This is a genomic window from Nocardia nepalensis (genome assembly GCF_048910785.1).
Taxonomy (GTDB): domain Bacteria; phylum Actinomycetota; class Actinomycetes; order Mycobacteriales; family Mycobacteriaceae; genus Nocardia; species Nocardia nepalensis.
In genome coordinates, this window is record NZ_JBKBET010000030.1 from 1 (window position 1) to 40,671 (window position 40,671).

24 protein-coding genes are annotated in these 40,671 nt (G+C 65.6%); 16 read left to right on the plus strand and 8 right to left on the minus strand.

What is annotated here, in order from left to right; genetic code table 11:
* Window positions 1-219 precede the first annotated feature (219 nt).
* From ACHQ4I_RS24640 to ACHQ4I_RS24655, 4 genes are read left to right on the plus strand one after another with little or no spacing between them, the layout of a single operon-like run.
* Complete coding sequence (locus ACHQ4I_RS24640) at window positions 220-1,026, plus strand: ketoacyl-ACP synthase III family protein (protein ID WP_420774206.1); 807 nt, start codon at window positions 220-222, stop codon at window positions 1,024-1,026.
* A 47-nt stretch (window positions 1,027-1,073) separates the two neighbouring features.
* Window positions 1,074-3,749, plus strand: coding sequence for a phosphoenolpyruvate synthase (locus ACHQ4I_RS24645; protein WP_420774207.1), 2,676 nt, complete (start codon window positions 1,074-1,076; stop codon window positions 3,747-3,749).
* Between the two features lie 9 nt (window positions 3,750-3,758).
* Window positions 3,759-4,490 (plus strand): PIG-L deacetylase family protein, encoded by a 732-nt coding sequence (locus tag ACHQ4I_RS24650; RefSeq protein ID WP_420774208.1) that lies wholly within the window; start codon window positions 3,759-3,761, stop codon window positions 4,488-4,490.
* A 12-nt stretch (window positions 4,491-4,502) separates the two neighbouring features.
* A complete protein-coding gene (locus tag ACHQ4I_RS24655) occupies window positions 4,503-5,222 on the plus strand; it encodes a maleylpyruvate isomerase family mycothiol-dependent enzyme (RefSeq protein WP_420774209.1) in 720 nt (239 codons plus the stop codon).
* 22 nt (window positions 5,223-5,244) lie between these two features.
* On the opposite strand, the gene ACHQ4I_RS24660 is transcribed toward ACHQ4I_RS24655, so the two are convergent.
* The 6 genes from ACHQ4I_RS24660 to ACHQ4I_RS24685 all read right to left on the minus strand — a co-directional run bounded on the left by ACHQ4I_RS24660 (window position 5,245) and on the right by ACHQ4I_RS24685 (window position 10,578).
* Complete coding sequence (locus ACHQ4I_RS24660; RefSeq protein WP_420774210.1) at window positions 5,245-5,616, minus strand: DUF2218 domain-containing protein; 372 nt, start codon at window positions 5,614-5,616, stop codon at window positions 5,245-5,247.
* Window positions 5,617-5,656: 40 nt separating this feature from the next.
* Window positions 5,657-6,205 (minus strand): DUF2269 domain-containing protein, encoded by a 549-nt coding sequence (locus tag ACHQ4I_RS24665; RefSeq protein ID WP_420774211.1) that lies wholly within the window; start codon window positions 6,203-6,205, stop codon window positions 5,657-5,659.
* 83 nt (window positions 6,206-6,288) lie between these two features.
* On the minus strand, window positions 6,289-7,248 hold the full coding sequence (locus ACHQ4I_RS24670; RefSeq protein WP_420774212.1) for an alpha/beta hydrolase: 960 nt from the start codon (window positions 7,246-7,248) through the stop codon (window positions 6,289-6,291).
* Between the two features lie 92 nt (window positions 7,249-7,340).
* Window positions 7,341-8,315 carry a hypothetical protein gene (locus ACHQ4I_RS24675; RefSeq protein ID WP_420774213.1) on the minus strand — a complete coding sequence of 325 codons (975 nt, stop codon included), beginning with the start codon at window positions 8,313-8,315 and terminating at the stop codon, window positions 7,341-7,343.
* A 41-nt stretch (window positions 8,316-8,356) separates the two neighbouring features.
* Window positions 8,357-10,132: a GMC family oxidoreductase gene (locus tag ACHQ4I_RS24680; RefSeq protein ID WP_420774214.1), complete on the minus strand. Its 1,776-nt coding sequence runs from the start codon at window positions 10,130-10,132 to the stop codon at window positions 8,357-8,359.
* Between the two features lie 5 nt (window positions 10,133-10,137).
* On the minus strand, window positions 10,138-10,578 hold the full coding sequence (locus ACHQ4I_RS24685; RefSeq protein WP_420774215.1) for a sugar dehydrogenase complex small subunit: 441 nt from the start codon (window positions 10,576-10,578) through the stop codon (window positions 10,138-10,140).
* A 194-nt stretch (window positions 10,579-10,772) separates the two neighbouring features.
* Between ACHQ4I_RS24685 and ACHQ4I_RS24690 the strand changes: the two genes are divergently transcribed.
* Both ACHQ4I_RS24690 and ACHQ4I_RS24695 read left to right on the plus strand, forming a co-directional pair.
* Window positions 10,773-12,017: an MFS transporter gene (locus tag ACHQ4I_RS24690; protein ID WP_420774216.1), complete on the plus strand. Its 1,245-nt coding sequence runs from the start codon at window positions 10,773-10,775 to the stop codon at window positions 12,015-12,017.
* 3 nt (window positions 12,018-12,020) lie between these two features.
* Window positions 12,021-12,392 carry an ArsR/SmtB family transcription factor gene (locus ACHQ4I_RS24695; protein ID WP_420774217.1) on the plus strand — a complete coding sequence of 124 codons (372 nt, stop codon included), beginning with the start codon at window positions 12,021-12,023 and terminating at the stop codon, window positions 12,390-12,392.
* A gap of 105 nt (window positions 12,393-12,497) precedes the next feature.
* Here ACHQ4I_RS24695 and ACHQ4I_RS24700 read toward each other — a convergent pair whose 3' ends face one another.
* On the minus strand, window positions 12,498-13,250 hold the full coding sequence (locus ACHQ4I_RS24700) for an IclR family transcriptional regulator (protein WP_420774218.1): 753 nt from the start codon (window positions 13,248-13,250) through the stop codon (window positions 12,498-12,500).
* Between the two features lie 285 nt (window positions 13,251-13,535).
* On the opposite strand from ACHQ4I_RS24700, the gene ACHQ4I_RS24705 reads away from it, so the two are divergent.
* The 6 genes from ACHQ4I_RS24705 to dmpG all read left to right on the plus strand — a co-directional run bounded on the left by ACHQ4I_RS24705 (window position 13,536) and on the right by dmpG (window position 35,915).
* Window positions 13,536-14,357, plus strand: a complete 822-nt coding sequence (locus tag ACHQ4I_RS24705) for a hypothetical protein (RefSeq protein WP_420774219.1) — start codon at window positions 13,536-13,538, stop codon at window positions 14,355-14,357.
* Between the two features lie 142 nt (window positions 14,358-14,499).
* The gene (locus ACHQ4I_RS24710; RefSeq protein WP_420774220.1) at window positions 14,500-22,392 is read left to right on the plus strand and encodes a SpvB/TcaC N-terminal domain-containing protein; all 7,893 of its coding nucleotides are present in this window, start codon (window positions 14,500-14,502) and stop codon (window positions 22,390-22,392) included.
* A gap of 208 nt (window positions 22,393-22,600) precedes the next feature.
* A complete protein-coding gene (locus ACHQ4I_RS24715) occupies window positions 22,601-32,854 on the plus strand; it encodes a Tc toxin subunit A-related protein (protein WP_420774221.1) in 10,254 nt (3,417 codons plus the stop codon).
* 231 nt (window positions 32,855-33,085) lie between these two features.
* Window positions 33,086-33,946 (plus strand): 2-keto-4-pentenoate hydratase, encoded by an 861-nt coding sequence (locus ACHQ4I_RS24720; protein WP_420774222.1) that lies wholly within the window; start codon window positions 33,086-33,088, stop codon window positions 33,944-33,946.
* A complete protein-coding gene (locus ACHQ4I_RS24725) occupies window positions 33,943-34,902 on the plus strand; it encodes an acetaldehyde dehydrogenase (acetylating) (RefSeq protein ID WP_420774223.1) in 960 nt (319 codons plus the stop codon). Before ACHQ4I_RS24720 ends, ACHQ4I_RS24725 begins: the two co-directional genes overlap by 4 nt.
* The gene (dmpG, locus tag ACHQ4I_RS24730) at window positions 34,899-35,915 is read left to right on the plus strand and encodes a 4-hydroxy-2-oxovalerate aldolase (RefSeq protein ID WP_420774224.1); all 1,017 of its coding nucleotides are present in this window, start codon (window positions 34,899-34,901) and stop codon (window positions 35,913-35,915) included. Before ACHQ4I_RS24725 ends, dmpG begins: the two co-directional genes overlap by 4 nt.
* Before the next feature lie 23 nt (window positions 35,916-35,938).
* Here dmpG and ACHQ4I_RS24735 read toward each other — a convergent pair whose 3' ends face one another.
* On the minus strand, window positions 35,939-36,334 hold the full coding sequence (locus ACHQ4I_RS24735; RefSeq protein WP_420774225.1) for a YciI family protein: 396 nt from the start codon (window positions 36,332-36,334) through the stop codon (window positions 35,939-35,941).
* A gap of 188 nt (window positions 36,335-36,522) precedes the next feature.
* Here ACHQ4I_RS24735 and ACHQ4I_RS24740 point away from each other — a divergent pair, with 188 nt between their 5' ends.
* From ACHQ4I_RS24740 to ACHQ4I_RS24755, 4 genes are all read left to right on the plus strand, one after another.
* A complete protein-coding gene (locus ACHQ4I_RS24740; protein ID WP_420774226.1) occupies window positions 36,523-37,065 on the plus strand; it encodes a VOC family protein in 543 nt (180 codons plus the stop codon).
* Between the two features lie 36 nt (window positions 37,066-37,101).
* Window positions 37,102-38,010, plus strand: coding sequence for a VOC family protein (locus ACHQ4I_RS24745; RefSeq protein ID WP_420774227.1), 909 nt, complete (start codon window positions 37,102-37,104; stop codon window positions 38,008-38,010).
* Between the two features lie 3 nt (window positions 38,011-38,013).
* Window positions 38,014-38,865 carry an alpha/beta fold hydrolase gene (locus tag ACHQ4I_RS24750; RefSeq protein WP_420774228.1) on the plus strand — a complete coding sequence of 284 codons (852 nt, stop codon included), beginning with the start codon at window positions 38,014-38,016 and terminating at the stop codon, window positions 38,863-38,865.
* Window positions 38,866-38,980: 115 nt separating this feature from the next.
* Entirely contained in the window at window positions 38,981-40,618 is a 1,638-nt protein-coding gene (locus tag ACHQ4I_RS24755; RefSeq protein ID WP_420770359.1) for a long-chain fatty acid--CoA ligase, read from the plus strand.
* Window positions 40,619-40,671 lie beyond the last annotated feature (53 nt).

Genomic DNA, 40,671 nt, shown 5'->3' on the forward strand with positions numbered 1-40,671 from the left:
GCCATGAAGGTTGATGGTGTGTTTTTTGCTGGGGTGGGTTCGGCTGGGGTGGGTGTGGTGGATGTTGGGGTTGCGGTGGAGCGTGGTTGGTGGGATGCGGGGGTGGCGGAGCGGTCGGGTTTGGTGTCGGTGACGGTGGCGGGTGGTGTGCCGGCGCCGGATTTGGCGGTGGAGGCGGGGTGTCGGGCGTTGGTGGGGTCGGGGGTTTCGGTGGGGGAGGTGGATGCGGTGTTGCATACGAATGTGCATCCGCAGGGGCCGGATGGGTGGTCGGCGCAGCATTATGTGAATCGGCGGACGGTGAATCGTCCGGTGACGTCGGTGGAGATTCGGAATGGGTGTATCGGGTTTTTTTCGGCGGTGCATTTGGGGGTGTGTTTTTTGTTGGCGGATGTGGGTCGGCGGGCGGTGTTGGTGACGGCGGCGGATAATTTTGGTACTCCGGCGGTGGATCGGTGGTCGGCGTCGCGGTTGTTCGTGTTGGCTGATGGTGGGGGTGCGGTGGTGTTGTCGAAGGGGGGTGGTTTTGCGCGGTTGTTATCGATTGATTCGGTCTCCGACCCCGAACAGGAATACCGGCACCGCGGCGGCGAACGTCTCTTTCCCCCTGGAATAACAGCCGGGCGCACGCTGAATTTCACCGAGCGCCTGGACTACTGCGATCGTGAGGCGCTTGCCGGTGGCCCCGCGTTCGATGGCCTCGGAACGGTTTTGCTCGACACCGTGGAGCGAGCGCTGAAAGACGCCGGTGTCACCCTGGACGATATCGCCCGAGTCGTGCACGATGGGTTCACCCATGACGCGATACACGCAATCTTCCTGGGCCCCTTGGGAATCGAGGAAGAGCGTGGCATCTGGGAATACACCCGGCGGATGGGGCATGCCGGTCCCGTCGATCAGATCCGTGGGCTCGAATATCTGTGGCGCAGTGGTGAAGTCGGCATCGGCGACCACGTACTGCTACTGAGCGATGCTCCCGGTATGGAAGCCTCGTGCGCCGTCGTGGAAATCCTCGAAACCCCGTAACTCGGCAAAAACCACGCGATCGCACGGCGCAACGTTCTGGAGGACCCATGCCCGACTACATTCGCCTGTTCACCGAACTGCCGGGCGAGCCACTTGCCTCGATCGGCGGCAAAGCCCGCAACCTGTGCGAACTCGTGCAGGCCGGACTGCCTGTTCCCGACGGATTCTGCGTGACCACGAAGGCATTTCGCACCTTCCTGGACGGCAGCACTGGCATAGAGGACCTGTACCGCGATCTCGACGATATCGACCCGCGGGACACTGCGGCCGTCTTCGCGATAGCCACTGAGTTCAGCAGGACATTGCACGATGCACCGATGCCCGGCGACGTCGCCGCCGAATTGTTCGACGCCTGGCGGACAGCGATTGCGGGCCAGCCCTGCGCCGTGCGATCCTCCGCCACAGCGGAGGACTTGGCGAGCGCGTCATTCGCCGGACAGTACGACACCTTCCTCAATATCCGCGACGAAGCGCAGCTGCTCGACATGATGCGGCAGTGCTGGCTGTCGGCCTTCGCCGAGCGGGCCATAGACTACCGTCAGCGGCGCGGAATAGACCACCGCGGTGTGGAACTCGCCGTCATCGTCCAGCGCATGGCCGACGCGCGAGCGGCCGGAGTGATGTTCACCGCGGACCCCGTCAGCGGACACCGGCGCAGCACCGTCATCAACGCCTCCTTCGGTCTGGGCGAATCCGTCGTGTCCGGATCCGTGAGTCCGGACCTGTACACGGTCCACGCGAACGGCACAGTGCGGAAAACCATTTCGTCCAAGACGACCGCAACCATGCCCATGGCGGACGGCGGCACCGTTGACCAGGCGATACCGGCCGCGCGGCAGAACGAACAGGCATTGCCCGACATCGTCATTCGTGAGCTGGCCGAACTGGGCCGACGGATCGAGGCCCATTTCGGCACCCCGCAGGACGTGGAGTGGGCGTGGACGGACACCGGTCTGCAGGTGCTCCAGTCCCGCCCCATCACGTCGCTGTTCCCGACGCCCGAGCCGCCCGCCGACAGCTGCCTGCACCTGTACTTCTCGTTCGGCCATCAGCAGATGATGACCGAGCCGATCACCCCGCTGGGCCAATCGGTGCTGCGCACCTACTTCCCCTTCGGCCGCCGACTGCCCACCGGAGAAAGCACGCAAATGGTGGCGGCCGGCAATCGGGTCTTCTTCGACTACACCGCGCCGCTGCACTCACCTCTCGCCCGTCGCGTCGTCGCGTGGGCCGTGGGCACGATGGACGCCGGAGTTGGGCGCACGGTCCGAGAGTTTGCCGCACGCACCGACTTTCGCGCGGGCTATCGCCGCGATATCCGCCGAGAGGTTGCCATCCAGGTGTTCCTCGCCCGCTCGGCAGCCAGGATGCTCGCCGACCTTTGCTGGTCGGATCTCGACAGCCGGCACGATGCGGTTCACATGTTCCGAGAGAGGTGTCTTTCGCGTGCTCGGGCGGCGGCCGACAGACCGCTCGGGCCGCACCGCATCATCGCCCTTCAGGCCAATATGCGCACCGTCACGCCACGAATCGTCGACGAACTCGTCATCGGCCCCATGTCGGCTCTGATCGCGCGCCAGCTGCTGGAGCGGCTGTGCCAGCGCTGGCTCGGCAACACCGACGATCTCGGCGCACTCGACAAGGCGATGCCCGGCAATGTCACCACCGAAATGGGTTTGCACATAGGGGATCTCGCCGACATCGTGCGGGAACGGCCTGCGCTGTTGCGGTTGCTCTCCGCCCCGCCCGAAACTCTGGAGACCACTGCGTTCGACGCCGTCGAGGGCGGGCCCGAGTTCCGGCGGGCGCTAACAGCGTTCCTGGACCGCTACGGTATGCGCGGGCCCGGAGAGATCGACATCGCCCGGCCCCGATGGAAGGAACAACCGGCAGCGTTGTTCGCGTCGATTCTCGCCAATATCGGGTCCGGAGCGCCGGGAGAACACCGTAAGCGATTCGACGCGGGTATGCAGGAGGCGCAGGCGGCCGCCACGCGATTGGTCGATCGCGTCCGTGCCATGCCCGCGGGCCGGGTGCGGGCGCGTGTGCTCATGCGCTTGATCCAGGTTCATCGCACCCTGATGGCGCTGCGTGAACACCAGAAATTCCTGACCGTCGGACTGTTCGACATCTACCGCACCGTTATTCGCGAGGAAGTCAGTGCTCTGGTAGACGCCGACGTCATTGCTTCCCAGGCAGAGGCCGTGTACCTCACTCTCGATGAGATCCGCGGCCTGCGCGCCGGACAGCCGCTCGGCGACATCGCCGAGAAGCTCACGGCGCGACGCGCGGATTTCGAAGCTTCACAAGCGTTTCCGGTACCGCGGCTGTTTACCAGCGACGGCGAGATCATCGCGATCGGTGTCGGCGACCGCGGCCGCGACGGTGTGCTCGTCGGCAGCCCGGTGTCGGCGGGGGTTGTAGAGGGGCGGGCACGTATCGTCCGCCGCCCAGAGGATGCCGCCTTCGATGAGGGCGACATTCTGGTCGCGCCCTTCGCTGACCCTGCCTGGACCCCACTGTTCTCGGCGGTTCGAGCGGTTGTGCTGGAGGTCGGCGGCGTCATGGCGCACGGCGCCGTCGTGGCCCGGGAACTGGGTTTGCCCGCAGTCGTCGGTATCGACAACGCGACCGTCCTGATCGCGGACGGCCAGCGCATCCGCGTCGACGGCTCGCTCGGCACCGTCTCGATCATCCCCGAAACCGCTGACGTCCCCGCCTAGGAGACCACCATGTCTAACGAACTGCTCCCACTGCCCGACCAGTGGTCCACGGCCGTTGCCGTAGTCGCACATCCGGACGACCTCGAATACGGATCCGCGGCCGCCGTGGCGCGCTGGACGGCGCAGGGCAAGTACGTCGCCTATTGTCTGGCCACCCGTGGCGAGGCCGGGGTCGACGGCATGGCGCCCGAGGACGCCGGTCCGGCCCGCGAACACGAGCAGCGGGCCGCCGCGGCCGTCGTCGGTGTCTCCGACGTCGAATTCTTGGACCACCCAGATGGAATGATCGAATACGGGCTGCCGCTGCGCCGCGACATCGCACGCGCGATCCGCAAGCACCGGCCCGAGCTCGTCATCACCGCCAACTACCATCCGGCTTGGGTCGGCGGCGCACCCAACCAGGCCGACCATGTGGCAGTAGGACGCGCGGTCATCGACGCGGTCCGTGACGCCGGCAATCGCTGGGTATTCCGGGAATTGACCGACCAGGGGTTGGAACCGTGGAACGGCGTGCAGGCCCTGCTGGTCGCGGGCTCCCCGCACGCTGGGCACGCCGTCGACGTCGGTGACCACTTCGCAACCGGAGTGAAATCGCTACAGGCGCACAGCGTTTACCTCGCGGGCCTGGGCAACGGCCCGCTCGCCGATCCGGAGGCTTTCCTGACGCGGATCGCCCGGGCCACCGGTGAGCGTTTCGGCTGTGCGTACGCCACCGCGTTCGAACTGATCACCTTCCGCTGACAGGAGGAGCCAATGGATATCGGAACTGTCGTCGCACACGTCAAAACAATCCACGACCGAGAACGGGCACTCATCGCGACCATGGACGAAGACAGCGCTCGCGCACCGTCCTCGCTGCCGCGCTGGACCCGCGCCCACGTTCTGTCGTGCCGGATGGCCTTCCTGCGCGCGGCGCTGCGCCAAGTCGACTACGCGCTGGCGGGAAAGGAGATCGAGTTCTACGACGGCGGAAAACCCGGCCGCGAGGCCGAAATCGAAGCTCACGCCAACCGTCCCGGTGATTGGCTGGTCTCGCAGGTCGAGCACACCACGACACAGCTCGACGATGCCTGGGCCCGGCTCACGCCTGCGGAGTGGGAGAAGCGAGCGAACTATCGCGAGCCCAGCAATCTCATCAGCGTGCTCTACGGCAGCTGGCGTGAGGCCGAAATCCACTGCGTGGACTACGACCTCGGGGTAGAGCCAGCTGGCTGGTCGGATGAGTTCTGCTATCACCTGTTCGCCTTCCTGACGCCGCGGGTACCGGCGGGGATACGCATCGAACTGGCGCCGTCGAACGGGCAGTCGACCGTCATCGGTGCCGGACATCTGGTGATCGTCCGGGGCGCCCTGACCGACTTGGCCGCTTGGCTGGCGGGTCGGACGCCCGCCGGACGCGTTGAATCCTCGAACGGACTCTTGCCGCCGCTTCAAGGACTCAGGGGAGGCGAATCATCGCCTCGGGCAAGCTGATTCGGTATGGCCGCTGCGGCGGCTATCGGAAATGGCCGGTGTCGTCGACCGAGCGCCACACGATCTCGAGGCCGCTTCCGCCGAACCTGTCGAAATCACGCGTGATGATCTCCCGCATGCGCTGTAGCGCAGCGGCATCCGCGGCCTCGATGCGAACCGTCAATCGACCATCGGCCGCGTGCAGGGCGCAACGACCCCATGGATCGAAGACCACCATGCCGTCGGTGTCGGACCACTCGCTGTGCAGCCGGAGTTCGCCTCGTCCGATCGGGTGGGCGTCGTGGCCGCGCATCCGGTGAGCCCGCCCGGAACCCATCGCGTGCGCATGCTTGCAGAACTGGTGCAGGAACCGTTGGGCGGATTCGGTTCCGATGTCGGCCTCGATGGTCGGCATGACAATCATCTCCCATCGCTATGGGTCGGTCGTCAGCGAATCAACGTGATACAGCTGAGATTTCGTCGAGGTTGTCGACGTAGGCGGACCGCTTGGGCCGGCGTCCGCGGGCCGTGAGCCCCTTGGGCTTGTACACCGACAACACCGCGGCCGCGATGAGCACCACCAGACCACCGGTGGAATGAACGACATGGGTGGGGTTGCGTAGTTCGGCTATCGGCACGTCCGTTTCCGGCCGAGCGGCGAGTCCGGCGTAGTAGTCGATGGAGTTGGTGTAGATGGCAAGAACCCCCAGCCCGATCAGGTTCAACACCAGCTTGAAAACCACCCAGTAGTGACGGAACAAGCCCCAACTCGTACCGAGTCCCTGAATCACGCCCGTGATGAGCGACGCCACCCCCAACGGGACGATGACGGCCCAGATCCCGATACGCATCGAAGCCAGTGCGCCCCGCACGACAACCGGATCGGTATCGACCAGGACCGTCACCGCTAGGGCGAGATAGAGGATCGCGGCGCCGATCCATCCCGTGGAGGTCACGACGTGGACCAGTAGCGAGAACTTGCGCCAGCGGGGAGTCATTGCCATGATCCGACCCTTCGTCGCGACAACGGACTATCGATACGATGTGTATGTAGATAGACGAAGTGTAATGCAAAATTAGCGAAGGGTCACCCGTGCCGGAATGTGCGACGCAGCTCGGCGGCGATGAGATGCGGCAGTTCCCGGGCCTCGGGAAGCACGCCGCTGAAAACATGGAAGGGATGGAACATCCCGGCGATTCGATGTCTGCTGACCGGCACGCCGGCCTCGGTCAGGCGTTGCGCGAAGGCTTCTGCTTCGTCTCGAAGGACATCGCATTCGGCCGTGATCACGGTGGCCGCGGGCAGACCGGCCAGCTGCGCTTCCCGATAGGGTGCGACCAGGGGATTGTCGCGTTCCGGCCAGCCCGGGCCCAGGTACTGGTCGAAGTACCACTGCATGTCGGACGCGGTCATCGAATAGCCGTCGGCGTAATTCGCGTAACTGGGCCATGCGTCGGGCCGGGTATCGACCACCGGCAACAGCAGTAGTTGATGTCGGATCGGGACCGAGGTCCCGCGCAGCCGCAGACAGCTGGCCGCGGCGAGGTTTCCGCCTGCGCTGTCGCCGCCGACGGCGATCAGCGTGGGATCGATACCGAATTCCGCCGCGGCCGGTGAGCACGCCCAGCCGACGATCGCGCACACATCGTCGAGCGCGGCAGGAAAACGATGTTCGGGTGCCCGGCGGTAATCCACCGCCACGACGGCGCAACCGGTGTGCGCGGCGATCGAGTGGCACAGCCAGTCGTGGCTGTCGAGGTCGCCGAGTGTCCAACCACCGCCGTGCGCATACACCAGGCAGGGCAACGGCTTGCGAGCTGACGGCCGGTACAGCCGCACCCGCGTCGTGCTGATCAAGCGGTCGACCGCAGAGACATGGTCGACGACAAGATCGCGGACATCGATCCCCGGCATGCGGTCGGCCGTGCCCACGGTCGCGACCAGTCGCAGCATGCCTGCCCGGTTCTCCTCGACCGAAAGCTCACGTCGCGGCGGTCGCGGGGGCAGACCGGCGAGCACTGCGGCGGCCTCCGTGGTCAACCCCATGAGCTTCCTCCGTTCCACTCTGCCGATCGGATCCGGCCGCAGACTACTCGGCCGGTGAGCGCGGTGCGCCCGGTGTCCGACCGCCCGGCGAGTCAGGCTTTACCCCAGCCCTTTTCGGTGAACAGGGGTAGGTACTCGGCGGGGACGAACAACCGGTCCTCGGGTAGCGGGATATCGATGTAGCGGTGGGGCGGAAGAAGTTTGCCGTCGTGCGTCCTCAGGTCGATGACCCATCGGTCGGGGCCGGTGCGGACGGTATGGCCGCCGCGCTTGGTGATTCGGCCCAGGTAGCGCAGTTCGAACGGCAGCAGGCGCAGTGGGTCGGCGACCTCGAAGATCCCGTCGTAAGCGGCTCGGGCGGCCTTGACCGACTGCCGGGCGCTGTCCAGACGTCGGTTGGTAATGGGTTGTCCGGGAACGGGAACCGCGTCGGTCAGGGTCGGCTGTTCGCGGAACGGGTCGATGTTGGGCCAGATGAAGTATGGCGTGACGAATCCGCCTGCGAGCAGACGTTCGTTGTAGGTCAGGGGATGGGGTTGCCCCTTCGGGATATCGACGTTGAGGTAGCACAGGAAGCGCCCGTAGCGGTCGAGGACATCGGTGGCGAAGGCGAGGAAGAAGCGGAAGCTATCGTCGGTGGCGCCTTGGTCGGTGCGGTCGTTGTCGATCATGCCCGCCAGCGCCCGTGTCGCGGCGGTTGCGTGGCGGGCGTGATTGGTGGCGCAGGTGGGACCCAGCCGGGCCTGTAGATCAGCGAGCAGTGTCGCGGGCAGTGGTGGGTCGAACGGTGGTGTGCCCGCCGCGAACGGGTCGGTCAGGAAGTCGATCCACTGCTGTGATGCGATGTCGCGGAAGGTCTTCGGCGCATCCGGCAGGGTGAAACTCACCTCGGGTGCGTCCATGCCGAGCAGGCGCGTGCTGATATTGCCGACGGGATCGGTAGATACGGTGTCGCCGTCGTGCACCGCCCTGGTGACCGGCTCTGCCGTCCCGTTCGGCGCGGCGCGCCCGAGCCCGGCGTGGGCGACGGTGAGTCCGCTCTTGGTCTGTTCGACTGCGTTGGCCATGATGTTCTCCGTATGTCGTCGCGGCACTCTGGCGCAGTGCCTCACAGCTGAGTGGCGAGCACGCCCGCGGTGCGCAGGGCGAGCGCGGTGAGGGTGAGGGTGGGGTTGGCGGTGCCGGAGGTGGTGAACACGCTGGATCCGGCGAGGTAGAGGTTGGGGTGATCGTGGCTGCGCCCGGTGTCGTCGACCACCGAGGTGGCGGGGTCGTCGCCCATGCGGCAGGTGCCCATGATGTGGGCGGCGGTGTTGAACCGTGTCGGCTGCCCTGCGGTGCGGTTCGGCCAGCCGAGTGGCTCGATGCTGGTCTGGTCTACGCCGGGTATGCCGCGCGCGAGCGCCAGCGCGATGTCGTGCCCGACGTGCAGTCCCTCGTAGGTGTAATCGTCAACCGCGAAATGCAGTTGCGGCCTGGGTAATCCGGAGATGTCGAGCTTGTTCGAGAGCGTGACCCGGTTGGCGGGATCGGGCAGCATCTCGGTGGAGAAACCGATCCGCACCAGCCGTGTGAGCTCGTCTTCCAGACCCTGACGCAGTGCGGGCCCGAAGGTATTCGCGGCCAATAGCCCGTCGAGGACATCGGCGACCCCGCGACCAGGTGCGCGGCCCGCGCCGTCGTTGCCGACGGTCATGCGGATGGCGCTGTGGCTGACGCGGAATGGCCCGTCGCGGAAGATCTCGATGGAAGCCATGCTCTGCGGCCCGCGGAACGGATACAGCGAGCGCGGGAACAGGAAGCTGATGTCGTCCTGCAGGTGGTCCATGAGATTGCGGCCCACCTGATCGCTGGAATTGGCCAGCCCGGACATGAGCAGCAGCTTGGGCGATTCGATGGCATTGGCGGCCAGTACGATGAACCGGCCCGTAACAACCACATCGTCGCCGGGACGGTCACTGTCCCAGTGCCGGTAGTGCACACGGGTCACGGCCGACTGGCAGTCGGGATCGCGCTCCAAAGAAGTAACCAAGGCCGCCGTGCGCAGCTCGACGCCATTGCGGACGGCCTGGCGCAGGTGCACGGTCGCATCGTATTTGGCCTGAATCGGGCACATCGGAATGCAGTTCGAGTTCCCCTCGCAAGCCGGTCGCTCATCGAACTCGTTGTGCGGCCGATACTTTCGTGACGTCCGCGCCTGCGGGGTGTGGAATACGCGGACCGGCACCAGCTGGCCGTCGACCTGCACGAGCTGTTTGTTCAGCTCGTCGTGCATCGCCCTGTCGCCGACGCCGAACACGATGGCGGGCATCGGGTATGCCGCGCTGCGGGTGCCGAAGTGCTGCTGCAGGGTCTTGCCGAAAACCGAGACGCCCGGATCGGCCCATTCGGCGGCGTCACCGCTGACGCCGAGTTCGCGTTCTGCCTCGGCGTAGAACGGCTCGAGCGTGTCGTAGGTGAGGGCGTCGGGCCAGTCCAGGCCACGGCCGTAGGTGGATTTCAGCCGGAAGTCGCTGGGCATCCAGCGTGGTGTATTCCCGCGCCAGGTCCAGGTGGATCCGCCGACTTGGCGCAGGTATTGCGCCTTGAAGTTCTCCGGCCCTTGCTGGTCGTAATACTTCTGTGCCCCTTGGGATTCCGCGACACCATCGGGCACGGGCACGAAGGCACGGGCGGGTAGTTTCGAATAGGGCGCGTGCATGTCGCCGCGGCTGGTGCTGGCGATCATCGCGGTTTTGAATTCGTCGCGCTGGGCGTGATCGGTGCCGTTCTGCCCGGCCTCGAGGATCAGGATGCGTGCCCCGGGCTGCAGGTCTGATAGTTTCCACGCCACCATCGCCCCGGCGACCCCGGAGCCGATGACGATGACATCGAAGTCGTTCATCGTGTTCAGAGCTCCTCGGGCCGCGTCGCCCAGTAACCGTGGCGGGCGGCGGAGAAGGCCGGCGGATGGGCGTCGATTACCCGCCACAGCAGGCCGCGCTCGAAGTGTCCGGCCAATTGCGGCTTCTTGGTGGTCGGGTCCGGATAGAACTGGGTCAGCATCCACGTCGAGGCGATCTGCCTGGCCGCGGCCAGAAATTGCTCGTCGCCGCCGATGCGGGACAGCAAGGCCGCCACGGGATTCGGGGCGGCGATGATGTCGTAATAGAGTCCGCACAACACGTTGATCGCCGGGCCGAATGCCGGCTCGAGCTGGGTGCGGAAGTCCTCGGCGAGGACAGGATCGAGATCGGTCGTCCCGGTAAGCAGTGCCGAAAGCTTCAGGAAAATATCGGCTTCATCCTGGCCAAGCAGGCTGGGCTCGGGGTCGGTGGCGTCATTACCCATGACGGTCTTCTTTCGAGCGGATGTTCTCTCCGCCGCCCAGCAGAACGGCGTAACTCATCATCACTCGATGCGCACCGGCTATAACGAGTAGTCGGCTACCCGAATCGGGAGAAGACGGTGTATATGTTCGCAACTGCGCACATGTTGTCGTATGGTGTGGTGGATTGTCGGAGGCGAGTTGGCCGGAGGTTGCTGTGATCGAGGTGTTGCGGCACCCCCAGTTCCGTCGTCTGTTCACTGCCCAGGTGGTGGCGCTGGTCGGCACGGGGCTATTGACGGTGGCCTTGGGCCTGCTCGCCTATGACATCGCGGGCAGTAATGCGGGCGCGGTTCTGGGTACCGCGCTGGCGATCAAGATGGTCGCGTATGTCGCTGTGGCACCGGTGATCTCGGCTCTCACCGACCGGGTGCCGCGGCGCGCGCTGCTGGTGTCGGCAGACATCATCCGCATGGCGATCGCGTTCACGCTGCCGTTCGTCACGCATGTCTGGCAGATCTACCTGCTGATCTTCATCTTGCAATCGGCGTCGGCGACGTTCACCCCGGCCTTCCAAGCGGTGATCCCGTCCGTGCTGGTCGATGAGCAGGACTACACGCGCGGCCTGTCACTGTCGAGGCTGGCCTACGATCTCGAATCACTGCTGAGCCCGATGCTGGCGGCCGCGCTGCTCACGGTCATCAGCTACAACTTGCTGTTCCTCGGTACCGCGGCGGGATTCATCGTGTCGGCGATCATGGTTGTCGGCACCCGGCTCCCGCGCCTGGTGGCCGCCGACCGCTCCATCCCGCTGGTGCAACGCATTACGTGCGGGGCCCGGATCATGCTCTCGCGCCCGGTGCTGCGCGGTCTGCTGGCCATGAACCTCGCCGTCGCCGCGGCCACGGCGCTGGTCGTGGTGAATACCGTCGTGTACGTGCGAGATCTGCTCGACGGTCCAGCCTCTGCGGTCGCGCTGGCCCTGGGCGGCTACGGCGCTGGCTCGATGGTCGTGGCCCTGTCGATCCCGCGTCTGCTCGCCACCGTGCCCGACCGCCGATTGATGCTCACCGGCTCCGCGTTGCTGCCGGTCGGCCTGCTGGCAGCCGCACTCATCGCCGGACTCACGCCATCGCCGGAAACGGGCTGGGCGCTGCTGGCGCTCGCCTGGATCACTCTCGGTGCGGGGACCTCGCTGATCAACACCCCGTCGGCGCGGCTGTTGCGCGCACAGTCCGACACCGACACGCGCACAGCGGTATTCACCGCCCAGTTCTCCCTCTCGCACGCGTGCTTCCTGCTCACCTATCCGATCGCGGGTTGGGTAGGCGCGGGAGCCGGACAACTCGCCGCGGCGATCACCCTGGCCATCGTCGCTACACTGGCCGCAGCGACGGCCGCAAGGGTGTGGCCGATCGGTACCCCCTCGGGAGCCGAGAAGGTGATGGCAGGAAGTCGGTGACCCATGAGCAGGACGGACAGGTCGACAGCGACCGAACCCGCCCCGAGCCTCGAACACCCGGTCGTTGCCGACCAGGCTCACCTCGAGGCCGCCACGGCGACCTTTCGCATGCTGTCCGACTCCACCCGCCTGCACATCCTGTGGTTGCTGGCCGAGGGTGAAGCCGACGTCACCGCCCTCACCGAAGCCTGCGGCGCCTCCCGCACCGCCGTCAGCCAGCACCTGGCCAAACTCCGCTTCACCGGTATGGTCGAGACCCGCCGCGAGGGCCGCCACGTCATCTATCGCATCCGCGACGGACATCTCGGTCGCCTGGTCCGCGAGGGCCTCAACCACGCCGACCACATCGTCACCGGCGAACCACCCCACGCCTGATCGAGCGCGGTCCGCCGCACACCTGACGCGGCGTCCAGCTCGTACACGGCGAGCAAAGGGGGCGGGCACCCAAAGAAGTGTCCAGGTGCCCGCCCCTGAGCGCATTCAGAGCGATATGACTCCATGCGACCTGAGCAGTCGGGTGAGGTTGGCGCTCACCAAGCCCGCTGCCCGCAGTATCGCTTCGGCCATCGCTGTGACCCGTTGAAGTTCGGTCACCGTGGCCGCCAGTGCGGCGACGATCTCACCCGCTGGTCCGCGCACTGGTGCGGCCACGCAGGCGAGTCCGAAGCGGCTCATATCGGTGTCGTAGGCGAGGTTCCTTTCTCTGGTTGTGGTAAGTCGGTGATTCCACTCGCGCGACGAAAAGCCCTCCGGCGGTATGGGATTCGGGTATCCCATGGCCAACACCTGCTCAGCAGCGGTGCCCGGCGGCAGCAGTACCCCCGCCCGCAGTGGAAAGATCTCGTCGATCTCGCGCCCGATGCCGCCGATGAGCATTGTGTGTCCCCGATCGGTCACCGCGAGGCTGAAGCCGCCACGATCGGTTGCCGCGGTCAGTTGCCCGAGTGGTTGCGCCGCGGCCGCGCGCAGTAACCGCGCGGGTTGCCAGGTTTGTCCGAGCCGGAATACTCGGGGTCCGATCTGGTAGCGGCCGTCGCGTCGCTGCACGGCCCCTTCCTCGACCAACTGATTGAGCAGCCGATAGGCCGTTGCCTTGGGTAGCCCTGCGGTCGATGCCAGTTGGGTCAAGCCCATCTCCGCACCGTGCGCAAGTACCTCCAGCAGAGCGAACGCCCCCTCGAGTACCCCGCGTCCCCCGACGGCCCCCGTCTTTTCGATCGTCGCTTCGTTCACTGTCTGTCCTCCCATGCAGATACCGCAACGAACCGAGCACCACGGGCCATATCGCTCGTGGTCCACCGAATGGAACACCCGGTTCGCTCATCCGACCGATCACTACCGCGGGCGGCGGATCGGCTCCAGCATTGGTCCATCGCGCCGAACGGGCGCCCGGGGTTCCTCTACAAGTATCTGCAGCTCCCGCGTCTCGCCGGCGTTTCATCGACGTCTCACGGCGCCGAGGCGGGGGAAGCGAACGCTCGAGGGGAAATTCGGACATTCGAAATCGAGGGGGACCAGATGGTCGACAGCCTTTTTGCTGACGTGTCGTATTTTCAGGCGCCGGTGGACGATTCGTATCCGTACGCAATCCTGAGCTTCCGGTCGAACGACGGCACATTTCGTGACCCGAACTTCGCCGCCAATTACGAATGGGCGTGCCGCGCAGTCGATTCGGGCCGTTTGGCCTGCTTCGTCGTCTACTTCTACTGGCGGCCGAACTGGCTCGACACCGTGCGCACCCACCGGGAGATGGTCGAGCGGGCGGGTGGCCCGCATCCGCGGATGATCACGATGATCGACGTCGAATCCGGCGGCAATCCCGGTGGCGATCAATCCGACGGCATCAACTGCGCGTACTGGAATATCGCCGACTGGCTGGGGGAGCGGCGACGGGTGATCGGTTACGCCAACCACGCGGACTTCCACGGCATGTGGTCCGACCGTCCCGATGGGTTGCGGGTGATCGGTGCGGGTTACGGCAGGAACCCGAATCTGCCCGGACAGATCGCCCATCAGTACACCGACGGCCAGGGCTTCGGCGGCGGCCTGCCCGAGGGCTGTCCACCGTTCGGTACTTGCGACATGAACGCCGCCAACGGCATGTCGCCGCAGGATTTCGCCGCGGCGTGCGGCGTGGGAATAGAGGAGGAATTCATGTCCGCATTGAACGAAGCCGAACAGCGCGAACTGCTGGAGAAGACCCGCGACATCTGGATCCAGTTACGCGGGCCCGACGGCGAGGGTTGGGCACAGCTGGGCAAGAACGCCCGCGGCGAGAACCTGACCCCGGTCGACGCGCTGGCCGCGGTCGAGCAAGCGCTCCAGCACCGGCACCCCTGAGCGGTACCGCCCGTTCCGGGGCGTAGCCGAGATACGCCGCGGCCGAATCTCGGCTACGCCCCCGACGGGCCACGCTCGGCACGGGAACTGTTGTGCGACAAGTGTATTCGAACCATTCGGCTGATGACAGGGGAGTAGCGATATGGTTGACCAATCTCGGCCGAGTGAGTCTGATCCGGGCCGATCCGATACGGGGAGCGAAAAGGCTGAACCCGGCAAAACCGGGTTGCAGCCACCGGCCATCAGCCTTCCGAAGGGCGGCGGTGCGATCAAAGGCATCGGTGAGAAGTTCGCCGCCAACCCGGTGACCGGCACTGGATCTCTGACCATCCCCATCAGCGTCAGCCCGGGCCGTGGAGGTTTCAGCCCGCAGTTGACCCTCACCTATGACTCCGGCGCGGGCAACGGTCCGTTCGGAATGGGTTGGAGTCTCGGACTTCCCGCGATCACTCGTAAAACCGATAAGGGTTTGCCGCAATACGACGACGCCGCGGAGTCCGACGTCTTCATCCTCTCCGGCGCCGAGGACCTGGTGCCGGTGCTCGTCGCGCAGAACGGCGATTGGGTGCCGGAAGATCTGCCGACGCGCATCGTTGGCGGCGTTCGCTATCGCGTCCAGCGCTATCGCCCTCGCGTCGAGGGGTTGTTCGCGCGCATCGAACGCTGGACGAACCGCACCGACGCGGCAGATGTCTTCTGGCGCTCGATTTCTCGCGACAATGTCACGACGTGGTACGGCAGGACCGCGGAGTCACGCATCGCCGACCCCGCCGATCCGACTCACATTTTCAGCTGGCTGATCTGCGCGAGCTACGACGATAAGGGCAACGTCATCGGCTATGACTACAAGTCCGAGAACGATGAGCAGGTAGACACTGGAAAACCCAACGAACGCAATCGAATTCGCAATGCCAACCGCTACCCCAAGCGAATTCGCTACGGCAATCACACGCCGCACTTTTCGACTCTCGATCCGGTAGCCGCCTGGCCCGCGTTGCCCGCCGAGGACCAGTGGTACTTCGAGCTCGCCTTCGACTACGGTGAGCACGATCGAGCCAACCCGCTGCCGCAGGACGCGCCGGGCTGGGGTGATCGACCGGATCCGTTCTCCTCCTACCGATCCGGTTTCGAGGTGCGCACTTACCGCCTGTGCCGCCGAGCCCTGATGTTCCATCACTTTCCCGACGAGCCGGAGCTCGGCGTCGGGTGTCTGGTCCGTTCGACCGACTTCACCTACGCTCACGACGCCGATCCCACCAACGCGCGCAACCCGATCTACTCGCTACTGACCGCGGTCACTCAACAGGGATACCGGCGTCGTAACGGTGGCTACCGCTCCCGATCCCTGCCGCCGGTCGAATTCGCCTACAGCGAAGCGAAGATCGATAGCCGGTTGCGGGAACTCGATCCCGACAGTCGCGAGGGTTTGCCGAGCGGGCTGGGCGATGCATACCAGTGGATCGACCTGGACGGCGAGGGCCTCTCCGGCATCCTGACCGAGCAGGGCGACGGATGGTTCTACAAGCGCAACTCGAGCCCGATCAACAGTGTCGGCCATAACGGCGACACCCATCTGGCCGCCCGCTTCGCGCCGCCCGAACTGATCATGCCGAAGCCGGCGTTCTCGATGGCCGCTGGGGCTCGGTTCATTGATTTGGCCGGCGACGGGCGGCCGGACGCCGTGCGATTCGACGGGCCGGATCCGGGCTTCTACGAGCGCGCCGAAGATGACGAGTGGACGCCGTTCGCGCTGTTTCGCGAGCTGCCGAACCGCGACTGGGACGATCCGAACCTGCGATTCGTGGACTTGGACGGCGACGGTCGCTCCGATGTGCTGATCACCGCAGGTGATGTCATCATCTGGCACCCCTCGCTCGGCGAAGACGGTTTCGGTCCGGAACGGCGGGTACCCGTACCATGGGATGAAAACCATGGCCCGGCAGTGATTTTCGCCGACAGCGAGCACACGGTCCAGCTCGCGGACATGAGCGGCGACGGTCTCAGCGACCTGGTCCGCATTCGCAACGGCGAAGTCTGCTACTGGCCGAACCTGGGCTACGGCCGTTTCGGTGCGAAGGTGACGATGGATCGCGCGCCGTGGTTCGATCGGCCCGACCAGTTCGATAGCAGGCGGCTGCTGCTGGCAGACATCGATGGTTCCGGCACAACCGACCTCATCTATCTGCACGCCCATGGCATCCGCGTGTACTTCAACCAATCGGGCAACGGGTGGGAAAATCCCGTAGCGCTCAACGTCTTGCCACCCACGGGAGCGCCCGTCGACGTGCAGGCGCTCGATCTGCTCGGCGATGGGACGGCATGCCTGGTGTGGTCGTCGCCGCTACTCGGCGACACCGGCAGCCCGCTTCGCTACCTCGACCTGATGGGCGGGCGGAAGCCACACCTGCTCGTCGGGATGAACAACAACCTCGGCGGCGAAACCGAGATCCAGTACGCACCGTCCACCAAGTTCTACCTGCGCGACAAGCTGGCCGGTACGCCATGGGCCACTAAATTGCCCTTCCCCGTCCACGTTGTCGAGCGGGTGACGGTGCGCGATCGCTGGCGCAACACCAGCTTCACCAGCACCTACAGCTACCACCACGGCTATTTCGACGGCCCGGAGCGTGAGTTCCGCGGCTTCGGGCGGGTGGAGCAGGTCGATGTGGAGGATTTCGGCACCTTCGCTGACGCAAATGCCGAGAGCCCGTTCATAACTCAGGACCACAGGCTGTATCAGCCGCCCGTCAAGACAGTGTCGTGGTATCACACCGGCGCGCTCATCGATGCCGGACGGGTACTGCACCAGTTCGGCGACGAGTACTTTGCGCACCGTCTCGACAACGCTCGGCAAGCCCGCACGCCCTTCTACGAACGTGCGCTGCCGGAACCGGAGTTCGAGGCAATAGACCTCACCGCCGATGAGCGGCGCGAGGCGCTGAGGGCCTGCCGCGGCGTGCCGCTGCGCCAAGAGGTCTACGAGCTGGACTTCCGCGCACTCGCACAGGGACAACAGAACCCCGTCCGGCTGGTCTCGGCCACCACCAGGGGCTGCGGCATCCGACTCGTCCAACTGCGAAAGACCAACCAGCACGCAGTATTTCACGTAACCGACGCCGAAACGATCAGCTACCACTACGAGCTCGACCTACGCGCAGCCACGGTAACGGCCGACCCGCGCATCACTCATACGCTGAATCTGCGGACCGATGAATACGGCAACGTGCTGCAGTCCGTCACGGTCGGGTATCCGCGTTGGTCGCCTGTACCGTTGAACGATCAACTGCTGCCCGAAGGGGCCGAGACCTTGATCGCCGCCGTACAAGGCGAGCTCCACATCGGTTACCTCGAGCAGCACTACACCGACGACGCGGTCGCCGAGGCGGACCGGTACCGGCTCCGTTTGCCGTGCGAAACAACGACATACGAGCTGACCGGGATCGAGCCCGTTGGGCCTTACTTCGGGCTCGACCAGCTGCGCGGGCTGCAGCTCAGCGACCGATATCCGGTCGTCGGTGGCATCGCCGTCGAGGCCATTCCATATCAGCAGTTGCCCGTTCACACCCGGCCGCAGCGGCGACAAGTCGAACAGACGCGATCACTGTTCTTCGACGACGCCCTGGTCGGACCGCTGCCCCTCGGCACGATCAACGCCCGTGCGCTGCCCTTCGAGACATACACGCTCGCAATGACCGATAGTCTGCTGACAGCCGTCCTCGGAGATCGGCTGACACCCGATGTCACCGATGTACTCGAAAACACCGCGGCCAGTGGATATTTGAGCGGACCTACGCTGACACAGCGTCTGGGCCCGGACACCATCGGCCAGCATTGGCGCTGTTCGGGAATCGCAGGTTTCCGAGACGACGCACGTCGGCACTTCTTCCTGCCCGAGCGCTACACCGACCCGTTCGGAAACACCACACTGCTCGACTACGATCCGCTCGACCTGTACCTGAATTCGAGCACCGATCCGCTCGGAAACCGGGTCGAGGTCACGGAATTCGATTTCCGGGTACTGGCGCCGCGCACGATCCGCGATATCAACGACAACCTCTCACAGGTGCGCTACGACATTCTGGGCATGCCGACCGCGACCGCATCGCACGGCAAGGCGGGCGAGGGCGAAAACCTCGACGGATTCGACTCCGACACAGTAGATCCGGATCCGGCCGACCTGGTGGCGTTCTTCGTGATCGACGATTACGACGCGACCCGTGCGGAACAGTTGCTCGGCGGCGCGACCGGCCGCTATCTGTACTACTTCGGCGAAACCCGCCGCGACGGAGCCATCGTCTGGGGCCAGCACCCGCCCTGCGCCGCGGGGATAATTCGCGAGCTGCACCAATCCCAGCACCCCGACAGTCCGGTGCAGACGGCATTCGAATATTCCGACAGCAGCGGCAATATCGTGGTCAGGAAGATCCAAGCCGAACCCGAATCGCCCGGTGGTGCGATGCGCTGGGTGTCGAACGGCAAGACGATCCTGAACAACAAGGGCAAACCGGTCAAGCAGTACGAACCGTATTTCAGCCCGCCCGAGGTCGGCCATCGGTTCGCGGAACCCGTCGAAATCGGCGTCACGCCGGTGTTCTTCTACGATGCGGCCGGTCGGCGAATTCGGACCGAGTCGCCCGACGGCAGTGTCAGCCGGATTGAGTTCTCGCCCTGGCACACAGCGGATTTCGACTTCAACGACACCGTCCTCGAGCCCGGCAATGCCTGGTACGCGCGCATGAGCACCTCGGCCGACGACGCCGAACGACGTGCGGCACAACTCGCCGCAGCGCATGCAGGCACATCGGCACTCACGCTGGTCGACAGCCTGGGACGGGCAGTGGTGAACATTGCCCACAACCGCACGAGTGGTACGGATGAAAAGCACGTCACATTCACCAAGTTGGACGCCGAAGGCAACGCCCTGTGGGTGCAGGACGCCCGTGGCAATCTGGTCATGCAGTACGTCACGCCGCCGTTGCCCAGCGGCCCCAACCCACTCGACGCCCCGCAGAACCTCACACCGCACGGGTTCGCTCCCTGCTACGACATTGCTGGGCAACTGCTATTCCAGCACGGCATGGACGTGGGCGATCGTTGGACGCTGCTGGATGCCACCGGGGGAACTCTCTTCGCCTGGAACGGCCGCGGCTTCCGCTCGCGCTCGACATATGACGCATTGCGCCGCCCGCTCGGCGTATTCGTCCGCGCCGCGGGACATTCGTCGCTGGTCGGCGCCCCGCGCGATCCCGCGCTGCCGCCGGATCCGGAGGCACTCGTCGAGTGGCGGGTCTATGGTGAGTCGCACCCGGACGCGGGTACCAACCTGCGCGGCAGAACATTCCGCGTCTACGACGACGCGGGCGTGGCGACCAACGAGGGCTACGACTTCAAGGGCAATCTGCTCGCTGGCAACCGACGCTTCGCCCGCGACTACCGATCCGCACCGGACTGGTCGGATGTTGCCGACTCGGCGGACCTCGATGACAGCGCTGCCGACCATTTACTCGAACCAGGACCTGCGCTGGTCGTGCGGACGGAATATGACGCGCTCAACCGACCGACGGCAGTGATCACACCGGATGGGAGCGTGTACCGCCCAAGCTTCAACGAGGCCAACCTGCTCGATCGAGTGACGGTGAATCTTGCTGGGGCAGAGATGGTTACGCACTTCGTGACGAACATCGACTACAACGCCAAAGGGCAGCGGGTCCGTATCGATCTCGGCAACGGTGCAGCCACCGATTATGACTACGACCCGTTCACCTTCCGGCTCACTCGGCTTCGCACCACGCGTCCCACCAGCGACGATGCTACGGCTTCGATGCTGTTCCGGACCGCGAGCGTGGTGCAAGATCTGCACTACACTTACGATCCGGTCGGCAACATCACCCGGATCGCCGACCTCGCACTGCGATCCACTGTGCAGGCAAGTGCCGCAAGCGATTACGTCTACGACGCGCGCTACCGACTGGTCGTCGCAGGTGGTCGAGAGCACAGCGGCCAAACCGAATTCGCGCCGACCCCGAACATCGCGGGCTATCGCGACTACCCGTTCGTCGGCGCGCGGGTGCACCCCAATGATCTACAGGGTCTGCGTGATTACGTCGAACAGTTCCGCTATGACGCAGTCGGCAACATCATGCACCTGGTTCATCATGCCGGTGGTGACGTCGATTCGCCCGGTCAGACGCTGTGGCAGCGTCGGTATCAGTACGCGCTCGATAGCAACCGCCTGCTCGCCACCAGCTTGCCCGGTGATCCGGACGGCCTGCCCGATTACGCCGCCAGGGGCGGCTATCGCAGCGGCTACACCTACGACGCGCACGGCAACATCGCGAGCATGACCCATCTTCCGGTGATGCGGTGGAACCATCGCGACCAGCTCAGCGCCACCGCCCAGCAGGTGGTGAATACCGGCACGCCCGAAACCACCTACTACGTCTACGACGCCAACGGTCAGCGTGCGCGGAAGGTCACCGAGACGCGGACAGGTGTGCCGCGGAAGGAGCGACTGTATCTCGCGGGTTTCGAGATCTACCAGGAATTCAGCGGTGGCGAGGTCGCTCTGCGACGGGAGACATTGCACGTGATGGACGACCAGAACCGTATCGCCATAGTCGAGAGCGCTACGAAACCATCTGGCGCGCCGCGGATTCGCTATCAGCTCGCGAGCCATCTGGGATCGCCTGGTGTCGAGCTCGATCAGTCCGGTGCGCTCATCTCCTATGAGGACTACCACCCCTACGGCACCTCGGCGTTCCAGGCCGGACGCGGCACAGCCGAAACCAGCCTGAAGCGTTACCGCTACACCGGAAAAGAACGGGACGAGGAGACCGGATTCAATTATCACGGTGCTCGGTATTACGCCCCATGGCTCGGTCGTTGGACGGCGGGCGATCCGATCTTCCTCGGGGACGGCACGAATCTGTATCGATATGCGACGGACAATCCGGTCCGCACGATCGACCTCTCCGGCACGCAAGGCAACGATGTCACCGCGACGGTAGACAGCGAATTCGTCTACGAGGAAACAGGTCCCGGCTACAAGTCCGTACGGCTGCCCTCCGAAGAGTACAACATTCCGCACTACACCTTCGACCCGTTGGAAATCACGGCTCCGGCGAAGGCAACGCCTCCGGTCAGTGCGAAAAGGGCTGAAGCCCAGCACAAGGCCGAGTCGACCGAGACGAAAGCCGAAACTCCGGAGGCGAAAACCGAGGAGGCCACGCCGAAGAAGTCACTACTGGAAGAAATCAAGGAATCCGAGACCGTACAGGGTCTCGGTGGGTTCCTGGTCGGCGCGGGGCTCGCCCAAGTCCCTTTCATCGGCCCGATCATCGGTCCCGCCGCCGCGGCCGCAGGCGTAGTCGACAAGCCCACCAAGACCTTCGAATTCGGATACGGTGCCGGGCAATTCGCCGCCGGTGTGGTGCAGATCGTGGCCGCCATCGGCATGGCGGGTGGTGGTACCGCGGGCGCCATTGGTGGCGCCGTTGCAGCACCCGTCAGCGGCGGGCTCTCGCTGGGCCTGTCCCTGGCCGGCGTTGCGGCTGTTGCCGCGAGCGCGGCGGTCGCGGCACAAGGAGTCGCCAACGCGGGCGCTGGACTCGCGATAATGATGCACTCCGGCGGCCCCTCGTCGCCCGCACCCGGAAATCCGCAGCTCGCACCGGGCGGAAACGCCAGTTCTGGTACCAAAGGAAAAGTCGGCGAAGAGGCTCAGCAGTTCCTTGCCGAGAACGAAAAAGATGTCGTGATCGGCGAGCAGGTGACCCTCGAGTCCGTGCAGTACCCAGGTAAGCGGATTCGCATCGACTTAGTCGCAATCACCGAAAGCGGAGAACTTGTCGGATACGAGGTCAAGTTCGGGGAATTCGCCCAGCTCACGAGGAATCAGCGGCTGGTAATTCCGCCGGGCGGCGGCGTCGTGCGGGTCATTCCCCGTGGGGCTCGCGCTGTGGAAGCTGGACTGCAGGAAGGCGTTCCAGTGGATATCCGGATCGACGTGCGCCGATACTCGTGGTCTCTCAACTAATGAAATTCGGGTCCGGTGACTCGACCGGAAGCTTTCCCGATGCGGTCGCCTCGATGCACGATTGGTCATCGAGGCGCATCGCAACCGAGTAGACCGATATGGGAAAGGCACGGACTTCGTGCCGGCTGTGTCTACTGTGTTCGCATAGCAACTATTTACGTCAGGTAACAATAATTCGAGTCGTAGGGCTCATGGCTGGGGAGGAACCGTGCCCGATTTGATCATTCTGCGGCTTGCGCCGTCGGAACCGATGGCTCCGAATGACTTCAAAACCATTCTGACCGATCTGAAGATCACCGCATACGACTTGAGCTTCGCCGACAGCGTCAAGGGTGCGTTGCTCGGCAAAGCCGCTGGGTTGGCGGATCCGCACCTGGCCAGCACTGTCGACAATTCGGTCGATATCAACAACACCCAGATCCTGCAGCACTACATCGATGCGGCCGACCCGCCCGATCCGCTGGGCCCGCCGAAGCCGAAGGTCAGACGCCTGGAATCGGCGGCGACGGCGGTCATCGTGGTCGATCCGGCACATACCTCCGCGGAGTACCCGACGTCGACCTCCTACGATCTGCGATTGGAGCTCAGCAAGGGCAGTCTCGTCATCGCCCAGCGCCGCGTGCATTACAACGTCGCGATCACCACCCGGGGAACGCTGTCGACCGACCAGACGGACTACTTCCACGCGCCGGCGAGCGCATTCGTCACCTTGCCCGCGTCCGCCGCCGGACGCGATCCGAACCTGGCCTTTGTAGACCTGCCGCCCGACGGACAGCCGCCGTTGTTCAGTGAGCTGGTCAAGGCGATCGACCAGGTCCTGGCCAAGGATCCGGGCGGCGCCACGGGGACACTGTTGGACACGGCGCCGTTGACCCCGGCGCAGTGTCGCCAGATTGCCAACGAAATCGTCTGGAACAGAACCGCTTTCCCCCCGCCGCAGCCGGATCCCACACTCGGATTCGATCCGTTCGGCGCGCTCTACACCAAACCGAAGGTCGATCCGTATATCACCGACGACAACATCGAAAAGGCAAGGGGCCGTTTCGATGCCGAGCTGAACGGTTATTACGGCACGCATGAGGCGGAGGCGCTGCGGCTGGCCGGTTTCGTCTACTCGGCCGCGGCGGCCATCGCCGAAGAACGGTTGAGCATCGCCGCGGGCCGGGCGCGGTTGGATTTCCCGCTGATCACCGGTGCCGGGACGGCGACCACGGTACCTACCGCCGGCGTAGTGCTGACCGAAGCGACCGAAAAGGCGGGGCTGAAGCCGAGTTTCGTCGTCCCGGCCGCGTACTTCTACGCGCTGGCCGCACAGGTGCCGAGCCAGGTCGGTCCCGAGCAACGATTCGATATGGCGCGGCTCACTCTCGAACCGCAACTACTGACAGCCATCGAGGCGGCCCGCGACGGTGGTGTGATCACCACGCCCGCAGTACCTTCGACGGTGTCGGGCACTGCGCTCACGGCCATCCAGGTGGCGCGGCGGCTGCACGCGCTCGGCGGCACGAGCGGACTGGCGGAGGTCCCGCTGACCGCTCCGATCGACGCACTGATAACCGACTGGCTGGCACACGACAAGCCGACCGCGACCATCGACGCGGACTTCTGGCAGCCGGAGGCGACCACCAAGCGGCCCGCGGCCTATCTGGATCTGTTGCTGCTGGCCGTCACTGAGCATTCCGCGGACCTGATCAAGGCGCTGAAGCAGCCACCGCTCGGTATCGACACGGTCGCGAAGCTGGTCGCGGTCACCGACAAGCAGTGGCGCGACTTCTTCGCCGCGCGCAGTGACCTACTGCCACCGTTTACCGCCCCCGGCACACCTGAGGAACGCACGGAGGCGTTCATCCGCCATCTGCGCCGATTCTTCACGGTGAATAAAGATGCCGGCAATGCGGAGAACCCGAGCAACGATGGACCGCCGATGCTCGGACGATCCGGCCGGGACGTCTTCGCAGCCTTCGCGAATGCGTATCCGTCCCATTCCGGTGGCACCGCGTTCACCTTCGCCGCGGACCCGGATCCGGCCGCACTGGACGCGGCCGTCGCACAGGTGCTCCCCGATGATCCGGCCGCCCAGCGATGGCTTACGTTCGCACTCACCGCGATTCGACAGCTGTGGGTGCTCACCGATATCGGTGCGGACGACCTGCGGTTCTCGCTGATCGAGGCACTGTATGCCCGCGGATTCACCGACGCCGTTCAGGTCGCCCGGCTCTCGCTCGCCGACTTCAGGTTCGCGCTGTCGGGTTCGGTCGCCTACAACTTCGCCGCTGCGATCTATCACCAGGCGACGGAGTTCGAACCGTATCCGCCGGCGCCGCCCGGCCCGTTCCAATCGGTAAATTCCGATGGCTCGCTGATCGATTGCATTCCGCCCGAACATCTTTCACCGCTGGGCCCGGTTGCCTACCTGCACGAATTGCTTCAGGTTTCAGCGGGGTCCACCTGCCAGAACCCGCGATCCCACGGAGAAGATGCCGACCTCGGGGCCATGCTCGCGGCCCGCAGGGGCCCGGTCGGCGATCTCCACGCGACCAAAGCCGATCTGACGACACAGATTCCCGTAATCGATCTGGTGAACGAGAGCCTCGAGGCACTGGTGTCGCAGCCGACGGGCGGCTCGGGGGCCGTATATGACACCGCCACACACGAACTGGCCGGTCATCGACTGTCCACAGACGGCAGCGTCGGTGGGGATCCGTGGGCACACGACCCGGACACCCTGTTTGCCGCACTGCCGCAACATTCTTCGCCCGCGACCCCGGTCGAGGTTCCGGCGGCCTATGACGTGCTGCGCTCCGATTTCAGCAATCCGACGCTGCCCTATCCGCAAGCGCTCGATATCAATCGCAGTTACCTGCAGGCCACGGGGTCGAGCAGGTACTCGGCCATGCGCCACTTCCGTAAGGACATCACCGAATTCGCGATCGACGCCGAACACGAGCCGGACACCTTTGTGCGGCACCAATGGCGTCTTCCGCTGCGGCTATCGCTCGCATTGGAGTACCTGCGGATCACTCCGGAGGAGTCCGAGCTGCTCTATCGCAACGATATCGCCGATGTCGCGACGCCGGGACGACTGGTACTACGCGAGGTCTACGGATTCCCCGCCGACCACGGCGGCGAAGGTGATGACGGCGACGGGGATTGGCTCGACGTGGTGCGCCAGGTACCGGAGTTCCTGCGGCGCACCGGTTTGGACTATTGCGAGTTCCTCGCGCTGTGGGAGTGCGGGTTCGTGCCGTTCGGCCCCGGCGGCGGCCCCGGCGAGCGATCGCAGGACGGCGAGGGGCCGGTATATCCGCCATGCCAGCCGTGCTGCCCGGATGACCTGACCATCGATTTCGGCGATCACAGCACCACCGACGCACTTCGCAGACTCGCCGTGTTCATTCGGCTCTGGCGCCGCTTGCGCGAGAATCCGGCCACCACGGTGACTTTCGACGAGTTGTCGGACATCTGCACGGTCTTGGAATTGTTCCACGGCCCGAAGGTCAACCCGCAGTTCCTGCGCCAACTGTGTGCACTGTTCGTGCTGCGCGACGTGCTGTGCCTGCCGCTGGTCGATCCTGATGCGACCGACCCGTCCGGTGTCGGCGCCGATCGCACCCATCTGCTCGCACTGTGGGCGGGCCCCGATTCGGGCCACTGGAACTGGGCGCTGCGAACGCTGATCGATGGCGTCGAGGACTCCGCCGAACGTGTCCGTCCAGAACTTGCCGATCAGCCCGAGCTGGCCAAGCTGATGGCCCAGAATTTGGCTCCGCTGTCGCGGCTGGCCGGATTCGATCCGGATGTGGCCACCGATACCTGGTATGCCCAGCCGACGAGCACCCTGCGCTTCGCCGAGGTGCTCCTGAAGATCTACCTGTCCGAATTCACCGTCGGCGAGGTGTTGTTCCTGTTCGCCGATGCCCACCTCGATGGAGACGATCCATTCCCGCTGCCGACGCAGAACGAATCGCTCGACGATCCGCTGGGCCTGCCCGACGACGAGGACGGCCACGGCCTCTGGGCGTTGCGCCGCCAACTGCTCGAGGTGACCGTCGACGACGCGGGCACCTGGACGCTGTCCCGGATCGCCGCCGCACTGGCCGATGAATTCGGATACCTGCCAACCGTTCCCGCCGACTCGCTGCGGTCGGTCGCCGAGCGGTTCTTCCCGTCGGCGCTCGAACGCGAAGGGACACCGGTACCGGCGGATCGGCGGCGCTTCACTACGCCGCTGGCCGCGGCGGACACCACGCCCGCCATGTGGAACGCCGAGCCCGGCGGGCCGTTGCATTACGATATCGCGACGCAGACGCTGTGGACCCAACTCCCGCTGGACGACGCGGCGCTCGCGGAGCGGCTCAGCCATCTGCGGCCGCTCACCGAGGTGGAGCGAAAAGCGGTGTCGGAGTTGTACTTCGCGCCACGTGCGGCGCTGGTGCCGTTCGCGCTGCTGTTCGGATCGTTCGAGGCCGCCGTGCACACTCTCGTCCACGAAGCGGACGAGCAGACCCGGTTCGCCTTTGTGCAAAGGGAATTCGCCCTGTTCCATCGGCGCTGCCAGGTCATCGCCGAACACCTCGCCGACCATGTGCGCGAGGCCGCGCCTCAGCACATGACCGAGGTGGGTGCGGTCGAGGCGGCACGGCTGCTGCGGGCGCTGCACGGTGACGAGAACAACGGGCATACCCCGTGGGAGGACGATGCCGGTAAGCCACCCGCCCTGCTCTGGCCCACCGCGCCCACAGGCGGTGCGTACGCCGCGCTGCTCGGCTTGCTCGGTACCGGTCTGCTCGGCGAATTCTCGGTGGCCGGACACGATCACGCCTGGCGCGAGCTGAGCGGTCCGCTATCGATGTTCGACGCGGGACGCAACAAGTGGAATGCCCCCGTGCCCACCGTCATCCCGGCGATGGACCTGACGTTGACGCCCGAGCAGCTCAACTTGGTGGCCGCGCGCAACGGGTTCGCCCTGCGCGACGAGGACGGCGAACCCCTCTTCGGCGCACAGCCTTTCACGGTGACCTGGTCGGGCAGCTTGCTGGTGGAGCACGGCGGACGGTATGAATTCGCCGCGGGGGAGCCGACTCCCGAGGGCGTGGCACCCGACTGCGACCACTGCGACGATCTGCGCTGGCGCATCTCCCTGCGTCGTGGCCAGCGGTCATGGATCGTACTGAACCGCAACTGGCCCGGTGAGGATGCACCGAACTGCCATTCGGCTCCCATCGAACTGCGCCGCGGCGCGTACGAGATCACCGTCGAATTCGACCAGCCCGAGCCGAGATTCGACGAGGAGGAACAGGTCCGGCCGCGGCACACCGGATTCCAGGTCAAATACACCGGCCCGGACACCGGCGACACCCTGCTCGCGGTGCCGCACCGCCGGCTCTACCGCAACACGGTCGACATGCCGCTGGGTGAGTGCGTCGACGTCGAAGGTGCGGCCAAGGACTACCTGTACGGCCGCTACACCTCCAGCCTGCGCGATATCCGACGCACCTACCAGCGGGCCTTCAAGTCCGTACTGGTCGCGCACCGGCTGGGCCTGTCCGCCGCGACGCTGTCCCGGGAACCGCAGTCCGAATTGGGTTACCTGCTCGACCATCCGGAAGCTTTTGCCGGACAGACCTATCCACGCACCGGACCGTCATCGTTCGGTACCCATCGCGCCTGGTTCGACCTGGACCTGCTGCCGGTCACCGATCCGTATCGGTCACCGACGAACGACCAGCGTGCGGGCGTGAGCGGCCGCAGGCAGGCCGCGCTGTTCGACTGGTGGGAACGGCTTTACGACTACACCGGGTTGCGCGCCGAAACCAAGTCGGCCAGGGAACGGCCCGCTTGGCGGGTCTTCCTCGAGGCGGCCGAACGTCAGCCCGACGATCCGGCGCAGCTGGTTCGTCACCTTGGGGTGGATGTGCGGCACGCGCCGCTGGTACTGACCTATTTCGCGGCCGGCGGTGACTATCACATCGCCACACCGGATCTGGAGTCCGAGGCATGGGCTGTTCGGGTCTGGCGCGGTGAGATGTGGCTCGATCGGCTGGAGCGTCGCTTCCGCGTATCGCGCATCGAGGATGCGAAACCGGCTCGCTGGGTATCCGATCGGCCCGAGGTCGCGCCGGATGCGGGCAACGACAACCTCACCCGGTTCGTTCGGGATGGCTGCTTCGAAAACGATTCGCCCCGGCGCTATCTGGATGTGCAGACGCTCAACGACGGTCTGCGCGTGCGGGCGCGTGACGCGCTCGTCTCCTGGTTGTGTGGGATGAATCGGGTTTCGCTTCCGTTCGCACCCGGTCGATTCGCCACCAGGGCAAGGGATTTGAGCGATCTGCTGCTGCAGGACGTGGAGACCGGAACGAGTGAGCGGGCCAGTCGGATTCAGGACGCGATCAGCAGCGCGCAGGCGTTCGTGCAGCGCGCCAGGCTCGGTCTGGAGCCCGGGTTGGCCATTACGGCCGAGTTCGCCGAGGTCTGGGACGGCCGCTTCGAATCCTTCCTGACCTGGCAGTGCGTCGCCGAGCGTGAGCAGTACCGGGAGAACTGGATCGAGTGGGACGAACTCGCCAAGGCGCGCCGGGTGGAGGCGTTCACCCTGCTAGAGGCCGAATTGCGGCGCCGCAGGCTGACCGTCGCGGTGCCGGGTGGGACGGAATGGTGGCCCGGTCGGCGGCCACCGGCTCATCCGGGGCTGACGGCTTCACAGGCCGCAGAACCCGCACGAATCAGTCTGCTGCTGCCCGGTCCGCTGCCCGAGGGGATGGACCTGCTCGGTGAGCCCGCGGACGCCCGCCCATCCTGGCTGGCCCCGGTCGTGCGAGCACTGCCGACCGGCGATGGCGATGGCGGTTCGAACGACGGTGATGGTAACGCCGATGGCGGCAATGCCGACGGTGGCGAGCGCGGCACCGGCACGGTACGCGGTCGCGCCAAGAGTGCCGCCGCCAAGGCTCGGGGCGGCACCAAGGGAGCTGCCAGGGTGCGCGCCGCCAAGGGCGAGCCTGCTGCTGTTGCTGATGTTGGGCGCGAGGCAGATCGGCATGGCGTGGTCGCGGGCGAACTGTCGGAAACCGACCACGAGCGGTTGCCGCTGTGGATCAAGGCGGCAGTGCGGCTCGGCACCCGATTCGTTCGGGTCGCCGCCGCGGGTATCCCACCAGCCGGTGCGGGATTCGTTGTCTGCGAGCATGATTCGACCGGTCGCTGTGTCAGGTGCGCACACACCGCCGAGTTCGTCGTCGACGAGTACTACTTCTGGCTGGAGGACGCCAGCAGCTTCGACGCGGTGCAACAGGACGCGGACGCAGGCCGCGGCAAATCCGACGAGATATCGGACTGGCATCGCCCGGAAAGGCTCCCCGCGCTGCTGGATTGGCCGGCCAACTCCGTCGTGCACCTGGTCTGGTCGCGCGCACGAGACGGCCGATTCGAGCCGCCGCGCCGATCGACCGAACCGGTTGTCCTGAATCCGCAAGCCGTCGCGAAACTGGTGTTCACCGGACGAGCGGGCGATTCGCTGCACTTCCAGGTCATCGGTGGCCACCGGCCGAAGGGCCACGAAGCCGACCCGACGCCGCCCGGCTTCCGGTACGACCTGGCCACCGACACCGCGATCACGGTGCCGCAGCTTGCCGCACCACCGGCCGTGCCACCCGGCGGCGAAATCGGCGGGCTGGATGCCCATCCCTTCTTCGCCTATGTGTGTCCGGGCGCTTCGATAGAACCGCTCACGCTGTTCTCCGTCGCCACGACAGTTGGCGGTGCGCTGAGCGCCGACTGCAAGTTCGAGGCCGCGCTGAAATGGTATGAGCTGGTGCGTGTTCCGGGCGCGACAGACAACACCTGGGCGGTGTGCGTCAACACGGCCGCGGCCGAGCACACCGGCGACGGGCGTGAACTCGCTCGACGCGACCAAACCTGCTGCCCGACCGGACCGGTGAATGCTGAACGCGCTCGCGACCGGGCGTTGCTGCTGCGCTATCTGGAAACGATGCTCGCCTGGGCCGACGCGCTGCGCTGCCGCAACAATCCGGAGGCAACACGGCGCGCCACGGTAGTCCTCACCGAGGTGGATCGACTCCTCGGTACGCGCCCGGAAGTCGTACTCGCACAGGATGATTCGACCGCACGCACGGTCACCAGGTTCATCCCGCGACGTGCGCCGCTCAACCCGCGGCTACTCGCACTCTACGACCGGACCGCCGACCGGCTCGCGGCGATCCGCGAGTGTGTGAACGGTCGCGGGCTGCGCGACGGTACCCCCGGCGTCGATATGCGGTACTTCGGCGACGACCCGCGCCGCGACGGCTGGCAGCTCACCGGCTGTGCTTGCGGTTCCGACGGCTGCTGCGAACCATGCTGCGAGCCATACCGTTTCACGGTTCTGGTGCAGCGCGCTCGGGAGCTGGCCGGTGAAGTGCGAGCGCTCGGTGGACAGTTGCTCGCCGCGCACGAGAAGGCCGATGCCGAATACCTGGCCGCTCTGCGCCAGACGCAGGAACACCAGTTGGTCGAACTCACCCTGGAACAGCGCCGCAACCAGTGGCGCGACGCCGACTGGCAGGTGCAGTCGCTCGGCAAGACGAAGGAGGGCGCTCAGGCCCGGTTGCGCTACTACCAGAACCTGATCGCCGGCGGCCTCAACTCCGGCGAGTCCGGCTACGAGGCACTCACCGGTGTCTCCATGGGTTCGCGGATCGCGGGCAACGTGCTGGAGGCGATCGCACAGGGTGTCAGCCTGTTCCCGGATCTCTGGATCGGTATCGCCGGTATCGCTGGCACGCCGTTGATGTTCAGTCAGTGGCCGGTGGGGAACAAGCTCGGCGCCGGGTTCTCCACCGCCGCGCGGATCCTGAACGCCGTCAGCGATAACGCGAACACCGCAGCGGGCCTGAGCAATACCGAGGGTTCCTGGGATCGCAGACTTGCCGACTGGCGCCAGCAGGTCGATGTCATCTCCATTGAGATCGAGCAGATCGAACGGCAGATCCTCGGCGCGGAACGGCGCCGCGATATGGCACTGACCGAGCTGAACACTCAGCAACGCCAACTGGAAAACGCCGCCCGAGTGCAGGATTTCCTGCGCGACAAGTTCACCAGTCACGAAATGTACCTGTACTTGCAGCAGGAGACCGCGGCACAGTACTTCCGCATGTACGAGCTCGCACGTTGCGCGGCACGCAAGGCCGAACGCGCGTTCAATTACGAACGCGGGTACACCACCCGATCATTCGTCGGCGCGGACGATTTCGACAACCTGCGCGCCGGATTGATGGCAGGGGAGCGGTTGCAACTCGCGGTGGCGCAGATGGACAAGGCGTATCTGGACGAGAACTGCCGCGAATACGAACTCACCAAACACATTTCGCTGCGCCAGGCGTTCCCGCTGGCCTTCGTGCACCTGCAGACGACCGGCTATGCCGAGATCGAGCTGCCGGAATGGATGTTCGACGTCGACTACCCGGGACATTACCTGCGCCGGATCAAGAACGTCACGGTAACCATTCCGTGCGTAGTCGGCCCATACACCGGCGTGCATTGCCGGCTCACCTTGTTGAGTAGTCACACCCGTGTCGATCCGCGACTGGCCAAGGCTCCAGCGGTCTGCTGTGACAAGCGACCCGGATCGGATTGCGGCTGTACACCTACAGATAGCGGGTATGCCGCCGCCATCGACGACGGCCGGGTACTGCGTTCCTACGCCGCGACCGAGGCCATAGCCACCTCGAGCGGTCAGAACGATTCGGGGATGTTCGAGCTGAACTTCCGCGACGAGCGGTACCTGCCGTTCGAGTTCGCCGGTGCGGTCGGCCGGTGGCGCATCGAATTGCCCCCGGAGACGAACTATTTCGACTTCGGCGCGCTCAGTGATGTGGTGTTGCATCTGAATTACACCGCGCGTGAGGGCGGTGCGGCGTTGCGCACCGCCGCGCTGGCCGCGGCTGGCTGCCGCCTTCCCGGCGACGGGCTGCGGTTGTTCGATGTGCGGCGCGATCTCCCCGATGCCTGGCAGGGCATAAGCGTGCCGAAACCGGAACAGGGACCGTGGAATCGCAGGCTCGACCTGCGGCTGTCCGGGTCGATGTTCCCATTCGTGCCCGCGAAGCGGGTTCGGTGGGCGCAGACGATCCAGCTCTTTATCGAGGCGCCGTGTACCGAGCCGAGCGCGAATATCGTGCTCGGATTCCGGCCGGGACGACACGACCACAGCGGGGCGGCCTGCCAGTGCGATCGGATCGATGTCCACTGCGTCGCCAGCAGCGAATATCCGACGCTGTATTGGGGTGTCGTGGATCTCGACGGCAAGCAGCTGGGCCCGTTGGAGTCCGACCGGCCCGAGCTCATCGGCACCGTCGAGTTTCCGGATGACCTCGGTGAGGTATGCGACGCCAAGGTGGTCGTCGGCTACTGCGCTGAGCCCTGGCGCACCTGCGGACACGGCGATCGGTGCGCATGCCGCTGAGGGGTGACAACCATAGACGCCGAGTCACCCAGGTTGCTTTCGTAGGCACCTGGGTGACAGCGGAGCCCGACGAGTCCGGCCGACCGGCCATGGGGGTTCAGCACGGCTGAGGATCACTGCTGCCGTCGACGTGGCCACCGCTGAGGCCAATTTGGGCGACCTGTAGTCGAGTTCGGCTCACCGGAACTCGATCGTCGCCACACCGCACGTCCATGGGTCACGGTATGTCCCATGTCCTTCGTGAACAACAGCCCGGCATCCGGGCCCGACGCGGTCGAGGCTGCCGCGGCCCGCCTCATCCGGGCAGCAGCGAACCGGCAGCCCTGTGCGCCGGTCCGTGACCTGATCGGCAGCACCGACGTCAGTGCCGCCTATGCCGTCCAGGAGCGCCTGACCGCCGCCCGGCTCGACGCCGGCGCCACCATGGTCGGCCGGAAGATCGGTCTGACCTCACCGGCGGTCCAGGCCCAGCTCGGCGTCGACCGGCCGGACTTCGGCGTCCTGTTCGCCGACATGCAATGCTCGCAGGAGCAGGTCGTGGCGATGGACCGGCTGCTCCAGCCGAAGATCGAGGCGGAGGTCGCCTTCGTCCTGGACAGGGACCTGGACGATGGACCGCTCGATATCGACTCGGTAGGTCGTGCGGTCGCATACGCCGCGCCCGCCCTGGAGATCGTCGACAGCCGAATCGCCGAGTGGGACATCACTTATGGCGACACTGTCGCCGACAACGCGTCGAGCGGGCTGTTCGTGATCGGCAGTGCCCGCCGCGGCCTGAACGAGTTCCGACCGGTCGACGTCACCATGAGCATGCGGATCAACGGTCGTGAAGTGTCCACCGGCACCGGTTCCGCCTGCCTCGGCGACCCGCTCGAAGCCCTGCGGTGGCTCGCTCGGACCGCCCGAGAATTCGGCGATCCGCTCCGGGCCGGCCAGATCATCCTCTCGGGCGCACTGGGCCCGATGGCACCAGTAGTCGCCGGCGATCACGTCACCGCCGAGATCGGCGGCCTGGGCCTGGTCCAGGCCCGCTTCGCAGGTGCCGCAACCCCCAGCCGGGCCACCACCAGCTACACAGGAGAGGCAGCATGAACCGCACCGGCAAGACCAAGGTCGCCGTCATCGGGTCCGGGAATATCGGCACCGACCTGATGATCAAGGTGCTGCGGCTCTCGAAGTACCTCGAGATGGGCGCGATGGTGGGCATCGACCCGGACTCCGACGGCCTGGCACGCGCGGCCCGCTTCGGCGTACCCATCACGGCAGACGGTGTCGACGGCCTGATCGGCATGGCCGGATTCGACGACATCGAGATCGTCTTCGACGCGACGTCGGCCAAGGCGCACGAGGCCAACGCGGCCGAACTGGCGTCGTACGGCAAACGACTCATCGACCTCACCCCGGCGGCGATCGGACCGTTCGTGGTTCCGGCGGTCAACATCGAGGAGCACATCGACGCCGCGAACGTGAACATGGTCACCTGCGGTGGTCAGGCGACGATCCCGGTCGTGGCGGCCATCGCGCGCGTTGTGCCGGTCGCGTACGCGGAGATCGTGGCGTCCATCGCATCGAAGTCGGCAGGCCCTGGCACGCGCGCCAACATCGACGAGTTCACCGAGACCACTTCGCATGCCATCACCAGCGTCGGGGGAGCGGAGCGCGGTAAGGCCGTCATCATCCTCAACCCCGCCGAGCCCCCATTGATCATGCGCGACACCGTCTTGTGCCTCGTTCAAGCCCCCGACGCGGCGGTCTATGCCGAGATCACCGCATCGGTGCAGAAGATGGTCGGCGACGTGGCCGCCTATGTGCCCGGGTACCGACTCAAGCAGGCGGTCCAGATCAGCCCGATCCCGGATGGCCAACCGGTGCACACGTTGCTGCGCGAGGACACCGACACCGTGCCCACCCATCAGGTGTCGGTGTTCCTCGAGGTCGAGGGCGCTGCCCACTACCTGCCGGCCTACGCCGGAAACCTCGACATCATGACCTCTGCCGCCGTGCAGATGGCCGAGCGCATCGCCCAGCGGAAGGAACAAACCCGATGACCGCCAGCCTGTTCATCCAGGACGTGACGCTGCGTGACGGCATGCATCCCGTCCGGCACCGCATCACGCCGGAGAATGTCGCCGCGATCGTGGCCGCGCTCGATGCCGCCGGCGTCGATGGCATCGAGGTCGCGCACGGCGATGGCCTGGCCGGCGGCTCCCTGAACTACGGCCCCGGGTCCAACACCGACTGGGAGTGGATCGAAGCCGCCGCGGCCAATATCGAGAACGCTCGCTTGACCACGTTGTTATTGCCGGGAATCGGCACCATCGATGACCTGAAGCGGGCCTACTCCCTCGGCGTCCGCTCCGTCCGCGTCGCCACGCACTGCACCGAGGCCGACGTCTCCGCGCAGCACATCGCCACGGCCCGCGAGCTCGGCATGGACGTGTCCGGCTTCCTGATGATGAGCCACATGGCCCCGGCCGACGAGCTGGCGAAACAGGCGGCGCTGATGGAGTCCTATGGCGCGCACTGCGTTTATGTCACCGACTCCGGGGGACGGCTGACGATGGACGGAGTCCGCGAGCGCGTTCGCGCCTATCGCGACGCGCTCAGCCCGACTACCGAGATCGGCATTCACGCGCACGAGAACCTGTCGCTGTCGGTCGCCAACTCGGTGGTGGCGGTCGAGGAGGGAGTGACCCGGGTCGATGCATCGCTGGCAGGCCATGGCGCGGGCGCCGGCAACTGCCCCATCGAGCCTCTCGTCGCCGTCGCCGACCTGTACGGCTGGAAGCACGGATGTGATCTCTTCGCGCTTCAGGACGCTGCCGACGACCTCGTTCGCCCATTACAGGACCGGCCGGTCCGCGTGGACCGCGAGACCCTCACACTCGGCTATGCGGGCGTCTATTCGAGTTTCCTGCGCCACGCGGAAGCCGCCTCCGAGCGATACGGCATCGACGTGCGTGACATCCTCCTCGAGGTCGGCAGGCGCGGACTCGTCGGCGGACAGGAAGACATGATCATCGACATCGCCCTGGACCTGACGGCCGCCCGGACCTCATAGCGAAGGCTGTATGCCCAACTCGCTCACTGCCATTCGTAGGTACCGCGACCGAGTGACAGGCGCATCGAGACGCTGCCCTCGTTGAGGCGCCACTGATGAACGACAAATGCTCGCAGACCCGCCTTGACGAAGGGGTCCGCTGACGCGATGGCGGTTGCCTCGACCTCGTCGCCGGCGCGTAAGACCGTGACGCCCGATCCCGGGCCAGCGCCGGGCCCACTGACGAGCGGGCCCGACAGGAAGACGAGGCGGCGTTCCTCGAGGTCCAGCAGCCAGGCGATGTGTGCCGGGGCGAGGGCGGCGATGTCCTGCGCGGTCGTCCCGTCTACGGGGGTCGAGGTCACCATCCAGTACTCCCGGCCCAGCAGCCGTGAGAGATCCGGCACGTCGTGATCGGTAGCGGGAGGCAATGAAGTCATCCGAAAACTGTATGCAATCTGAGCCCGCCGTCAAGATCCAAACCTTGACAGTAAAAGTGCATACACATTACGGTCGAAATGGCGAACAGGAGTGCCGCCACCTGTGGACTCCTCGGCCGAGCCGTTCGAGGCGCAATTCATCGACCACCACATGACCCGGCCGCCAACAATGGGAAGGAAGGTTCACCATGCCGATCGCTGAACTCGGTCATTTCGGAGTTTTCTGCAATGACCTGGAGACCAGTACCGCGTTCTACCGCGACGTCCTCGGACTGACCGTCACCGACGAGGATCTGAATCTGGGCATGCGGTTCTTCAGTGCCCGACCGAACTTCGAGCACCACGAGTTCCAGCTCGTCGAGGGTCGCACCGTGGCGCGCGCCGACGAGGACACCAAGCTCATTCAACAGGTCTCGTTCCGGGTCAATCATCTGACCGAGCTGCTCGAGTTCCACCGCAGATTCATCGAGCACGGTGTCGATTTCGACATGATCGTGACGCACGGCAACGCGTTCGGAATCTATTTCTTCGATCCCGAGGGCAACCGGTGCGAGGTGTACTGGCAGACCGGGCTGCCCGCCCGCCAGCCATTCCTGGCGGCGATCGACCTCACCGAACCGATCGAGAAGCTGCTGGCCGACAACGCGGCGCTGGTCGCTCGGTACGGGGAGACCGGCTATCTGCAACCGGGGCTGGTGAAGAACCTCATCCCGGACGCGATCGACTCCTGACAGCGCGCTCGGCAGGTTCCACAGGAGAGGAAACCCATGATCACGCTGACCGACATCGCCTACGTGCGGTCAGGAGTCGCCGATCTCAGGACCGCCGTCGACTTCGCGACTCGCATCGTCGGTCTCGAGCTGGTCGGCGAGACCGAACCGGGCGTCGCCCACCTTCGCGCCGATTCGCGCCACCACTGTCTCGCTCTGGTCGAGGGGGAGTCGGGGGTCCTGGCCTCCGGGTTCACCGTCGCCGACGCGGATGCGCTGGAGGCGGCCGAGAGCGATCTCGAGCGGGCTGGTTTCGCGGTGCGGCGTGGGTCGGAGCAAGAGGCTCGTTCGCGGCGCGTGGCCGAGTTCATCGGCTTCGACGACCCCTTCGGCAATCGCATCGAGCTGGTCAGCCAGCAGGAGACGATCACCCGCCCGGTCGCTTTCACTCGGCCGGCCGGCATCACGGAGTTCGGGCACCTCTGCCTCGACGCGCCGGATGTGCACGAGGCCTACCGGTTCTGGAACGGGCATTTCAATGCCCGCGTATCGGATTGGATCGGCAACGCCGCGTGCCTGATGCGGATCGATCCCGTGCACCACAAGCTCGCCGTATTCCAGGGCGAGAGCGCTGGTCTGTGCCACATGAACTTCCAGGTCGAGTCCATCGACGACGTGTTCCGTTCCTGGCACTTCCTGCAAGAGCACGACGTCCAGATCGAAATGGGTCCTGGTCGCCACCCGCAGTCGACAGCGGTATTCCTCTACTTTCTCGGCCCCGAGGGCTTCACCTATGAGTACTCGTTCGGGGTGCGGCGCATCGAGGATGACGCGGCCTGGCGACCGCGCACGTTCGATCCGGACGAACCGGGGTCGATCGATATGTGGCTGGGCCCGGTCAAGCGGGTCTCGACGCAACGTCCGGCCCCGATGACCGGAACTCATTCCACCCCAACGAGGAGCTAGCACGTGACCGTCACCAGCGATCAGCTGACCGCATCGATCCGCGAGGTCGATGGGGTACGCACCGCCGTCATCGACACCGGGGAGCCCACCTTCGAGAGCGCACAGCCACCGCTGCTACTCCTGCACGGATCCGGTCCCGGCGTCAGCGCCGCGGCCAACTGGCGTCCCGTGCTGCCGTCCCTGTCCCAGACCCGGCGTGTCATCGCCCCCGACCAGTTGGGCTTCGGCGGCACAGCCACCGGTGCGCCGCGAACGTGGGGTCGGCAGGCGTGGACCCGGCACGCACTCGCGCTGATGGACGAACTCGACATCGAGACCTTCGACATCATCGGCAACTCGATGGGCGGGGCAATCGCCCTTTCGCTCGCGGCCGAGCGCCCCGAGTCCGTTCGTCGCCTCGTCCTCATGGGCTCGATGGGTGTCGCGATGGCGCTACCGCAAGGGCTCGACACGGTCTGGAGCTATCGGCCAGGAAGGGAAAACATGCGCGAGATCATCGGGCTGTTCGCCTACGATCGGGGACTGATCACCGACCAGCTGGTCGAGATGCGATACGGGGCAAGTGCCGATCCCGCTGTCGCGAAATCCTGGGAAGCGATGTTCCCCGAACCGCGCCAACGCTGGGTCGATGACCTGGCCCTGTCCGGTGCCGAGTTGACTCGGGTGGCGCAGCCCACCCTCATGATCCACGGGCGGGACGACCGGGTCGTGCCGTGGAAGGAATCCTCGGGGGCGTTGCTGGAACTCCTTCCGGACGTCCGGCTGCACGTGCTGGGCAACTGTGGCCACTGGACCATGATCGAGAAGACCGCCGAGTTCCTCGGCGTCGTGGAACCGTTCCTCTCCGAGGCCTGACCTGGCTGGCCCCCTGCTCGCGGGGGGCTGCTCTACGGATCACATCCCAGACCCGCAGGTGGCCGAGACGGACTTGGCTTTCTGAGGGGAAGTCACCGAAGAAAAAGGAGTTCCGATGTTGAGCACCATGCAGGACGAGCCGTTGTCGTTGGCGACGTTGCTGCGCTACGCATCGACGTTCATGGGCGATTCCACCGTATCGACCTGGACCGGCACCGGCGTGCGCACCATGACCTACCGCGAGCTGGGCGCCGAATCGGCGCGACTGGCGAATGCGTTGCGCGGGTTGGGGATTGGTGTCGGTGATCGGGTCGGCACCTTCATGTGGAACAACAACGAGCATATGGTCGCCTATATCGCGGTGCCCGCGATGGGTGCGGTGCTGCACGCGCTCAACATTCGGCTTTTCCCTGAGCAACTGGTCTTTGTGGCCAACCATGCCCAGGACCAGGTGGTGATCGTCGATGGCACGCTGGTGCCGATGTTCGCCCAGTATCTGCCCAACCTGAAGACCGTCCGCCACGTCATCGTGGCCAACGGTGACGCCGCCGCGCTGGCGGCCCCTGAGGGTGTGCAGGTGCACTCCTACACCGAACTGCTCGCCACCCAGCCCGACACCTACGACTACCCGGTGATCGACGAACGATCCGCCGCCGCAATGTGTTACACCTCCGGTACCACCGGTGACCCCAAGGGTGTGGTGTATTCGCATCGCTCGAACTGGCTGCACGCCATGCAGGTGATCTCGCCGGGCAGCATGGGTTTCAGCGAGGCCGACTATGTGCTCGCGATCGTGCCGCTGTTCCACGCCAACGCTTGGGGCCTGCCCTATGCCGCGTTGATGTCGGGCGCGAATGTCCTGATGCCCGACCGCTTCCTGCAGCCCGGCCCGCTGCTGGAGATGATGGCTGCCCAGAAGCCGACCTTCGCCGCGGCGGTGCCGACCATCTGGGGCGGTGTGCTGGCCGGACTGGCCGCGAAACCGCAGGACATCTCCCACCTGCGTTCGGTGGTCGTCGGTGGTTCGGCGGTGCCGCCGTCGATGATGCGCACCTTCCAGGAAAAACACGGCGTGCGGATCCTGCACGCCTGGGGCATGACCGAGACCTCCCCGCTCGGCAGCGTCGCCCACCCGCCCGCCGGCGTGAGCGGTGAGGACGAGTGGGACTACCGCTTCACCCAGGGCCGCTTCCCCGCCAGCGTGCAGGCGCGTCTGGTCGGCGACGACGGCGCCGTGGTGCCCAATGACGGACAGTCCCTGGGCGAGTTGGAAGTTCGCGGTCCCTGGATCACCGGCTCCTACTACTCCCCGGACGGCGCGCAGATCGACCCCGACAAATTCGACAACGGCTGGTTACGCACCGGCGACGTCGGCAAGATCAGCCCCAGCGGCTACCTCACCCTGGTCGACCGCTCCAAGGACGTCATCAAGTCCGGCGGCGAATGGATCTCCTCGGTCGATCTGGAGAACGCGGTCATGGGCCATCCCGCCGTCGCCGAGGCCGCGGTCATCGGTGTGCCCGACGAGAAGTGGGACGAACGCCCCCTCGTCGCCATCGTGCTCACCGAGGGCGCCGAAACCAAACCCGAAGAACTACGCGAGTTCCTCGCCGACAAATTCGCCAAATGGCAACTGCCGGAACGATGGACCTTCATCGCCGAGGTCCCCAAAACCAGCGTCGGCAAATTCGACAAAAAGCGCCTACGCGCACAGTACGCCGACGGCGACCTCACCATCACCACGCTGTCCTGACCGAACGGCCCCGCGTCACCACTTCAACATCGGCAGTGGCGACGCGGGGTTGG

Coding starts and splice junctions, on each gene's coding strand:
- ACHQ4I_RS24695 (WP_420774217.1), top strand. CDS start 12,021: ATGAGCAGGACGGACAGGTCGACAGCGACCGAACCCGCCCCGAGCCTC.
- ACHQ4I_RS24670 (WP_420774212.1), bottom strand. CDS start 7,248: ATGGGGTTGACCACGGAGGCCGCCGCAGTGCTCGCCGGTCTGCCCCCG.
- ACHQ4I_RS24675 (WP_420774213.1), bottom strand. CDS start 8,315: ATGGCCAACGCAGTCGAACAGACCAAGAGCGGACTCACCGTCGCCCAC.
- ACHQ4I_RS24650 (WP_420774208.1), top strand. CDS start 3,759: ATGTCTAACGAACTGCTCCCACTGCCCGACCAGTGGTCCACGGCCGTT.
- ACHQ4I_RS24660 (WP_420774210.1), bottom strand. CDS start 5,616: ATGCCGACCATCGAGGCCGACATCGGAACCGAATCCGCCCAACGGTTC.
- ACHQ4I_RS24745 (WP_420774227.1), top strand. CDS start 37,102: ATGATCACGCTGACCGACATCGCCTACGTGCGGTCAGGAGTCGCCGAT.
- ACHQ4I_RS24755 (WP_420770359.1), top strand. CDS start 38,981: ATGTTGAGCACCATGCAGGACGAGCCGTTGTCGTTGGCGACGTTGCTG.
- ACHQ4I_RS24740 (WP_420774226.1), top strand. CDS start 36,523: ATGCCGATCGCTGAACTCGGTCATTTCGGAGTTTTCTGCAATGACCTG.
- ACHQ4I_RS24725 (WP_420774223.1), top strand. CDS start 33,943: ATGAACCGCACCGGCAAGACCAAGGTCGCCGTCATCGGGTCCGGGAAT.
- ACHQ4I_RS24680 (WP_420774214.1), bottom strand. CDS start 10,132: ATGAACGACTTCGATGTCATCGTCATCGGCTCCGGGGTCGCCGGGGCG.
- ACHQ4I_RS24720 (WP_420774222.1), top strand. CDS start 33,086: ATGTCCTTCGTGAACAACAGCCCGGCATCCGGGCCCGACGCGGTCGAG.
- ACHQ4I_RS24665 (WP_420774211.1), bottom strand. CDS start 6,205: ATGGCAATGACTCCCCGCTGGCGCAAGTTCTCGCTACTGGTCCACGTC.
- ACHQ4I_RS24685 (WP_420774215.1), bottom strand. CDS start 10,578: ATGGGTAATGACGCCACCGACCCCGAGCCCAGCCTGCTTGGCCAGGAT.
- ACHQ4I_RS24735 (WP_420774225.1), bottom strand. CDS start 36,334: ATGACTTCATTGCCTCCCGCTACCGATCACGACGTGCCGGATCTCTCA.
- ACHQ4I_RS24655 (WP_420774209.1), top strand. CDS start 4,503: ATGGATATCGGAACTGTCGTCGCACACGTCAAAACAATCCACGACCGA.
- ACHQ4I_RS24705 (WP_420774219.1), top strand. CDS start 13,536: ATGGTCGACAGCCTTTTTGCTGACGTGTCGTATTTTCAGGCGCCGGTG.
- dmpG (WP_420774224.1), top strand. CDS start 34,899: ATGACCGCCAGCCTGTTCATCCAGGACGTGACGCTGCGTGACGGCATG.
- ACHQ4I_RS24645 (WP_420774207.1), top strand. CDS start 1,074: ATGCCCGACTACATTCGCCTGTTCACCGAACTGCCGGGCGAGCCACTT.
- ACHQ4I_RS24710 (WP_420774220.1), top strand. CDS start 14,500: ATGGTTGACCAATCTCGGCCGAGTGAGTCTGATCCGGGCCGATCCGAT.